General features: G+C 59.6%; 51 protein-coding genes (1 of these 51 only partly in view). 30 read left to right on the top strand and 21 right to left on the bottom strand.

The annotated features are described in order from the left end of the window. The first annotated feature begins 13 nt into the window (after positions 1-13). The 3 genes from betB (at position 14) to TM5383_RS15340 (ending at position 3,662) form a co-directional block, all read left to right on the top strand. Positions 14-1,474, top strand: coding sequence for a betaine-aldehyde dehydrogenase (betB, locus tag TM5383_RS15330; RefSeq protein ID WP_058319919.1), 1,461 nt, complete (start codon positions 14-16; stop codon positions 1,472-1,474). Positions 1,475-1,617: 143 nt separating this feature from the next. Then, on the top strand, positions 1,618-3,276 hold the full coding sequence (betA, locus tag TM5383_RS15335; protein WP_058319920.1) for a choline dehydrogenase: 1,659 nt from the start codon (positions 1,618-1,620) through the stop codon (positions 3,274-3,276). Between the two features lie 146 nt (positions 3,277-3,422). Continuing rightward, complete coding sequence (locus tag TM5383_RS15340; RefSeq protein ID WP_058319921.1) at positions 3,423-3,662, top strand: HP1242/YdcH family protein; 240 nt, start codon at positions 3,423-3,425, stop codon at positions 3,660-3,662. Between the two features lie 253 nt (positions 3,663-3,915). Here TM5383_RS15340 and TM5383_RS15345 read toward each other — a convergent pair whose 3' ends face one another. The 3 genes from TM5383_RS15345 to TM5383_RS15355 all read right to left on the bottom strand — a co-directional run bounded on the left by TM5383_RS15345 (position 3,916) and on the right by TM5383_RS15355 (position 7,638). Next, on the bottom strand, positions 3,916-4,596 hold the full coding sequence (locus tag TM5383_RS15345) for an outer membrane protein (RefSeq protein WP_058319922.1): 681 nt from the start codon (positions 4,594-4,596) through the stop codon (positions 3,916-3,918). A gap of 325 nt (positions 4,597-4,921) precedes the next feature. Further along, on the bottom strand, positions 4,922-6,319 hold the full coding sequence (locus TM5383_RS15350; protein WP_058319923.1) for a helix-turn-helix domain-containing protein: 1,398 nt from the start codon (positions 6,317-6,319) through the stop codon (positions 4,922-4,924). A 101-nt stretch (positions 6,320-6,420) separates the two neighbouring features. Then, positions 6,421-7,638: a multidrug effflux MFS transporter gene (locus TM5383_RS15355; protein WP_058319924.1), complete on the bottom strand. Its 1,218-nt coding sequence runs from the start codon at positions 7,636-7,638 to the stop codon at positions 6,421-6,423. Between the two features lie 210 nt (positions 7,639-7,848). On the opposite strand from TM5383_RS15355, the gene TM5383_RS15360 reads away from it, so the two are divergent. The 5 genes from TM5383_RS15360 (at position 7,849) to TM5383_RS15375 (ending at position 11,087) form a co-directional block, all read left to right on the top strand. Next, on the top strand, positions 7,849-9,381 hold the full coding sequence (locus TM5383_RS15360; protein WP_058319925.1) for an acyl-CoA carboxylase subunit beta: 1,533 nt from the start codon (positions 7,849-7,851) through the stop codon (positions 9,379-9,381). A 105-nt stretch (positions 9,382-9,486) separates the two neighbouring features. After that, positions 9,487-9,870, top strand: a complete 384-nt coding sequence (locus TM5383_RS15365) for a hypothetical protein (RefSeq protein ID WP_076400186.1) — start codon at positions 9,487-9,489, stop codon at positions 9,868-9,870. Next, positions 9,863-10,291: a DUF6497 family protein gene (locus TM5383_RS15370; RefSeq protein ID WP_058319926.1), complete on the top strand. Its 429-nt coding sequence runs from the start codon at positions 9,863-9,865 to the stop codon at positions 10,289-10,291. Before TM5383_RS15365 ends, TM5383_RS15370 begins: the two co-directional genes overlap by 8 nt. Before the next feature lie 214 nt (positions 10,292-10,505). After that, the gene (locus TM5383_RS16920; protein ID WP_197407419.1) at positions 10,506-10,649 is read left to right on the top strand and encodes a hypothetical protein; all 144 of its coding nucleotides are present in this window, start codon (positions 10,506-10,508) and stop codon (positions 10,647-10,649) included. Between the two features lie 87 nt (positions 10,650-10,736). Then, a complete protein-coding gene (locus TM5383_RS15375) occupies positions 10,737-11,087 on the top strand; it encodes a hypothetical protein (protein WP_058319927.1) in 351 nt (116 codons plus the stop codon). 137 nt (positions 11,088-11,224) lie between these two features. Here the strand turns inward: TM5383_RS15375 and TM5383_RS15380 are convergent, their stop codons facing one another. Further along, the gene (locus tag TM5383_RS15380; protein WP_058319928.1) at positions 11,225-12,361 is read right to left on the bottom strand and encodes a DcaP family trimeric outer membrane transporter; all 1,137 of its coding nucleotides are present in this window, start codon (positions 12,359-12,361) and stop codon (positions 11,225-11,227) included. A 653-nt stretch (positions 12,362-13,014) separates the two neighbouring features. Here TM5383_RS15380 and TM5383_RS15385 point away from each other — a divergent pair. Continuing rightward, positions 13,015-13,218, top strand: coding sequence for a hypothetical protein (locus TM5383_RS15385; RefSeq protein WP_058319929.1), 204 nt, complete (start codon positions 13,015-13,017; stop codon positions 13,216-13,218). 140 nt (positions 13,219-13,358) lie between these two features. Continuing rightward, the gene (locus TM5383_RS15390; protein WP_058319930.1) at positions 13,359-15,407 is read left to right on the top strand and encodes an acetyl-CoA carboxylase biotin carboxylase subunit; all 2,049 of its coding nucleotides are present in this window, start codon (positions 13,359-13,361) and stop codon (positions 15,405-15,407) included. A 224-nt stretch (positions 15,408-15,631) separates the two neighbouring features. Here TM5383_RS15390 and TM5383_RS15395 read toward each other — a convergent pair whose 3' ends face one another. Next, entirely contained in the window at positions 15,632-16,084 is a 453-nt protein-coding gene (locus TM5383_RS15395; protein ID WP_058319931.1) for a DUF4174 domain-containing protein, read from the bottom strand. A 155-nt stretch (positions 16,085-16,239) separates the two neighbouring features. Between TM5383_RS15395 and scpA the strand changes: the two genes are divergently transcribed. Continuing rightward, on the top strand, positions 16,240-18,369 hold the full coding sequence (gene scpA / locus TM5383_RS15400) for a methylmalonyl-CoA mutase (protein WP_058319932.1): 2,130 nt from the start codon (positions 16,240-16,242) through the stop codon (positions 18,367-18,369). Positions 18,370-18,664: 295 nt separating this feature from the next. Here the strand turns inward: scpA and nhaA are convergent, their stop codons facing one another. Next, entirely contained in the window at positions 18,665-19,864 is a 1,200-nt protein-coding gene (gene nhaA / locus TM5383_RS15405) for a Na+/H+ antiporter NhaA (RefSeq protein WP_058319933.1), read from the bottom strand. 92 nt (positions 19,865-19,956) lie between these two features. Here nhaA and TM5383_RS15410 point away from each other — a divergent pair, with 92 nt between their 5' ends. The 5 genes from TM5383_RS15410 to TM5383_RS15430 all read left to right on the top strand — a co-directional run bounded on the left by TM5383_RS15410 (position 19,957) and on the right by TM5383_RS15430 (position 23,360). After that, positions 19,957-20,568: a VOC family protein gene (locus tag TM5383_RS15410; protein WP_058319934.1), complete on the top strand. Its 612-nt coding sequence runs from the start codon at positions 19,957-19,959 to the stop codon at positions 20,566-20,568. Then, the gene (locus tag TM5383_RS15415; RefSeq protein ID WP_058319935.1) at positions 20,565-21,059 is read left to right on the top strand and encodes a GNAT family N-acetyltransferase; all 495 of its coding nucleotides are present in this window, start codon (positions 20,565-20,567) and stop codon (positions 21,057-21,059) included. The genes TM5383_RS15410 and TM5383_RS15415 overlap by 4 nt, the downstream gene beginning before the upstream one ends. A gap of 97 nt (positions 21,060-21,156) precedes the next feature. Further along, a complete protein-coding gene (locus TM5383_RS15420; protein ID WP_058319936.1) occupies positions 21,157-21,849 on the top strand; it encodes a molecular chaperone DjiA in 693 nt (230 codons plus the stop codon). Further along, positions 21,849-22,865 (top strand): endonuclease/exonuclease/phosphatase family protein, encoded by a 1,017-nt coding sequence (locus tag TM5383_RS15425; RefSeq protein WP_058319937.1) that lies wholly within the window; start codon positions 21,849-21,851, stop codon positions 22,863-22,865. The genes TM5383_RS15420 and TM5383_RS15425 overlap by 1 nt, the downstream gene beginning before the upstream one ends. 90 nt (positions 22,866-22,955) lie before the next feature. Beyond that, positions 22,956-23,360, top strand: a complete 405-nt coding sequence (locus TM5383_RS15430; RefSeq protein ID WP_058319938.1) for a hypothetical protein — start codon at positions 22,956-22,958, stop codon at positions 23,358-23,360. Here the strand turns inward: TM5383_RS15430 and TM5383_RS15435 are convergent, their stop codons facing one another. The 4 genes from TM5383_RS15435 to TM5383_RS15450 all read right to left on the bottom strand — a co-directional run bounded on the left by TM5383_RS15435 (position 23,361) and on the right by TM5383_RS15450 (position 29,137). After that, positions 23,361-24,944, bottom strand: coding sequence for a Ppx/GppA family phosphatase (locus tag TM5383_RS15435; RefSeq protein ID WP_082645511.1), 1,584 nt, complete (start codon positions 24,942-24,944; stop codon positions 23,361-23,363). Between the two features lie 119 nt (positions 24,945-25,063). Then, a complete protein-coding gene (locus TM5383_RS15440) occupies positions 25,064-27,238 on the bottom strand; it encodes an RNA degradosome polyphosphate kinase (RefSeq protein WP_058319939.1) in 2,175 nt (724 codons plus the stop codon). 133 nt (positions 27,239-27,371) lie between these two features. Continuing rightward, a complete protein-coding gene (locus TM5383_RS15445) occupies positions 27,372-28,073 on the bottom strand; it encodes a P-loop NTPase family protein (RefSeq protein WP_058319940.1) in 702 nt (233 codons plus the stop codon). Further along, the gene (locus TM5383_RS15450) at positions 28,070-29,137 is read right to left on the bottom strand and encodes an AI-2E family transporter (protein WP_058319941.1); all 1,068 of its coding nucleotides are present in this window, start codon (positions 29,135-29,137) and stop codon (positions 28,070-28,072) included. Before TM5383_RS15450 ends, TM5383_RS15445 begins: the two co-directional genes overlap by 4 nt. 253 nt (positions 29,138-29,390) lie before the next feature. Here TM5383_RS15450 and TM5383_RS15455 point away from each other — a divergent pair, with 253 nt between their 5' ends. Both TM5383_RS15455 and proS read left to right on the top strand, forming a co-directional pair. After that, complete coding sequence (locus tag TM5383_RS15455; RefSeq protein ID WP_058319942.1) at positions 29,391-29,807, top strand: hypothetical protein; 417 nt, start codon at positions 29,391-29,393, stop codon at positions 29,805-29,807. 144 nt (positions 29,808-29,951) lie between these two features. Further along, positions 29,952-31,304: a proline--tRNA ligase gene (gene proS / locus TM5383_RS15460; RefSeq protein ID WP_058319943.1), complete on the top strand. Its 1,353-nt coding sequence runs from the start codon at positions 29,952-29,954 to the stop codon at positions 31,302-31,304. A 17-nt stretch (positions 31,305-31,321) separates the two neighbouring features. Here proS and TM5383_RS15465 read toward each other — a convergent pair whose 3' ends face one another. Continuing rightward, complete coding sequence (locus TM5383_RS15465; RefSeq protein WP_058319944.1) at positions 31,322-32,005, bottom strand: DUF2306 domain-containing protein; 684 nt, start codon at positions 32,003-32,005, stop codon at positions 31,322-31,324. A gap of 253 nt (positions 32,006-32,258) precedes the next feature. Between TM5383_RS15465 and TM5383_RS15475 the strand changes: the two genes are divergently transcribed. The 3 genes from TM5383_RS15475 to TM5383_RS15485 all read left to right on the top strand — a co-directional run bounded on the left by TM5383_RS15475 (position 32,259) and on the right by TM5383_RS15485 (position 34,776). Continuing rightward, the gene (locus TM5383_RS15475) at positions 32,259-33,548 is read left to right on the top strand and encodes a lipoprotein-releasing ABC transporter permease subunit (protein WP_058319946.1); all 1,290 of its coding nucleotides are present in this window, start codon (positions 32,259-32,261) and stop codon (positions 33,546-33,548) included. Further along, positions 33,541-34,224 carry an ABC transporter ATP-binding protein gene (locus TM5383_RS15480; RefSeq protein ID WP_058319947.1) on the top strand — a complete coding sequence of 228 codons (684 nt, stop codon included), beginning with the start codon at positions 33,541-33,543 and terminating at the stop codon, positions 34,222-34,224. Before TM5383_RS15475 ends, TM5383_RS15480 begins: the two co-directional genes overlap by 8 nt. A gap of 84 nt (positions 34,225-34,308) precedes the next feature. Beyond that, positions 34,309-34,776 (top strand): c-type cytochrome, encoded by a 468-nt coding sequence (locus TM5383_RS15485; protein ID WP_058319948.1) that lies wholly within the window; start codon positions 34,309-34,311, stop codon positions 34,774-34,776. A 9-nt stretch (positions 34,777-34,785) separates the two neighbouring features. Here the strand turns inward: TM5383_RS15485 and TM5383_RS15490 are convergent, their stop codons facing one another. Both TM5383_RS15490 and TM5383_RS17115 read right to left on the bottom strand, forming a co-directional pair. After that, on the bottom strand, positions 34,786-35,514 hold the full coding sequence (locus tag TM5383_RS15490) for a hypothetical protein (protein WP_058319949.1): 729 nt from the start codon (positions 35,512-35,514) through the stop codon (positions 34,786-34,788). A gap of 320 nt (positions 35,515-35,834) precedes the next feature. Continuing rightward, entirely contained in the window at positions 35,835-35,969 is a 135-nt protein-coding gene (locus TM5383_RS17115) for a hypothetical protein (protein ID WP_268807777.1), read from the bottom strand. A gap of 232 nt (positions 35,970-36,201) precedes the next feature. Between TM5383_RS17115 and TM5383_RS15495 the strand changes: the two genes are divergently transcribed. From TM5383_RS15495 to TM5383_RS15505, 3 genes are read left to right on the top strand one after another with little or no spacing between them, the layout of a single operon-like run. Further along, the gene (locus TM5383_RS15495) at positions 36,202-37,098 is read left to right on the top strand and encodes a glucosamine kinase nucleotide-binding domain-containing protein (protein WP_231725184.1); all 897 of its coding nucleotides are present in this window, start codon (positions 36,202-36,204) and stop codon (positions 37,096-37,098) included. After that, positions 37,095-38,264: an N-acetylglucosamine-6-phosphate deacetylase gene (gene nagA / locus TM5383_RS15500; RefSeq protein ID WP_058319951.1), complete on the top strand. Its 1,170-nt coding sequence runs from the start codon at positions 37,095-37,097 to the stop codon at positions 38,262-38,264. Before TM5383_RS15495 ends, nagA begins: the two co-directional genes overlap by 4 nt. After that, complete coding sequence (locus TM5383_RS15505; protein ID WP_058319952.1) at positions 38,254-39,030, top strand: helix-turn-helix transcriptional regulator; 777 nt, start codon at positions 38,254-38,256, stop codon at positions 39,028-39,030. Before nagA ends, TM5383_RS15505 begins: the two co-directional genes overlap by 11 nt. Before the next feature lie 29 nt (positions 39,031-39,059). On the opposite strand, the gene glpK is transcribed toward TM5383_RS15505, so the two are convergent. Next, complete coding sequence (glpK, locus tag TM5383_RS15510) at positions 39,060-40,562, bottom strand: glycerol kinase GlpK (RefSeq protein ID WP_058319953.1); 1,503 nt, start codon at positions 40,560-40,562, stop codon at positions 39,060-39,062. 140 nt (positions 40,563-40,702) lie between these two features. Further along, on the bottom strand, positions 40,703-42,301 hold the full coding sequence (gene glpD / locus TM5383_RS15515; protein WP_058319954.1) for a glycerol-3-phosphate dehydrogenase: 1,599 nt from the start codon (positions 42,299-42,301) through the stop codon (positions 40,703-40,705). Between the two features lie 403 nt (positions 42,302-42,704). On the opposite strand from glpD, the gene TM5383_RS15520 reads away from it, so the two are divergent. The 3 genes from TM5383_RS15520 (at position 42,705) to TM5383_RS15530 (ending at position 45,994) form a co-directional block, all read left to right on the top strand. Continuing rightward, positions 42,705-43,031 carry a hypothetical protein gene (locus TM5383_RS15520; RefSeq protein ID WP_058319955.1) on the top strand — a complete coding sequence of 109 codons (327 nt, stop codon included), beginning with the start codon at positions 42,705-42,707 and terminating at the stop codon, positions 43,029-43,031. After that, the gene (locus TM5383_RS15525; protein WP_058319956.1) at positions 43,031-44,365 is read left to right on the top strand and encodes a methyl-accepting chemotaxis protein; all 1,335 of its coding nucleotides are present in this window, start codon (positions 43,031-43,033) and stop codon (positions 44,363-44,365) included. The genes TM5383_RS15520 and TM5383_RS15525 overlap by 1 nt, the downstream gene beginning before the upstream one ends. A 240-nt stretch (positions 44,366-44,605) precedes the next feature. Continuing rightward, a complete protein-coding gene (locus TM5383_RS15530; protein WP_058319957.1) occupies positions 44,606-45,994 on the top strand; it encodes an MATE family Na+-driven efflux transporter in 1,389 nt (462 codons plus the stop codon). On the opposite strand, the gene TM5383_RS15535 is transcribed toward TM5383_RS15530, so the two are convergent. Both TM5383_RS15535 and TM5383_RS15540 read right to left on the bottom strand, forming a co-directional pair. Next, the gene (locus tag TM5383_RS15535; protein WP_058319958.1) at positions 45,967-46,467 is read right to left on the bottom strand and encodes a flavin reductase family protein; all 501 of its coding nucleotides are present in this window, start codon (positions 46,465-46,467) and stop codon (positions 45,967-45,969) included. The two genes, TM5383_RS15530 and TM5383_RS15535, sit on opposite strands and share 28 nt — an antisense overlap. Before the next feature lie 247 nt (positions 46,468-46,714). Next, the gene (locus TM5383_RS15540) at positions 46,715-49,726 is read right to left on the bottom strand and encodes an aminotransferase class III-fold pyridoxal phosphate-dependent enzyme (protein WP_058319959.1); all 3,012 of its coding nucleotides are present in this window, start codon (positions 49,724-49,726) and stop codon (positions 46,715-46,717) included. A 229-nt stretch (positions 49,727-49,955) separates the two neighbouring features. Between TM5383_RS15540 and TM5383_RS15545 the strand changes: the two genes are divergently transcribed. Continuing rightward, a complete protein-coding gene (locus TM5383_RS15545) occupies positions 49,956-51,149 on the top strand; it encodes a lytic murein transglycosylase (protein ID WP_058319960.1) in 1,194 nt (397 codons plus the stop codon). Positions 51,150-51,220: 71 nt separating this feature from the next. Here TM5383_RS15545 and TM5383_RS15550 read toward each other — a convergent pair whose 3' ends face one another. Together TM5383_RS15550 and TM5383_RS15555 are read right to left on the bottom strand one after the other, a co-directional pair. Next, complete coding sequence (locus tag TM5383_RS15550) at positions 51,221-53,536, bottom strand: xanthine dehydrogenase family protein molybdopterin-binding subunit (protein ID WP_058319961.1); 2,316 nt, start codon at positions 53,534-53,536, stop codon at positions 51,221-51,223. Between the two features lie 3 nt (positions 53,537-53,539). Next, the gene (locus TM5383_RS15555) at positions 53,540-54,004 is read right to left on the bottom strand and encodes a (2Fe-2S)-binding protein (RefSeq protein ID WP_058319962.1); all 465 of its coding nucleotides are present in this window, start codon (positions 54,002-54,004) and stop codon (positions 53,540-53,542) included. Between the two features lie 180 nt (positions 54,005-54,184). Between TM5383_RS15555 and TM5383_RS15560 the strand changes: the two genes are divergently transcribed. Further along, the gene (locus TM5383_RS15560) at positions 54,185-54,745 is read left to right on the top strand and encodes a TetR/AcrR family transcriptional regulator (RefSeq protein ID WP_159438576.1); all 561 of its coding nucleotides are present in this window, start codon (positions 54,185-54,187) and stop codon (positions 54,743-54,745) included. A gap of 52 nt (positions 54,746-54,797) precedes the next feature. Here TM5383_RS15560 and TM5383_RS15565 read toward each other — a convergent pair whose 3' ends face one another. Both TM5383_RS15565 and TM5383_RS15570 read right to left on the bottom strand, forming a co-directional pair. Continuing rightward, the gene (locus TM5383_RS15565; protein ID WP_058319964.1) at positions 54,798-55,454 is read right to left on the bottom strand and encodes a ChrR family anti-sigma-E factor; all 657 of its coding nucleotides are present in this window, start codon (positions 55,452-55,454) and stop codon (positions 54,798-54,800) included. 1 nt (position 55,455) lies between these two features. Next, entirely contained in the window at positions 55,456-55,971 is a 516-nt protein-coding gene (locus tag TM5383_RS15570) for a sigma-70 family RNA polymerase sigma factor (RefSeq protein ID WP_058320034.1), read from the bottom strand. Between the two features lie 326 nt (positions 55,972-56,297). Between TM5383_RS15570 and TM5383_RS15575 the strand changes: the two genes are divergently transcribed. Continuing rightward, positions 56,298-56,619 carry the beginning of an NAD(P)/FAD-dependent oxidoreductase gene (locus tag TM5383_RS15575; RefSeq protein WP_058319965.1) on the top strand. The gene runs 998 nt beyond the window's last position, so the window shows 322 of its 1,320 coding nt (coding positions 1-322); it begins with the start codon at positions 56,298-56,300; the stop codon falls past the right edge of the window.

A 56,619-nucleotide genomic window follows, 5' to 3' on the forward strand; every position in this document is an offset into this window, starting at 1 on the left:
GAAAGCACTGCACATGACCTACGACCTTCAGCCCCCTGCCAGCCACTATGTGAATGGCCGTTACGTAGAAGACACCGCCGGCGCGGTGATCGAGGTGATCTACCCCGCCACCGGCGCAGTGATCGCCAAGCTGCATGAGGCCACAGAGGCCGTAATCGAAGAGGCGATCACATCCGCCCTTGCCGCGCAGAAAGCATGGGCCGCAATGTCTGGCACCGAACGGGGCCGTATCCTGCGCCGCGCCGCCGACATCATGCGCGAGCGCAACCATGACCTGTCAGTGCTGGAAACCCACGACACTGGTAAACCGCTGCAGGAAACGCTGGTGGCAGACGCCACTTCGGGGGCGGATGCGCTGGAATATTTCGGTGGTCTGGCCGCCAGCCTGACCGGCGAACACATCCCGCTGGGCGATGGCAATTTCGCTTACACCATGCGCGAGGCGCTGGGCCTGTGCGTCGGTATCGGCGCGTGGAACTACCCCACGCAGATTGCTTGCTGGAAAGGCGCCCCGGCGCTGGCCTGTGGCAACGCGATGATCTTCAAGCCGTCTGAAACCACGCCGCTGTCGGCGCTGAAAGTGGCGGAAATTCTGGTCGAGGCAGGCCTGCCTGCCGGTTTGTTCAACGTGGTGCAGGGCACCGGCAAGGTTGGCGGCCCGCTGGTCACTGATCCGCGCGTCAACAAAGTGTCGCTGACCGGTTCCGTTCCCACTGGCCGCAAGGTTTACGCCGCTGCCGCTGAGGGCATGAAACACGTCACCATGGAGCTGGGCGGTAAATCCCCGCTGGTGATCTTTGACGATGCGGATCTGGACAGCGCGGTCAGCGGTGCGATCAACGGCAACTTCTATTCCACGGGTCAGGTTTGTTCTAACGGCACCCGCGTCTTTGTGCAAAAGGGCATCAAAGAGGCGTTCCTTGCGCGTCTGACCGAGCGTCTGAAAGGCGCTAAAATGGGCGATCCGCTGGATGAAAGCGTGAACTTTGGCCCGATGGTATCCGAAAACCAGATCTCGATCGTTGAGCGTTATGTTGCCAAAGGTCAGGAAGAAGGTGCGCGTCTGGTAACAGGTGGCAAGCGTCTGGATCAGGACGGCTACTGGATTGAACCCACTGTGTTTGCGGATGTGACCGATGATATGGTCATCGCCCGCGAAGAGATTTTTGGCCCCGTAATGTGCGTGCTGGATTTTGAGGATGAGGCAGAGGTTCTGGCCCGTGCCAATGACACCGAATTTGGCTTGGCCGCTGGTGTCTTCACCGCTGATCTGACCCGCGCGCACCGCATGGTCGCAGGGTTTGAGGCAGGCACCTGCTTTATCAACTCCTACAACGATGCGCCGGTTGAGGTGCCGTTTGGTGGGTCGAAGATGTCTGGTGTGGGCCGTGAAAACGCCAAGAGCGCGATCAACCACTACAGCGAGTTGAAGTCGGTCTTTGTTCGTCTGGACGCCTGCGAAGCGGCGTTCTGATCCCTTTGTCGCGGGTCGGGTGACACGGATCCCCCGACTCATCGCCCACCCACTCACCCCGATGCGCCGGGGGATCCTGATGGATCGCTTGGCGCCTCGGGTCGGGGAAGGTGCGGCATCCATCTGTTTCTGGAGTAAGAAGAATGGAAGCGGATTTTATAATTGTTGGCGCGGGTTCTGCTGGCTGCGCCATGGCCTATCGTCTGTCAGAGGCGGGCGCGTCGGTCATCGTGATCGAACACGGGGGCACCGATGCGGGCCCGTTCATTCAGATGCCAGCGGCGCTGAGCTATCCGATGAATATGTCGCGCTACGACTGGGGCTATATGTCCGAAGAGGAACCCCATCTGGGTAACCGAAAACTGGTTTGCCCGCGGGGTAAGGTGATTGGCGGATCGTCGTCGATCAACGGCATGGTCTATGTGCGCGGCCACGCCCATGATTTTGACCATTGGCGCGATCAGGGCGCGGATGGCTGGGGCTATGCGGATGTGCTGCCTTATTACAAACGGATGGAAACCTGGCACGATGGTGGCCATGGTGGCAATCCCGACTGGCGCGGCAAGGATGGCCCGCTGCATGTGACCCGTGGTCCGCGCAACAACCCGCTGCACGCCGCTTTTGTTGAGGCGGGGCGTCAGGCTGGGTATCAGGTCACCGATGACTACAACGGTGAGCAGCAAGAGGGTTTCGGCCCGATGGAGCAGACCGTTTACAAAGGTCGTCGTTGGTCCGCTGCCAACGCCTATCTGAAACCCGCATTGCAGCGCGACAATTGTACCGTTGTGCGTGGTCTGGCCTGCAAGGTGGTGATTGAAAACCAACGCGCCACTGGTGTTGAGGTGAAACGCGGTGGCAAGACCGAAGTGATCCGCGCCCGCCGTGAGGTGGTTCTGGCGGCGTCTTCGCTGAACTCGCCCAAGCTGCTGATGCTGTCGGGCGTAGGCCCTGCCGCACATCTGGCCGAGCATGGTATCGACGTTGTGGCCGATCGCCCCGGTGTCGGCGCCAACCTGCAGGACCACCTGGAGGTCTATTTCCAGATGGCGGCCAGCCAGCCGGTGACGCTCTACAAATACTGGAACCTGATCTGCAAAGGCCTGTTGGGGGCCCAGTGGCTGTTTACCAAGACCGGCCTGGGCGCATCGAACCAGTTCGAAAGTGCGGCCTTCATTCGCTCGCGTGCGGGCATTGATTATCCGGACATTCAGTACCACTTCCTGCCGTTGGCCGTGCGTTACGACGGTAAGGCAGCGGCGGAAGGGCACGGGTTCCAGGCCCACGTTGGTCCGATGCGGTCCGAAAGCCGGGGCAATGTGACCCTGCGCTCGAACGATCCGAATGATGCGCCGGTAATCCGCTTTAACTACATGAGCGAGGAAAGCGATTGGGTTGATTTCCGTCAGGCCCTGCGCCTGACCCGTGAGATCTTTGGCCAAGATGCGTTCAAGCCTTACGTCAAACACGAAATCCAGCCGGGCAAGGATCTGGTCACGGATGATGAGCTGGACAGCTTTATCCGCGAACACGCCGAAAGTGCCTATCACCCCTGTGGCACCTGCCGCATGGGCCGTGCGGATGATCCGCTGGCCGTGGTGGATTCCGAGGCGCGGGTGATCGGTGTTGTTGGTCTGCGGGTGGCGGACAGTTCGATCTTCCCGCGTATCACCAACGGCAACCTGAATGGCCCGTCGATCATGGTGGGCGAGAAAGTATCTGATAGCCTGCTGGGCCGTCCGCCGCTGGCATCTGATAATGCGCAGCCGTGGATCAACCCGAACTGGCAGACCGCGCAGCGCTAACGCCTATCTGGAGAAATGTAGCAGCGCAGGGGGCGATCCCTGCGCTGTTTTTTTGTGTCCGGCGCGGCGGAGTTGATCCGCGTCAAAGTGGCGGCTGAGTCTCAGGTTTAGGGTACGATCAAACGCAAGGAAAAGGAGATGCGCTTATGTCGAACACACCTCATGAGCTGGCCGAAGAGTTCCCGGAATTCGTAGAAAAAATGTCGGCGCTGAAGGTTTCTGATGCCCACTTCGCCAAAATGGCCGAAGAGTATCACGAGTTGAACCGCAAGGTACATGGCGCCGAAACCAACGTCGCCCCGCGTGAAGAGCTGGCAGAGGTTGATCTGCGTAAGCGTCGCGGTGCGCTGAAGGATGAAATCTACGCCTATCTGAAGGCCAACTAAGGTCTGCGCCCGTTTCGGGCTGAAAGAAAAGAGGCACCTCGCCAAGGGGACATTTGGCGGGGTGCCCCTGTTGGTCCCTCGCACTGCGCCGTCGTGTAGGGCTTAAGAGCGATGCAGCACGAGGGATACTCGTTTAAAGGTACTCGTTACCGATGCGCGGGGCCGAACTCGGGCAGCATCCCCGCGCAGTGGTCTCAGGCGTGGCGTGGGGCGCCAACGCCTGACACGTCAGGCTATGACAGCGTTTTGCCAATCAGAACTTGAACCGCACACCAAAGTTTACCGAGGTGCTGGACAGATCATCCGACACAGTCGCAACGCCTGCAGGCGAGGTGCGGGTGCCGGTGACGTCATAGCTGCGCGCGTAACGTACATCGCCGAACAGCGACGTGGTTTCGCTGATTTCATAGGATGCACCTGCAATCAACTGCGCGGTAAAGGCCTCGTCGTCGCCGCGGATGGTAACGTTGCTGGTGGGGCCGTAGATGACGTTCTGTTCAATGAAACCCACACCAATACCGGCGCCCACATAGGGGGTGAAGGCACTGCCGGTGTCGAAATCAACGATGGCATTCGCCAGCAGGAAGGTCGAAGAAATATCACCGCCGGGGTTTGCTTCGTTGCCTGCGCCATTGCCGGAGAAGTCCACAGCAGTCACGTCGTTGCTGCGGTAGGACAGTTCAATCTCACCCCGCAACGATGCGTTGCCGCCGATGCTACCAAATTCGCGGCCGATGGTGATACCAAAGCTGGCGCTTTCGTCCAGATCGGTTTCAACGGTTTGCGGGCCTGCGCCGATGGTGCCGGAATAGTCCAGATCGTCCGCATAGGAATAGCCAAGGAAGGCAGAGCCGTACCAGTCTTGGGCGGATGCGGGGGCGGCCAGTGCGGCAGAGGCGATCAGCGTCGCGCCGATGAGGGAATGTTTCAACATGGTGGAACCTTTGGTCAGGATATGAGTGGTGTGTGGGCCGAATTGCTTCGATGTGGCTAACCCACCACGGGGCGCTGAATTTGTCATTTCACAAGGTCCAAAGAATTTGTGTGACAGCGCCAGTGATCCAAATGCGATCACGGATTTGGCGTTCTAAGATATTGATAGCAATGTTGAAAAAATCGCACGTGTTGTCACGCACGGGTCAGCGGCGACCGGAAGCGGGCCGTCTGTTGCGCAGTCTCGCGCGGATTTGAGGTGCGTGTGATTTCGCGTCTGGTTAGGGTTTTGGTCCGCGAGGCGTTGCCGCTGTGGCCTTGGCTGTTTAGCCGACGTCGTAGGGCAGCACTTCGCGACGATTGCTGTTGATGGTCAGGCGGCGTTCCAATGGGGGAACCGCGCGCTGGTGACAGTTTTGCCGCTCACAGATTCGGCAGGAAATGCCGATCGGCTCGTACACATGCGGGTTATTGAGGTCGAGGCCGTCGGCATAGACCAGCTCATCCGCATGGCGCACTTCGCAGCCCAGCGAAATTGCATAACGCCGAACTGGCGCGCCAAAACTGCCGCCCCATTTCGATACATCACGCGCAAGGCTGATGTAGCGCACGCCGTCCGGTGTTTCGGCCAGCTGGCGCAGGAAGCGGCCCGGCGTTTCAAAGGCGCGGTGTACGTTCCACAGCGGGCAGGCACCGCCGAAGCGGGCAAACTGTAGCCGCGTGGCCGAATGGCGTTTGGTGATGGTGCCCGCCTGATCCACCCGCACAAAGAAGAACGGAATGCCCTTGGCACCCGGTCTTTGCAGGGTCGAGAGGCGATGCGCGATTTGTTCGATCGACGCGCCGAAACGATGCGACAACAATTCCAGATCGTGGCGGGTTGCCTGCGCCTCGGCCAGAAAATCGGCGTAGGGCATCAGGGCTGCACCGGCGAAATAGTTGGCTAGGCCGATCTTGGCGATTGAGCGCGCCTCATCCGATTGGAAGCGGGCCAGATCCAGCGTCGCCTCCAGCAGTTTGTTTTGGTGCAGCAGGGCGATTTGCAACAGCAGTTGGAACGTCTGAGTTTCCGGCGCGGTGCGGCTGGACATGGTCAGGGTGCGACTGTCGGGGTCGAACTGGCGCACGGGCGCGCTGTCGTTGAAATTGACCTTTAGCCCGGCGGATTTCAGCGACTTCAGCGCGTGCAGGCGGATGCCACCGGGGCCAGCGGCGTGCGAAAAATGTTCGGCAGCGCGATCCACGGCGTCGATATAGTTGTCGCAGTAATGAAAGAAGTCGCGCACCTCTTCCCACGGGCTTTGCTGGCTGCCGCGATCCTCGCGTCCCAATGCTTCATCCAATGAGGCAAGGCGTTCATGGGTTTGCCGATAGGCGCGGTGCAGGTCCAGGAAGGCGCGCGCCATTGCGGGGGCGTTTGATGCGGTTAGGCGCAGATCGGCAAGTGGGGGGATGGCATCGGCAAAGAGCGGGTCAGCCAATGCTTCGCGCATGTCGCTGACCATCCGTTCACTGTCCCCTGTGCTAAGTTCGGTGACGTCGAACCCAAACTCCTGCGCCAAGGCCAGCACAACCGTGGTCGAGACCGGGCGGTTGTTGTTTTCCATCTGGTTCAGATAGGGCAGGGAAACGCCGAGCTTGGTGGCGAAATCCTTTTGCGTCAGGCCAAGGCGCTGGCGTGTTTCGCGTAGTTTGGCGCCTGCATAGAGTTTCTGAGTGGCCATTTCGCCCCCGCCGGATTTACAGATTTGCTTTTGCAGTATGATAGATTTGCAAATCCTGCGACACAAGAGGGGTGGGGGAAGCCTCTCATCCGTGCGCCAGTTTATCCGCCCGCCAGTTGGCGATCGCGGCGGATGACGTAGAGGATGCACAGAACGGACAGAACCGACGACAGCGCCATCAATCCGATCAGTGGCAGGTCGCTGTCTGCCCCCTGTACCAATCCACCGCCATAGCCCGACAGGGCCGCGCCGCCGCCGATCAGCAGTGTGCTGCCCAGGCCCGCCGCGGTGCCTGCCAGTTGTGGGCGTACGGACAGCATGCCTGCGGATGCGTTGGGCAGCACCAGACCATTGCCCAGTCCCACCAATACCATTGCGCCAAAGAAATTCAGCGGTGTGGTGGTGCCGCTCAGGCTGATGGTATAGGCGACGGTCATGCCGAATGTGGCCAGTAGGGTGCCCCACAGGACCATCTTGTTCACCCCGACACGCGCGGCGTAGCGGCCAGTGATATAGTTGCCAAAGAAGTAGCCCAGGCCGGGTGTTGCCATCCAGATGCCCAGAGTGCTGGGCGGGATCTGATACAGGTTCGCACCCAGATACGGTGCCCCGCCGAGGTAGGCAAAGAATGCGCCTGAGGCCAGGGCTGATGCCAGCGCGTAGCCCCAGAAACGATGGGAGGTCAGGATAATCGGGTATTCGCGGATTTGCTGAGCCATCGGGGTGCCAGTGTTTGCGGCGGTTTCGCCCACATCCATCCAGATCAGCGCCAACAGCATCAGGCTACACACCAGCAGCAAAAGAAAAGAGGCCTTCCAGCCGAACCAGATATCCAAAGTGCCGCCCAATGCGGGCGCCAGCATTGGGATCAGCGCCATGCCCATGGTGACATATCCCATGACCGATGCGGCCTTGTCCTGTGGGTATAGATCCCGGATCACCGCGCGGCTGAGCACCATAGAGGCGGCAATCACCGCCTGCATCATGCGAAACACCATAAAGACCTCAGCGCTGCTGGCCAGCAAGCAGCCCAGTGTCGCCAGTGCAAACAGTCCCGTTGACCACAGCAGGACAGGGCGCCGGCCATACCGGTCGGACAGGGGGCCAATGAACAGCTGCAAAACCGCGTTCACCCCCAGATACAGCGCCACGGCCAGCTGCATAAAGGCATAGTCGGCCTGATAGTAGGTCGCCATATTGGGGAGAGAGGGCAGAAAGACATTCATTGCCAATGCCGCCATCCCCGCCAAAACCACTAGGGTTGCAACATGCGGGGGCGTACGGCGGTCAAGAAACTTGATGGTGGGGAGGTCTGTCATCGGGTGTCCTGCGGGAATGTCGTGGGGAACCCGAGTCGATCCACCGGGTGTTAGCGCCAACCTAGGGTAGGGTGTAGAGGAAGGGTAGGGGGTTCGCAAGTTTGCAATTAGCTTGGGGTCATCTGCCAAGTTTTTGCAAATTTGCCGGATTCTCCTTTGAGCAACGGTATGACGCCCCTATACCTGTTCCAAACCATGAAGAGGTCCGTCATGAAAGATATTCTCCAGCAACTGGAAGACCGCCGTGCCGCCGCCCGTCTTGGGGGTGGTCAGCGCCGCATCGACAGTCAGCATGCCAAAGGCAAGCTGACCGCCCGTGAACGCATCGAACTGCTGCTTGATGAAGACAGCTTTGAAGAGTTTGACATGTTCAAGACACACCGCTGCACCGAGTTCGGGATGGAGGCTGACAAGCCTGCAGGCGACGGTGTGATCACCGGCTGGGGCACCATCAACGGCCGTATGGTCTATGTCTTCTCGCAGGACTTTACCGTATTCGGCGGTTCGCTGTCGGAAACCCACGCGCAGAAGATTTGCAAAATTCAGGACATGGCGATCCAGAACGGTGCGCCGATCATCGGTCTGAACGATTCCGGTGGCGCACGTATTCAGGAAGGCGTCGACAGCCTTGCGGGTTATGCCGAGGTGTTCCAGCGCAACATCATGGCCTCGGGCGTGGTGCCGCAGATTTCCGTCATCATGGGCCCGTGCGCCGGTGGTGCGGTGTATTCGCCTGCGATGACCGACTTCATCTTTATGGTCAAAGACACCTCTTACATGTTTGTGACCGGTCCTGACGTTGTAAAAACCGTGACCAACGAGGTTGTGACCGCCGAAGAACTGGGCGGCGCAAGCACCCACACCAAGAAATCGTCGGTTGCCGACGCGGCCTTTGAAAACGATGTTGAGGCCCTAGCCGAAGTGCGTCGTCTGGTCGACTTCCTGCCGCTCAACAACCGCGAAAAGCCGCCGGTGCGTCCCTTCTTCGATGAGCCGGGCCGGATTGAAAACTCGCTCGACACGATCGTGCCGGAAAACCCCAACACGCCCTACGACATGAAGGAACTCATCACCAAGGTGGCGGATGAAGGGGATTTCTACGAGATTCAGGAAGACTACGCCAAAAACATCATCACTGGCTTCATCCGTCTGGAAGGTCAGACCGTGGGTGTTGTGGCCAACCAGCCGATGGTTCTGGCGGGCTGTCTGGACATCGACGCCAGCCGCAAGGCCGCGCGTTTTGTCCGCTTCTGCGACTGTTTTGAAATTCCGATCCTGACGCTGGTTGATGTTCCGGGCTTCCTGCCGGGCACGTCGCAGGAATATGGCGGCGTGATCAAACACGGTGCGAAACTGCTGTTCGCCTATGGTGAAGCAACCGTTCCCAAGGTGACTGTGATCACCCGTAAAGCCTACGGCGGTGCCTATGACGTTATGGCGTCCAAGCACTTGCGCGGTGATTTCAACTACGCTTGGCCCACTGCTGAAATCGCGGTGATGGGTGCCAAAGGCGCGACCGAGATTATCCACCGTGCCGATCTGGGCGACGCCGACAAGATCGCGGCGCACACCAAAGACTACGAAGACCGTTTCGCTACCCCGTTTGTGGCGGCAGAACGTGGCTTCATTGATGAGGTGATCCAGCCGAAATCGACCCGTCGTCGTGTGTCCCGTGCGTTTGCCAGCCTGCGTAACAAGCAGCTGAAAAACCCGTGGAAAAAACACGACAACATTCCGCTGTAAGCAACCTGTCGCCACATCTGTGGCGTCCTGCACCCGTCCGATTTTGCGGCGGGTGCCATTCTCCCCCCGTTGGGCGGTCGATGACTGCCATCAAGGAACCTTTGTATGACCCGCCGCACCCGCAGCACATGGCATATCCAACGCGAAGGCGACACCCTGACGGTGGCGCGGCGTATGCCTGTGCGGCTGGACGTGGCGGCAGAGGCGTCCTTTCCGGCCTGCAATCGTTTGGTGCTGGCGCAACAGATCCGTCAGGATTTGTGGCGGCGCCTGCAACGGTTGCGCGGCTTTGCCCCCGTGGTGCAGGTGGTGCGCGAAGCAGATGGTCTGCGCGTCACGGCAGGCGGTCAATTGGACGCGGCAGCGCCCGAGCATACGTCGGCGCATGTCGCTGATATGCTGAACGCCCCGCATCTGCGCCAGCGCTGGATTGCGCATGCCAGCAAACAGGCCGCGACACCATCCGTCGGGGAGGCGCGTGATGTTTGATCGTTCCCTGACCACTGTGGCAACCCTATGCACCCTTTGCGCCGCGTCTGTCACCGCATCTGCCGCCATGGCACAACCGGTGGAGGCCGCAGCGCCCTCTGGTCTGGCGCTACGTCTGCTCGATCAGCGGATCGAGGCACACTATGACGGCAGCACCCTAGCGCGCTATCGCTTCGTGGCGCCTGCGCTGGCCGAAGGTGTGCAATACGATTCGGTCGCGGATGATTTTGCGTACCTGTGCGAATCCTATGCTTTGCCCGATTTGGCTATGTCGCAGAATGATTCCTCGCGCGATGTGGCGCAGATCATTATCTCTTTTTCGTCCAAAGAACTGGAGTTTGGGGCAACAGCCCCTGAAATCGTCCAATTTTTTGAGGTTTTCCGTGTCGAAAACGACCGCTGCATCTGGGAGGCATTCTGATGTCTCTACAATATGTTGCGGCTTCTTCCCTTTCTCAGGCTTCGGTTGCGGCTTTGGTGACACAGCTGCGTGTGCAGCGTGCGGTTTTGTGGCCCTTTGATGCGGTTCGCTGTATGATCACCGCGGGCGCACGCAGTGGCGCCCATACCTCAACTTGGGGGCAGGTAGGGGCACATGCCCTTGTTTTATTGGTGAAGAACGACAGGAGAATCACATGTCGAACCGTATCAAAGCTGTTCTGGCCGTTGGCCTCGTTGCTGCTCTGGCAGCCTGCGCACAGCAAGCAGAAGAAGAATTCGTTGTGGTCGAGCCCGAACCGATCTCGGTTGAGCCCGTCTACACCGGCAAATACAAGTAACGCAGGCACTCGCCTCGTCACACAGGAACAGGCCGTGGGTCGGCCTGTTCCGGTCTACCCGCGCGCCCTTACACAAGGGAGCAGACCATGCTGAAACATCGCGGGTTTCCGGGCCGTATGCCCAGCACCGATTACCAATTCACCATCCGCCGTGCGAACCCCAAGGGGGCGACCCCTTTGATTGCGCGCGAACGCTACCGCGACCGCCGTCCACCGGATCGGCGCGCCGATACCGCCTTCATGAAGGCGTTGTGGGAACATTTCGGCGATCAGCCGTTTGAGCGGGGCAATCTGGATGGGGGCCGCCTCAGTTGGCTGTTTGGCCGAGAGGTCGTATCTGCCGAAGAAAATTTCGATCCCGTAAGCTACGAAGCGCTGCTCGTCATTGACGAAGCCAAGGCGCGCGCCGCTTTCCCAGAGGCGTTTGAGGATATTTGATGGGGCGCACGGGTGCATATCACACCTGTGGTCGTCAAAAGACGGCCCCGCCGCAGGTGCGCAGCATGGGCTGCGCGCCGTTTGGGCGGGACCGCATCGAAGGGCCAGTTGCTGGCCCTTCCGAGGGATCGCACAGATCAGAAGTTCAGCTGGGCCGACAACTGGATCCGATCGTCATTGAACGACTGCCCCGTAAGGGTGTCGTTGCGTTCCCCGAAGAAGTATTCCGCACCGAGGGTCAGATCGTCCGTCAGGTTATAAAAGGCATTGACGTGGACGGTTTCCAATTCGGTGAAGGACCGCGCGCCGGTCGAGGTGGGCAGGTCGTATTCCTCACGTCCGTAGGCGATGCCGACGTTCCATTTGTCGCCGATGCTGTGGCGGTATTCGATGGTGAAACCTTCGACATCGTTGGCCACACCGCCGACCGCTGCACTGCCGCCGCCGATCAACAGCGGGCCCAGCGCTTCGCCGCTGACGTAGGTGGCCTGAAACAGTCCGCCCGCCCAGGGGCGGATGCTGCCGGACACGGTGACACCGGTTTGGTCGATCTCGGTGCCGCCCACCTGCACGCTGCCGGTCAGGCCAGCGATGCGTGCGTTCCATTTGTCGCCGTTATAGGCGGCAGCCGCGGTGAAAACCGGATCCGCCGAGGCGGCGCTGTTTTCCTCGATCGAGGCCGAGAAGGTCACGTTATCCCATGTGTTGGTGTAGCGAATTTGGGGAACACGGGCGAAACTGATTCCGACGGGGCCAGTGAACTCTACCGTGGTGGGGTAGTGGTTCAGCGGCATGAAGTTGGTCCAGTCCTGACCGATCAGCCATCTGCCGTCGATATCAATGCTGGCATGGCGCAGGCGCAGCTCTGCGGTGCCGTTCGACCCGAACAGATCCAGTTCCAGCTTGCCGGTCACATCACCAAAACTGGTTGCGGTGGTGCTGCGAATACCCAGCCGCGATTGGCGCGCTGTGGCACCGAAATCACCGTCGATCGCGTTGGCGGGTTCGCCGATGCTGGTGACCGACGCGCTGTCACCTTGAGCAAAGTCGTTTTCAAGGAAGAAGTCGGCCTTGAGATAACCGTAGATATCAACGGACGTGCCGCCGAAACTGAGGTCACCGACCGGACCTGTGCCCGCTTCCAGTGCGGCGACACGCGCGCGCAGTTCGTCCAATTCGGCTTTGGTGCCGTGACCATCGGCGAAGGCAGCTGTGCCAGCGGCGCTGACACCCAGCGCGGCCAGTGTCAGCAGCTTGGTTGGTTTGATCGTCATGAGATGGGTCCTTTCCCTAGCGTAGCCTGCCACATGCGTCCCATGGTCGCGCCCCACGACGAAATGACATCGGTGCGAGCCGCCGTGACTTTCTCATCGCCCAAAAATGAGTGGAATGTGACGCCGGGGCTAAATCAGGCGAATTTGCCTGCTATGGCATTGGAAACCCGTTCCGCTGGATTGTGCGCCCTGCGTGAAAGACAGATCCGATTTGCGCACTACGCTGCCGCAACCGGCGATCTGTGTAACGGTTTTGTGACGCCTGCATGTGGCGCGCTACCCTTCAGCGTAGACGCTGGTTTCGGCGGGAACTTGCCTTGGTTGTCCACAATTGAGCAGGAAGCGGCCCATTTCGCGGAGGTTGCTGGCGCGCGCTTGGCTGGGGCGATGGCCTCAGGCACCGTGGAGACAGTTGCGAACGCCCCAAAGCCTGGGGGCGCCGCAATCGCTTGTGTCCCAAGCCCAAACCCTTCCCCTCAAGGGCGGAGGTGCCAGTCTGCGGCACCTTCGTCCTCTTTTTTTGCCGCAGCGTGCCCGCCCGCGCCGCGCAAGCAGAGCTTTGCCGATTTCACCCGTATGGCGCCTCAGCGCTTGGCAAAGTGTGGCAAAGGCGGTGAACTCTCTTTGGAAACAACACAAAAGAGAGGCCACTCATGTCTGCAAAAATCTGGATTCTCGCAGCGGTCGCGGCGACCGGCCTGTCGGCCTGCGGTGACACGGTCGGCGAGCGCGCGCTTTATGGCGCAGGCGCAGGTGTCGCAACTGCCGCGGTCATTGATGGAAACATCGGTGCCGGCGCAATTGCTGGCGCTGCGGCCAACGTCGCTTACTGCGAAGCATACCCGTCACGCTGCTGATGCGGCGCTGACTGCTGTGCAGGTTCGTCCTGCGCAGCCTGTAGAATTGAACCCCACCGTGGCCCTGCGCTGCGGTGGGGTTTTTGTTGCCATGTGTCCGGACGCGATGCGTGCGGGCGCCAATTTGGAAGGGACGAGAAATGTTCAATAAGATCCTGATCGCGAACCGGGGCGAAATCGCCTGCCGCGTTATCAAGACGGCCCGCAAGATGGGCATTCAGACCGTGGCCATCTATTCGGACGCCGACAAACAGGCGCTGCATGTGAAAATGGCGGATGAAGCCATCCACATCGGCCCGCCGCCGGCGAACCAATCCTACATCGTCATCGACAAGGTGATGGACGCGATCCGCCAGTCGGGCGCGCAGGCGGTTCACCCGGGCTACGGCTTCTTGTCCGAAAACTCCAAGTTTGCCGAGGCGCTGGAAGCCGAAGGCGTCGCCTTCGTCGGCCCGCCTAAAGGCGCAATTGAAGCGATGGGGGATAAAATCACCTCCAAGAAGATCGCCCAAGAGGCAGGCGTGTCTACCGTTCCGGGCTACATGGGCCTGATCGAGGACGCCGAAGAAGCGGTGAAAATCTCGAACCAGATTGGCTATCCGGTGATGATCAAAGCCTCCGCCGGTGGTGGTGGTAAAGGCATGCGGATCGCATGGAACGACGACGAAGCGCGCGAAGGCTTCCAGTCGTCTAAGAACGAAGCGGCCAACAGCTTTGGCGATGACCGTATCTTTATTGAAAAGTTCGTGACCCAGCCGCGTCACATCGAAATTCAGGTTCTGTGCGATGCGCACGGCAACGGCATCTACCTGAACGAACGTGAATGTTCGATCCAGCGCCGGAACCAGAAGGTTGTCGAAGAGGCGCCGTCGCCCTTCCTGGACGAAGCGACCCGTAAAGCGATGGGCGAACAGTCCGTCGCACTGGCCAAAGCCGTGGGCTACGCCAGCGCCGGTACTGTGGAATTCATCGTTGATGGCGATAAGAACTTCTACTTCCTCGAAATGAACACCCGTCTGCAGGTGGAACACCCTGTGACCGAACTGATCACCGGTGTTGATCTGGTCGAACAGATGATCCGCGTCGCCAATGGCGAAGAGCTGACCATCAAGCAAGAAGACGTGCAGATTAACGGCTGGGCGATTGAAAACCGCGTCTACGCCGAAGATCCCTATCGTAACTTCCTGCCGTCGATCGGTCGTCTGACCCGCTACCGTCCGCCAGCGGAAATCGCTGCAGGTCCGATGCAGGACAACGGTAAATGGGCCGATGACGCCACCATTGGTGACAGCTTTGCTGTGCGTAACGATACCGGCGTCTTTGAAGGCGGCGAGATTTCGATGTACTATGACCCGATGATCGCGAAACTCTGCACATGGGCGCCGACCCGTGGGGAGGCGATTGAGGCCATGCGCAACGCGCTGGATGGCTTTGAACTGGAAGGCATTGGTCACAACCTGCCGTTCGTCAGCGCCGTGATGGACCATCCGAAATTCATCAGCGGTGACATGACCACCGCCTTCATCGCCGAAGAATACCCCGAAGGTTTCGAAGGTGTGGACCTGCCGGAAGAGGCGCTGAAGCGTATTGCCGCGGCCTGTTCCGCAATGCACCGCGTTGCTGAAATTCGCCGCACCCGCGTGTCGGGCCGTATGGACAACCACGAACGCCGCGTTGGCACCGATTGGGTTGTGACCCTGCAGGGCACCGAATTCCCCGTGTCCATCGCTGCGGATCACGATGGGTCCACCGTAACCTTCGCAGATGGCAGCAGCCACCGCGTTGCGTCCGAATGGACGCCGGGTGATCAGCTGGCGAACCTGACCGTTGACGGTGACCCGCTGGTGCTGAAGGTCGGCAAAATCTCGGGCGGTTTCCGCATCCGCAGCCGTGGCGCCGACCTGAAGGTGCACGTGCGCACCCCGCGTCAGGCCGAACTGGCCAAGCTGATGCCGGAAAAACTGCCGCCGGACACCTCGAAAATGCTGCTTTGCCCGATGCCGGGTCTGATCGTGAAGGTCGACGTGGAAGTGGGCGACGAAGTGCAGGAAGGTCAGGCGCTGTGCACCGTTGAGGCGATGAAGATGGAAAACATCCTGCGCGCCGAGAAGAAAGCCGTGGTCAGCAAGATCAACGCGGCACCGGGCGACAGCCTTGCCGTGGATGATGTGATCATCGAGTTCGAGTGAGCCTTGGCCCGCCGTTACGCCATATCCCCCGCGACAAAGCGGGGAGAGGCCTACGCAAATACCTCTGTGTATTTGCGTAGCGCTTCTTGTGATGTGACGGCGGGCGCAACACTCGATATTGAATTGCCGCGCCTGACCCGCAGGGGTGGGTGCGAAGCGCCCGCCCCATGGGGGGCGGGTCGGGCGCTGCCTGTGACTGTGTCACAGGCAATGAATGCTGGGCCTCACTCCTTGCCCAGCTCTACCCGTATCTCTTGTTGCCGTGTTGGCCATTTGTCGATGGACCGGGTGATTTCGCGCACCGTCCACGGGGCCGGTTTGCGCAGTTTGATGCCGCCGTCCTTGTCGATCAACGCCAGCATGAAGCCGCGCGGGCGCAGTTTCTTGCGCAGGGCAGACTTTGCCTTTGGGTCGGTGTCCGTCAGGATCACCACATCGCGCAGCAGCAATTCCTCTACGTCGGCTTCCAGAAACCGCATCTGTTCCACAAAACGTGGGTCCGCAGCGGCATCGGCAAAAACGACGATGGGCCGTTTGGTCCACAGAAAATCCTCCAGCGCAACCTCCGCGCTGTCGACGATAGGTAACTCTGGCGTTGCACTCGCCTCTTGTGCCAATCCGGCGCTGGCGCCGAAGGGCAGGGATAAAACCGCAAGAATTCCAAATACGTGTCGCATCAAAGCAAAGCCTCCTGTCGATCAAGATATAGGCATCTCTGCGCCGATTGCGACCACGAAACACATGAAAACACCTGTGGCCCCATCATCTGGGACCACCTGCCACAGCCATCCGCATAGCGCGCCCCTCCTGGCGCAGACGAAAGGACGATAGCATGACCAACAGCAACGAAGATTGGCGCAAACTCGCCGAAAAAGAACTCCGCGGGCGCCCGCTGGAGGATCTGACCTGGAAGACGCTGGAAGGCATCGACATCAAGCCGCTTTACACGGCTGAGGACATCAAGGATCTGCCCCACGTTTCGACCACGCCGGGGTTCGCGCCCTTTACCCGTGGTGTGAAGGCGACGATGTACGCGGGCCGTCCTTGGACCATCCGTCAGTACGCAGGTTTTTCGACCGCCGAGGAATCGAACGCCTTTTACCGCAAAAACCTTGCCGCTGGTCAGCAGGGTGTTTCCGTGGCCTTCGATCTGGCAACGCACCGTGGCTATGACAGTGACCATGAACGTGTTGTGGGTGACGTGGGCAAGGCAGGCGTTGCGATTGACAGCGTTGAGGATATGAAAATCCTGTTCGACGGTATCCCGCTGGACAAGGTGTCGGTGTCGATGACCATGAACGGCGCGGTGATCCCGATCCTTGCCAGCTTCATCGTTGCAGGTGAGGAGCAGGGCCACGACAAGTCGCTTCTGGCAGGCACCATTCAGAACGACATTCTGAAAGAGTTCATGGTGCGCAACACCTACATCTACCCGCCAGAGCCGTCGATGCGGATCATTTCGGACATCATCGAATATACCTCGAACGAAATGCCGAAGTTCAACTCGATCTCGATCTCGGGCTACCACATGCAGGAGGCGGGCGCGAACCTGGTGCAGGAACTGGCCTACACCATCGCCGATGGCCGCGAATATGTGCGGGCCGCGATCAATGCGGGCATGGACGTGGATAAATTCGCCGGTCGTTTGTCGTTCTTCTTTGCCATCGGCATGAACTTCTTCATGGAGGCGGCGAAACTGCGTGCAGCGCGGACGCTGTGGTATCGCGTGATGGAAGACTTCGGCGCCAAGTCTGAGCGTTCCAAAATGCTGCGCACCCACTGCCAGACCTCGGGCGTGTCCTTGCAGGAACAGGATCCCTATAACAACGTGATCCGTACCGCCTATGAGGCGATGTCAGCGGTTCTGGGCGGCACTCAGTCGCTGCACACCAACGCGCTGGACGAAGCGATCGCACTGCCGACCGAATTTTCGGCTCGGATCGCCCGCAACACCCAGATCATCCTGCAGGAAGAAACCGGTGTCACCAACGTGGTCGATCCGCTGGCCGGCTCTTACTACGTTGAAAGCCTGACCGAAGAGCTGATCGAAAAAGCCTGGGATCTGATCCAAGAGGTTGAGGCGATGGGTGGTATGACCAAGGCTGTGGCCTCTGGCATGCCGAAACTGCGGATCGAGGAGTCGGCGGCCAAACGTCAGGCGATGATCGACCGTGGCGAAGAGGTGATCGTTGGCGTGAACAAATACCGCCTCGCCGAAGAAGACCAGATCGACATTCTGGACGTGGACAACGTGGCGGTACGCGAAAGCCAGATCGCCCGCCTGAACCAGATCCGCGCCACCCGTGATGAGGCGGCCTGCACCGCTGCACTGGATGCGCTGACCAAAGGCGCCAAAGAGGGCGGCAACCTGCTGGCACTGGCTGTCGAAGCAGCCCGCGCCCGCGCAACCGTTGGGGAAATCAGCATGGCAATGGAGAAGGAATTCGGCCGTCACCGCGCCGAAGTGAAGACCCTCGCAGGCGTCTACGGCGCCGCCTATGAAGGCGACGAAGGTTTCGCCAACATCCAGAAATCCATCGAAGAGTTCGCCGAAGCAGAGGGGCGTCGCCCGCGTCTGTTGGTGGTGAAGATGGGTCAGGATGGTCACGACCGTGGCGCCAAGGTGATCGCAACCGCCTTTGCCGACATTGGTTTTGACGTCGACGTAGGCCCGCTGTTCCAAACCCCAGCAGAGGCCGCGCAGGATGCGGTGGACAACGACGTGCACGTCGTCGGTATCTCGTCTCAGGCGGCAGGTCACAAAACACTGGCCCCGCAGCTGATAGAGGCGCTGAAGGAAAAAGACGCCGAAGACATCATCGTGATCTGCGGCGGCGTGATCCCGCAGCAGGACTACGAGTTCCTGAAAAACGCAGGCGTGAAAGCGATCTTTGGTCCAGGCACCAACATCCCAGAGGCTGCGCAGGATATCCTGAACATCATCCGCGAAGCCCGCGCCTGATCGGGTCAAAGCGATCCGTTAAACAACTAGAAAGCCCCGGCAGCTGCGCGCTGTCGGGGCTTTTTGTTAGGCTATTGGAGTACCCAGCAACTCCTCTGAGAAGATACGATAAGTGAACAAGTGATGTAGCCGCGCACGAACCGAGGGGCGAAGCGAAGCGCCCGCCCCGTGGGGGCGGTTCGGGCGCTGCCAAATCTTTGATTTGGCATTTTTTCTTGCTCGTTTGCAGCACGCGAAAAAGGCGCCCACCTGCATGAGGGGGCGCCTTTCTTAGGTCTCCTGATAGCGTTGGGGGTTAGGCGTTGGCCGCCTCACCTGTGGCCTCAGTAGCCTCATCCGCTTCTTTGTTGCTGGCCACCCACAGGGCCGCCGCGCCAAGGATCGCAGAGATGGCAGAGCCGGACAGAACGCCCATGCGCACCTGGTTCATCATCGCCGCATCCGAGAAGGAGAGCGAGCCGATGAACAGCGACATGGTAAAGCCGATACCAGCCAAACAGGCGACGCCATAGATGTGTAGCCAGTTGGCGCCATGCGGCATACGGGCCAGGCCCGCCTTGACCATCAGGAAGGTGACGCCAAAAACGCCCGCCTGCTTGCCCAGGATCAGACCCAGCGCGATGCCCAGCGGCAGCGGTGCAAACAGATCGGCAATGGTCATGCCCTGCAGCACCACACCAGCGTTGGCAAAGGCAAAGACGGGGATGATCAGGTACAGCACATAGGGTGTCAGCGCGTGTTCCAGCGAATGCAGCGGGCTCTTGCCCCATTTGTCCTTCATCGGGATGCAGAAGGCGGTGATCACACCGGCCAGCGTCGCGTGAACGCCCGATTTCAGCACGAAGAACCACATCACCACGCCCAGAAGGATCATAGGCGCCATGCGGTGTGCGCCTTTGAGGTTCAGCCAGATCAACCCGCCCAGCGGTATCAGGGCCAGATAGAGGTAGTCGATTTTCAGCTCAGCCGTATAGAACAGCGCAATGATGATGATCGCGCCAAGGTCGTCCAAAATGGCCAGCGTCAGCAGAAATACCTTTAGCGAGGCAGGCGCACGGCTGCCCATCAGCGCCAGAATGCCCAGCGCAAAGGCAATATCGGTGGCCGCAGGGATCGCCCAGCCGGTGACCGAAGGCAAGCCCCAGTTCAGCGCCACAAAGATCAGCGCCGGCATCACCATGCCGCCCACGGCCGCCATACCGGGTAGCACGACATCTGCGGGGTTCTTCAGCTTGCCCTCCATCATCTCGCGCTTCAGCTCAAGACCGATGAGGAAGAAGAAGATCGCCATCAAACCGTCGTTGATCCACAGGATCAGCGGCTTTTTCAGGCCAACACCATCCAGAGTCACCGCGAAATAGGCGCCCAGAAAATCTTCATAAAAAACCGAAAGGGCAGAGTTTGCCACGATAAGTGCGGCGACCGCAGAGAGCATCAAAAGGATGCCTCCGGAGGCTTCGTGCCTGAAAAACTTGTCGATTGCCCGTAGAAGCATTGCGTTTCCTTTACTCTCTATCCGCGTTACCTATCAAACTGGATTTCACGATACTCAGTTTAATAACAACGACGTGGGGAAAGATCTGTTTAATGCTCACCTTAGATCATCTGGCCGTGGCGGCAAATACACTTGATGAAGGACAGGCCCATGTTCTTCAAACTTTGGGCATAAAAATGCAGCCCGGTGGGCAGCATGAACGGTTCGCCACCCATAATTTGCTGATCGGCCTGGCGGATGGCCTGTATCTGGAGGTGATCGCCATCGATCCTGCCGCGCGGGCGCCTGTGGATGCGCGGTGGTTCAACTTGGATCGTTTTGCAGGGGCAGCGCGTTTGCACAATTGGATCTGTCGCACGGATGACATGACCACAGCACTGGCGCAAATGCCCGCAGGGGCGGGGCGTATTGTTGATCTGGCCCGTGGGGATCTGCGCTGGAAAATGGCGGTGCCTGAGGATGGCAAACTGCCCTATGACGAGATGTGTCCGGCGTTGATTGAGTGGCAGGGGGCACATCCGGCGCCCCGTCTGGTGCAATCGGGCGCGCGGCTGACACGGTTGGAGGTGACCCACCCCCAAGGCGAAGCGCTGGCTGCTACTCTAGCGCCGCTGCTGGACGATCCGCGTGTGGTGATCACCGCTGGCGATGCGCCACTGATGCGCGCCTGTTTTGATGTGGCTGGGCAGGAACGCTGGCTATGACCGTTGTGATCAGACCCGCAGAACCGACCGACGCGCCAGACATTACTGTGATCTGGAACCGGATCATCGCGGACACCACAGTGACCTTCACCACCGATCTGAAAACAACTGATGGCATCGCTGCCGACATCACCGCTCGTCAGGCGGCAGGGCAGGGGTATCTGGTGGTGGTTGCGGGGGATCAGCTGCTGGGACTGGCCTGTTATGGGCCGTTTCGCGCAGGTCCGGGATATGCGCAGACGATGGAGCATACGATCTATCTGGCAGAGGGCGCGCAGGGGCAGGGACTGGGCCGCCGTTTGTTGACCGCGTTAGAGGATCACGCGCGCCATGCGGGTCTGCGGTGCCTGATTGCGGGGATCAGTGGCGAAAACAGTGGCGCGCAGCGATTTCATGCCGCGCAAGGCTATACAGAGGTGGGCAGACTGCCGCAGGTGGGCACAAAGTTCAGCCGTGCCCTTGATCTTGTGCTGATGCAGAAGCTTCTATAGGCGGGGCTTAGGCGTGTTTCGGCTGTTCAAGCGTTGTTGACCCCGATGTAACACAATAAACCCTGACAGCCTTAGAACGGCAGGATAAACTAACCGCATGTCCATTTGGAAACGCATAAGCGACGCGCTCAGCGCACTGACCAGTGGGGAACCGCTGAGCGAGATCTTTGATCGGCTGCGCACGCCGCCGGAACGCTCTGTTGCGTTTACCATCGCGGTGATCGCGCTGTCGGCGAAAATGGCCAAAGCAGATGGTCAGGTGACCCGTGATGAGGTTACCGCCATGCGCGAGGTGTTCCAGATCGCCCGTGAGGATGAGGCAGGGGCGGCACGTGTGTTCAATCTGGCCCGTCGCGACGTGGCAGGGTTTGAAGATTACGCGCTGCGTATTCGGCGAATGTTTGAAAACTCCGATGCCTGTCTGTGTGACCTGATGGAGGGGCTGTTCCACATCGCGATGGCGGATGGGACCTATCATCCGGCGGAAAACGATTTCCTTGCCCAAGTGGCTGAAATTTTTGGTCTGGAAGAACATGACTTCCGCGCGCTGCGCGCCCGGTTCGTTCCTGATGCAGCGCCTGATCCCTACACTGTTCTTGGGGTTAGCCCCGATACACCGGTGGCTGACATCCGTAAGGCGTGGAAGCAACAGGTGCGCGACACCCATCCTGATGCGATGATGGCCCGTGGGGTGCCGCAGGAAATGATCCGGATGGCGGAAAAACGGATGATTGACCTAAACAACGCCTGGGAAGAGATTACCTCTCTACGTGGTCCCGAAGCAGCCTGATGCGCATCGCCACCTATAACGTGGAATGGTTCAACGCCTTGTTTGATGACACGGGCGCATTGCTCGAAGATGGCCGCTGGTCCAAACGTCGCGATGTAACCCGTGCCGAACAGCTACAGGCGCTGGGCGATGTGTTTCGGGCCATGGATGCCGACGCGGTTATGGTGATCGAGGCGCCGGATGACAGTCGTCATCGCAGCACTGTTGTCGCCTTGCAGGCTTTTGCAGAACGGTTTGGGTTGCGCACCGATCATGCGCTGATTGGGTTTGCCAATCACACCCAGCAGGAAATCGCGCTGCTTTATGATCCAAACGTGCTAAAGGCGCGGCATGATCCACAATCGGACCCCGAAGCGCCACGTTTTGATCAGACGCTGGCGATTGATCTGGATGTGGATGCACGCGCCGACAAGGTGCAGTTTTCCAAGCCACCGCTAGAATTGGCATTGGAAACAGCGGGCGGGTTCCAATTTCGCATGATCGGCGCTCATCTGAAATCAAAGGCCCCCTATGGCGCGCAGGGCCGTGATGCGGTGATGCGCGCATCCATCGCCAATCGGCGCAAACAGTTGGCGCAGGCGATCTGGCTGCGCCGTCGGGTCGAAGCGGTGCTGGCAGAGGGTACGCCGCTGATGGTGATGGGTGATCTGAATGATGGTCCGGGACTGGATGAGTATGAGGATCTCTTTGGTCGGTCATCGGTCGAGATTGTGCTGGGGGCGCAGGATCACGCAGGGGCGGAGAGGTGCCTTTATGATCCCCATGCCACAGGGGCATTGCGCAATCGCTGGGCGCAACCTTCGACCTCTCGGTTTTATCTGCCGCATGAAAAACGCTACCTTCAGGCACTGTTGGATTATGTGATGATTTCGCCAGATCTACGGGCGAAACGCCCTGAATGGCGGATCTGGCACCCGTTTGAGGATGAGGGTTGTTTCGGCGATGCGGATTTGCAGGCGGCGCTGTTGATGGCGTCGGATCATTTTCCGGTGGTGCTGGATATCGACATCGATTGATCGGGCGCAAATAGGCGAACTTTGGCCCGCCACATCACCCTATCCGCGCGCCACTCGGAATTGGGTGAGTTCGCGCCTATACTTGCTGCTATGACACATCGCCTGATCCCCGCCACGCTTTGCGTGTTTTTGACCCTGAGCCCCCTGACATTTGCGGCCGCCCAAGATGCAGCCCCAGATAAAGCGCCGGAAGAAGATGGTTTTTCCCTGATGGAGGAGGGCGCGAAGCTGTTCCTGAAAGGCATCATCGAAGAGATGGAGCCTGCGATTGACGGTCTCAACGATCTGACGGCAGAAATGGAACCCGCGTTGCGGCAGTTGCTGGATGAAATGGGGCCAGCATTGGCGGACCTGCTGGATCAGGTGGAGGATTTTACCCAATACCACCCACCGGAAATCCTGCCTAATGGCGATATCATCCTGCGCCGCAAACAGCCCGAGGAGGCGCCGGAAGAGGCACCAGAGGCGGGAACAAATGAGGCGATTGATCTCTGATCAGCGGATTTTGACCGTGACCTCAGCCTCCAACGCGCGGGCGAGGGACGCAAGGCGCGACCGCGCCACTTCGCCAAACAGCGGTTCTGCATCGGGGCTGAGTTTCAGGTGCAGCTCTTTCTTTTTCGGGAACAAGGTCAATTCGCCGATCTGTTGATCCGCGCGCGGCCACAGCATCGCGCCCAGACGCATCGCTTTGCCCAGCACTTCAGCGTCTTTGAGGTCTTTTTCATCCAGCAGATCGAAAATCCCCGGAAACCGGCTATCGGTGCTGCTGTTTTTGTAGCGGTTCATCAGCGCCAGCCCCAGAAACACCCGTTCCGAATGGCGCAAACCGCCAAGGTTGGCGCGGGTCACGTTGTCAAAACACAGTTCTGCTCGATAATCGGGGTGCGCGCGCCAGCTGACGTCATGCAACAGGCACGCAGCCTTGATCAGGCGTTTGCGTTCCCATTTCGCCGATTTGAACAGGGGCGAGACAAATTCATACAGCGTTTTACCGAACCCCGGCAGGCGGGCATCCTTGGCTTCGGCAAATCGGGCCGCCTCAATCAGCGGGTCGCGTTCACGCAATTCATCCGACATCTGTTCATACAGCATCCCCTCGCGGATCCCGTAGGAGGACACCGCGATGTCATGGGGTTTGAAGGTGCGGATCAGCCGTTTCAGCACTTCGCAGGTGATAGGGACGAGAATGATCCGTGCCTCGGAAATCCCGCAACTGCGGCGCAGCTCATCAATGCTGCGCTCTTCGATATAAGCGATGGTGTCGCGCACGGATTTGGCGTTCATCCGGTATTCATGCAGCACGTGTAGCGGGTAGCCGCGCCGGACCATGTCGATCTTGGCAATGGCACGCCATGAACCGCCGACCAGAAACAGGCGGTTGGGCTGTGGGCCCATTTCCTGCGCCAGATCTTCCATCACCGCGGCGATATGGGCTTTGCGGCCCTTCTTGCCGCCTTTCACATCGCGTAGTTTCAGCGGCCCGAGGGAAGAGGTGACGCGCTTGCCAACCTTGCCATCGTTAATCTCGGCCAGTTCCAGCGATGAACCACCGATATCACAGATTAGACCATAGGCCCCGGGCCAGCCGAGCAGCACGCCCTGCGCTGACAACCGCGCTTCTTCTTCACCATCAATGACATGCACGGTGATGCCGGTCTCTGCCAGCACCTCGGCGACGAAATCGGGGCCGTCGCTGGCCTCGCGCACGGCGGCGGTGGCAACGGCGGTGAGGGTGGATGCGTTCATCCCGTCGGCCAGTTTTTGGAACCGCCGCATTGCCGACAGCGCGCGTTTGCGTCCTTCGGGGTTCAGCTTGCCGGTTTCGGCGAGGCCTGCGCCAAGGGCACACATGATCTTTTCGTTGTAAAAATAGGCGGGCGAGCGTGCCGCGCCGTCAAAAACCACCATCCGAACAGAGTTGGACCCAACATCAATCACCCCAACACGGCTAAGCGCGCGGGACGAGGGATCGTTGAACAATGGTCGGCCAAAGGGCCCCCAATCCTCACCCACATCCCCCTGATTGGAGAGGGAGGTATTCCCGTTCTTTGGCGTCAGATCGGCGGGTGCTACCATGGCGATGTTCCTTCTTTCCAATACCTTGATGCCCCGCCAAGGCGGCGGGGTCAATCATTGGAAGTGGGGAAAAGGGCTGCGGTCTATCGCCGCCCTAGTGACGGGGGCGGTCGCCCGCATCAATCGTCGGTATGGGTCAGTTTCGGCACATCCTTCGCCCCGGCAGAGCCGCGACCAGACAGGGATGGGTTTTCCATAAAGAAACGGTGGCAGTTGAAATTGAACACACCTTCGGGGCGTTCGGCGCGGGTAAAGCTGCCATCGGGCGCCATCACCCAGCTTTGCGCCACATCGGCAAGGTTCGCCGCCATCACCTGGCTGACAATCTGCGCCTTCACGGTGGGGTTGGTGATTTCCACCAGCGTTTCCACGCGGCGGTTCAGGTTGCGGCCCATCCAGTCGGCGGAGGACATGTAAACCTTGGCCTTTTTCGACGGCAGCCCGTGGCCATTTCCGAAACAGGCGATGCGCGAGTGTTCAAGGAAACGACCGACAACCGATTTAACCCGAATGTTTTCGCTTAACCCTTTGATGCCCGGACGCAGCCCGCAGATGCCGCGGATCACGAGGGAGATCTTCACGCCCGCCTGACTGGCCTTGTAGAGCGCGTCGATAATCTCTGGATCGATCAGCGAGTTCATCTTCGCCCAAATCTCAGCAGGGCGTCCGGCGCGGGCGTGTTCGGCCTCTTTCTCGAAGTTTTCCAGAAGCCGCTGTTTCAGACCTTTGGGTGAAATAGCAAGGTTTTCTAGGCCTTGGGGTTCCACATAGCCCGACAGGTAGTTGAATACCTTGGTCGCATCGCGACCCAGATCCTCGTCACAGGTGAAGAGGCTCAGGTCTGTGTAAATCCGTGCGGTGATCGGGTGGTAGTTGCCGGTGCCGTAGTGGGTGTAGGTGACCAGCTTGTCACCCTCACGGCGTACCACGGTAGAGATTTTGGCGTGGGTTTTCAGATCCACAAACCCATACACCACATGCGCCCCCGACCGTTCCAGACGGCGGGACTGACGGATGTTCGCCGCCTCATCAAAACGCGCCTTCAGCTCGACCAGTGCGGTGACGGATTTGCCATCCTCCGCCGCTTCGCACAACGCCTCAACGATGGGCGATCGTTTGGAGGTCCGGTAAAGCGTCTGTTTGATCGCTACCACATTGGGGTCAGCCGCGGCCTGTTTCAGGAACCGCACCACCATATCAAAGGTTTCATAGGGGTGGTGCAGCAGCATGTCCTTCTGCTTGATCGCGGCAAACATATCGCCGTCGAAATCCTGCACCCGCTCCGGCACACGCGGGGTGAAACCCGGCCACAGCAGATCAGGGCGCTGATCCAGAACCAGTTCCTTCACATCGGCGATGCCGATCATGCCGTCCACTTCGACGATTTCATCGGTGTCGACGTGCAGTTCCTGCGTGATCACCGACTTCAGCATCGCTGGCGCGCCGGAAGAGATTTTCATACGCACCACCTCACCACGGCGGCGTCGTTTCAGGGCGACCTCAAATTCGCGCACTAGGTCTTCGGCCTCTTCCTCAACCTCCAGATCGCTGTCACGCAGCACGCGGAAGGTGCAGTGGCCCTTGATCGTGTAGCCGGGGAACAGTTTGTCGGTGAACAGCAAAAGCAGCTCTTCCAACGGCAGAAAACGATGCACGCCCTTGTCGCTGGGCAGTTCGACAAAACGACTGATCTGCGCGGGGATCGGCAACAGGGTGATCAGCTGGCGTTTGCTGGGGCGGCGTTCCAGTTGCAGCGCCAGTGAAAAACCAGTGTTGGGGATGAACGGAAACGGGTGCGCCGGATCCACCGCTAGTGGTGACAGGACAGGGAACACCTGATTAAGGAACACATCCTCAAGGTATTTCATATCCGCCTCAGGCACGCCGGACTGGTCGAGGATATGGATATCCTCATCCGCCAGTTGCTGACGCAGATCGTCAAAAATGCGCTGCTGACTCATCATCAGATTGCGGGCGTCTTCGTTGATCAGTTCCAGCTGCTGCCACGGCGCCAACCCATCGGCGGCGGGGGTTGTGCGCCCCTCACGCTTCAATTCGCGCAAGCCCGCGACGCGCACAGTGTAGAACTCATCCAAGTTGGTGGCCGAGATCGACAGGAAACGCACCCGTTCGAGGAGCGGCACCTTGGGATTTTCCGCCTCTTCCAGCACGCGCCAGTTAAAGCCCAGCCAGCTCAGCTCGCGGTTATGAAACCGTTCAGGGCCTTCGAGGTCCAGATCGGGCAGGGCGACGGGCGCGGGGAATGGGGCGTTCAGGAAATCGGCGTTCGACATGGGGGTTCCGGCGGGCTCTTCTTGGGGGTGCCTTGGGGGCAAGGGTCTGAAGCGTGCTTATGCGCGCAACATGTAAAGGATTGGTGACGCCTGCGGGTGTTGCCGCAATTGGCACATCTGCAGGATCGCGTGCTTAGGCTGAATTGTCCAGCAAATCAGGCAGTTCGCTTTGGCCCAGCACCTCTGCCGCCAGTTTGCGCGTCACGGGACGTTTGCGTTCCAGTGCGGCGCGGTCCAGTGCGGCGACCAGATCGCGTGCGGCATCAAAGCTGCGGTCCATGCGTGCGACCAGATAGGTGATCACGTCAGGTGCGGGCATCAATTGGCGGTCGGCAAACAGTTTGGTGATCACAGCGGCCAGAAGTTGATCATCGGGTTGGTCCAGCGTCACCGATTGCGTGCCCTGCATCCGGCTTTGCAGATCGGGCAGGGTCAGCCCCCACAGATGCGCCGGTTTGTCGGCAGTGACCAGCAGCGGAAACCCTTCGGCCAGCACCAGGTTGTGCAGGTGAAACAACGCTTCTTCCAGCTCGCGATTGCCTGCGATGTCCTGCACATCCTCGACCACAACGGGGCCCATGGCGACGGCGGGAATCGGCACATCGCCCAGATCAGTGGCCTTGAGGATCAGCGCGCCCGATGTGGCGGCCCAAACGTGGCTAAGATGCGTTTTGCCGGCGCCCTTGGGGCCGATGAGGGCCAGTTTGTGACCCGCCCAGTCCTGCCAGCGTTCAAGCAGAACAACCGCCATCGCATTGGCGGGGGACACAAAAAAGTCCCCGCGCCCCAGTGCTGGACGCACGGGTAGATCAAAACTCAGCTGGCGATGGTTCACTCGTTATGCTTTCCGGCATGTCCTTGATAGAGTCGCCCGCCCTTGTAATTGCCGATGGCAAAACGGGCAACCACACCAATAGAGGCGGCGACAGGAACAGCCACCAGCATACCGACAAACCCAAACAGCGTGCCAAAGACCGACAGGGCAAAGATCAGCCAAACCGGATGCAGGCCCACCGAATGACCCACCAGCTTGGGCGTCAGCACGTTGCCCTCGATCACCTGACCCAGAACAAAGATCCCAGCAACCAGCCCGATCGAAACCCAGTCGCCCCAGAATTGGAAAAGCGCCAGGCCGATGGCCAGCGCACCGCCAAACAGCGCGCCGATATAGGGGATGAAGGTCAGGCCACCAGCGACAAAACCGACCACAAGGCCGAACTGCAGCCCCACCACCATCAGCGCGATGGCATAATAGGTGCCCAGCACCAGACAGACAGTGCCCATGCCACGAATGAAGGAGGCGAGCGTTTTGTCGATTTGACCTGCCAGATCACGAATGACCGGCGCATGATCGCGCGGCAGCATATCGTCGACCTTGGCCACCATGTTGTCCCAATCCAGCAGCAGGTAAAACGCCACCACCGGCACGATCACCAACAGCATCACCACATTGATAATCGACATCGCGGACGAGAAGATCGCGTTCAGCAATTCGCCGCCTTTGGATTCGATGGTTTGCCCCACCTGCATAAGCGACTGGTTCAGGGTAGAGTTTTCATCGAGCAGCTGCGGGAACCGCCCGGTGAGGAAGGTCCAAAGATCGTTGAACGCTTGCGGCGCGACTTCGAACAGGGCCAGCGACTGGTTGATCAGCGACGGAACCACCAGAAACACAGCCAGCACAAACACCAAAACCGCGCCCAGCGATATCAGCACGGTTGCCAGAACACGGCTGGCGCCCAGATCCTCTAGCTTGTCGGCCACAGGATCGAGGAAATAGGCAATCGCACCGCCCAGCACAAACGGCAGGATCACATCCCCCAGATACCAAAGCGCCAGCGCCGATGCGGCGGTGGCGGCGGTCCAGTAGCCAACTTGTTCTTTGACGGGCAGTGCCATGCGGGATCCCCTAATGTGGAGTTGCGGTGTCATCGCGTAAAATTCTGCCTACCTATGTCGTCTGTTCAGCGGCGTAGATCAAGGGGCGTTGGGGCCGCTATCCTTTGCCCCTAACAGCGCATTCAGCCTCGAGTGTTTATGGCAAACGGTGAAAGGGGGGGGACGGACTGTTAGCTCTAAATCTGGCGTTTGGTAGACGTTGCCTATTCTTGTAAGATGCGTTGCATCGTAGGTGCTAGAAAAGGGGGGGGACGTGTGGACAAGGATTAGAGCAACAATCTCTGAGGCGTTCGATATTTTGTTTGGCCCCATACTTCTTTTATTGTTTTTGTCATTTGTGTTGTTGATCGTGGCGTGTGTGATTGGCTGGATAGAATTCGATTTTGACTATTGGTCCATCCGGTTCCTCGCTGTGATAATGGGGGGATATTGGTGCTACGCCTCTTGGGTTTTTGTGCGGGCAAAGGAATTTGAAACGCTTGCCGCCTTGTGGGCGGTTCCCGTTGTGTTCGGGATTTATGCAGGCTTTACGTATGTCCTGACCTTCACCTTTGATTTACCCAAAATCGTGACTTGGTTGGTGGGCCTTCTATTGGGGGCAGCGACGATGGGGATATGTGGTTTGTTGGCATCCCACGTATCCGAGCGGCTGAAAGCGCTTACCGAGTGAGGTGAAGTGCGTCGAGACTCGGGGTGTTGAAACTTGTTGCTTGGCGCCCTTGGGCGCCGAGAGGGGAGCCACCCCTTGCTTGCCTTTGCAACAGCAACTAAACCGGTCGAAACGTTGAAACTCTGTACCTCTAGAGAGAGCCCCATGCGCCTGTCCCGATATTTCCTGCCCGTTCTGAAAGAAAACCCGTCCGAGGCGCAGATTGTCAGCCACCGTCTGATGCTGCGCGCCGGTATGATCAAACAGCAATCTGCTGGTATCTATTCCTGGCTGCCGCTTGGCTTCAAGGTGCTGCGCAAGATCGAAAACATTGTTCATCAGGAACAGGCTCGCGCCGGTCACATTCCGATGCAGATGCCGACGCTGCAATCTGCGGATCTGTGGCGCGAGTCGGGCCGGTATGACGGCTACGGCGAGGAAATGCTGCGCATGCAGGACCGCCATGGCCGCGACATGCTGTTTTCGCCCACTGCTGAGGAGCTGTTCACCGATGTGTTCCGCGCCCACGTGAACAGCTACAAGGATCTGCCGCTGACCCTGTATCAGATTCAGTGGAAATTCCGCGATGAGATCCGTCCGCGTTTCGGCGTGATGCGGGGGCGCGAGTTCTACATGAAAGACGGCTACACCTTCGACCTGACCAAGGAAGATGCGCTGCACGCCTACAACCGTCACCTCGTCAGCTACCTGCGCACCTATGAGCGTATGGGCCTGCAGGCGATCCCGATGCGCGCTGATTCCGGTCCCATCGGGGGTGACAACACCCACGAATTCCTGGTGCTGGCTGAAACGGGTGAGTCCGAGGTGTTCTATGACCGCGAAATCACCGATCTGAAATTCGGCGATCGTCAGATTGATTACGACAACGTCGAACAGTGTCAGGCCGTGCTGGAGGAATTCACCTCGCGCTACGCTCGCACGGATGAAACCCATGACGAAGCGCTGTTCAACGAAGTCCCCGAGGAACGCCGCCGCGTTGCCCGTGGCATCGAGGTTGGCCAGATCTTCTACTTCGGCACCAAGTATTCCGAGGCGATGGGCGCCACTGTTCAGGGCCCCGATGGCAAACCGGGTGAGGTCCACATGGGCAGCCACGGCATCGGTGTCAGCCGTCTGCTGGGCGCGATCATCGAGGCGAGCCATGATGAAAACGGCATCATCTGGCCCGAAGGCGTGACGCCTTTCCACGTTGGGATTGTGAACCTGAAACAGGGCGATGACGAGGCTGACGCTGCCTGTGACGCACTCTACCAGAGCTTCACCGCCGCTGGGCTGGAGCCGCTTTATGATGATCGCAAGGAACGCGCGGGTGGCAAGTTTGCCACCATGGACCTGATCGGTCTGCCCTGGCGTATCACCGTTGGCCCGCGTGGTCTGAAAAACGGCGTTGTGGAACTGACCTGCCGCCGCACCGGCGCCAGCGAGGAGCTGCCGCCCGAACAGGCCGTGCAGAAGATCATCGAGATCTACGCACCGCATCGCGTCCACGTCTTCTGATTTTGGCGATAAGAGCGTTAGAAAGGCCATCCTACGGGGTGGCCTTTTTGCATTGAGGGCTTTGGGCGCCGCCGTGCGCGGCGGGTCAGGGTAAGGATCAGCCAGATGTTGAGCGGCCACGCCAGCACCTGCAGCGTCTCCTCAATCATTAGAGAACTGCCGCCGAACAGCAGTAGGACCAGCATCACTGGCGTCATCAGAAATGGCAGCGTGCCTGCGGTCAGCGCCAGGCCGTAGGTGGCCAGTATCCAGCGCCCGTGATTGCGGTAGTCCCGCAGCGCCAGCGCGTGCAGTGCAAGGATCAGTGCGACCACCCAGAAACTGCCCGCGATCAGGCGCCCATAGTAAAGGATTGATCCGCTGACATCCGGCCAGCGCAGCGGTAGGTAAAGCCCGCTGAGCGCGCCGAACATCGACAACAGCCAGAGGACCAGCCCCAGTTGCCGATGCTGGTGTCTGGCAAGCGGGGCCAGCGGCAGGCGCAGGATTTGCCACGCGCCCAGAATCAGAAACAGCGTTGCAGGCACGCCGTGTATCAGCAGCGCGGCAACCGGCACCTGTGACCGTGGGATGACTGTGGTGGCAAGGCTGACCTCGTATCCGCGGATGATCATCACGGCAGTCGGGGTCAATGCGGCGGCAAAGATTAGAACGCCCAGCATGAGCGATAGCGGCTGACGGTGGGAATATGCGGTTTGCATCTGTGTCTCCTATCCTGCGGGCGGTGGTGTGTTCGGGTTTTGGCAGTGCGGTGCGCACCAGTCACTTGGCGAACTCCGTATGCGACTTATGCGGGAATGTTTGGCGCGCGCCGCAGCCCTTGAAAATCAAGCTGTTGGCGCGATGCGACACAGGCACAGTGCCGCCTGTTAAGCCGTTATGGGGCGCGTAGACCTTGACCGCGCGCCAAGGCTGCGTCACCTCTGTGGCCGAACAACCCATATGAGGTCTCCCATGGCTGCAACGCCCCCCCCATTTGCCCGCTTTGAGTGGATGATCGCCTGGCGTTACCTGCGCGCGCGCCGTGCGGAGGGTGGGGTCAGCGTGATGACATGGATCTCTCTCATCGGGATCACGCTGGCGGTCTTTGCACTGATTGCCACGCTGGCGGTGCGGGCCGGGTTTCGGGCCGAATTTGTGGATACGATCCTTGGCGCCAATGCCCATGTGACCGTTTACAGCATTGGTCGCGTGGATGAGCGCACGGGCCGCATTGATCGCAGCATCCCTGATTATCAGGCGATGGCAGACCGTATCCGCGACGTCGATGGCGTGACGCGCGTTGCCCCGCTGATCAAGGGGCAGGTGATGGCCAATCGCGGCACCTACAATGCGGGGATCGAGGTTTATGGCATCGCGGCTGACGATCTGAAAACCATCCCCCGCATCGTCAACGCGGAAACCGGATTGGGCGACATCAGCCGCTTTGGCGAGGGGATTGCCATCGGATCCGGTGTGGCGCGGGAATTGGGCGTCACTGTGGGTGACAAGATCAAGGTCATCTCTCCCAACGGGGTCAAAACTGCCTTTGGCACCTCCCCACGGGTGAAGGCCTATGAGGTGGTCTATGTCTTCTCTGCCGGGCGGTATGACATTGATCGGGTGCGGGTCTACATGCCCTTTGTTGAGGCACAGCAGTACTTTAACCGTGACGATACGGCGGATGAGCTGGAGGTGATGGTCAAGGTGCCAGAGGCGATTGACGCCCTGCAGCTGGATCTGTTGCGGGCAGGGGGCAATGGCACCCAGTTGTGGACGTGGCGCGATGCCTCCGGCGGGTTCCTGCGGGCGCTGGATATCGAGGATAACGTGATGTTCGTCATCATGGCCATTCTGGTGTTGATCGCGGCGATGAACATCGTGTCGGGCCTGATCATGCTGGTAAAGAACAAGGGCCGCGACATCGGCATCCTGCGCACCATGGGCCTGACAGAGGGGGCGGTTTTGCGTGTCTTCTTCATCTGCGGATCACTGACGGGGATGGTGGGCACGGCGGCAGGTGTGCTGTTTGGGTGCCTCTTTGCTTATTACATTGACCCGATCTTTGGGCTGGTGAACTGGATGTCCGGTGGGCAGGCGTGGGATGCGTCGATCCGGGGCATCTACCATTTGCCAGCCAAACTGCAGGCGGGCGATGTCGCCACCGCGATGGCGCTTTCACTGGGGTTGTCCTTTGTTGTCACCATCTTTCCGGCCCGTCGCGCGGCCCGTATGAACCCTGTGGAGGCGCTGCGCTATGAGTGATCCTGTTCTGGCCCTTAACGGCATTACCAAAACCTACGCCAAAGATACCGCCAATCCTGTGACCGTATTGCAGGGCGTGGACCTGTCGATTGCGGCGGGTGAGGTTGTGGCGCTGGTTGCGCCGTCGGGCGCGGGTAAATCAACGCTACTGCATATGGCGGGTCTGCTGGACACGCCTGACGGTGGCACCGTGACGCTGAACGGGCAGGAAATGACCGGTGAAAGCGACCGTCGCCGCACCCGCGCACGGCGCGAGGATGTGGGATTTATCTATCAGTTTCATCACCTGCTGCCGGAATTTACCGCGCTGGAAAACGTGGTGCTGCCGCAACTGGCCAATGGCGTGTCCAAGGCGCAGGCACAGACACGCGCCGCTGACCTCTTGGCCCGTGTGGGGGTGGGCGAACGCGCTGATCACCGCCCTGCGGCCTTGTCTGGTGGTGAACAACAGCGCGTTGCTTTTTGCCGGGCACTGGCGAATGAACCGCGCTTGCTGCTGGCGGATGAACCGACGGGCAATCTGGACCCCGGCACATCGGATCAGGTGTTTGACGCGTTGATGGCGCTGGTGCGATCCACAGGCATGTCGGCGCTGATCGCCACCCACAACATGGAACTGGCCGCGCGGATGGACCGCGTGCTGCGGCTGGAGGTGGGACAGCTAAGTGCGATCTGATCCGCATCAATGTGCAATTGCCGCATGAAAGCGTAGGGTCATCGACAACGAGATGTGCGGTGCGCACCAATGGGAGGCCATTCAATGATCACCAAACCAAAGATGCAGAGCCGTGTGAAACCCACCGTTTTGTTGACCGCTCTCGTACTCTCGGCCTGTGCGCCGGAAAAGGACGTGGCGATGCCCGAAGCACGCGAGGGTGCGATGCTGTTTGCTGAAAACTGCGCTATGTGCCACGGAACCGACGGGCGCGGGGCGGCCAGCGAAACGGCTGTGATCCGTAATGACGTGACCCCAGCGGCGGACCTGACGGTCTTGGCGCAAGGAAATGATGGTGTGTTCCCCCGACAACGGGTGCTGGCCACGATTGATGGGTACAACCGTCAAACCATTGCGCGGGACCGGATGCCTGAATTTGGCGGTTTCCTTGGTGGCGATACGGTGCCGGTCGCCTTGACCGATGACGCCCTGACGGATGAGGCACAGCTAACGCCAGTGCCGCGCCGGTTGGCTGCGCTGATGGCCTATCTGGAAACGCTGCAAACGCCCTAATGCCGTGCGTTAATCGCAGATGCCCTGCACCTCGACCCCTTTCCAAGGGACCGCTGCGATGGCGTCTGCGCGCGATTGAAGCAGTTGCACAGGCATCACCTCTGCCAGCATGTCATGCAGGCGTTTGGTGCGTGCCGCCTGCGGTGCCAGCGCGCGACAGCAGGTAAATTCTTCGACGATGGCTGCTTGCTGTTCAAAGGGGAAGCTTAGGAAATCAGGCTGACTGTTTATGTCGAAAAGATAGGGATCACGGCCGCCACCATGTTCCCCCGCCGCCCGCCACGGGCTGTAGTTGGTGCGCGACCGGTTCTGCCATTGCCAGACGTGCGCCATTTCATGTGCAAACAGCATCAGGTCATATAGATTCGTGGCAGGGCGTGTCTTGGGATCTGTAGCGTTGCCGCGGAGTGCGTAGACTTGAGTGAAGTCGTCGCGATAGAGATCGCGGCGCACAAAGACCCGTTGGTAGAGCGCAATTGCCCCCGGCGAGGTTTCCAGAAACTCACCAGTGACTGGTGGAAAAATCCGTTCCTGACAGGTGACACGCGGGCGCGGCGCATAGCGCCATTTGACACTGCGGGCAAAGTGGCCGTCCACCAATCTCACCCGGTCCAAATCCAGCTGATCCCCATAGAGCGTTTGTGCATAATGACGCTCTCCCTCTGTCAGTGGGCGACCGCAGGCGGTCATTGTCAGGCAGGTCAGGCACAGGCAGAAAAACAGGAACAGACGTTGCATGGCGCTATCAAGCCACGCTTGGCCTAGGGCGTCCAGCCCGATTACCGATTACAGTCTGTCGATCAGTTGATCACTGCGGCAGGCAGGACCCGATCCGGCGTGGCGGCATAGGTCGACATCATCGAGAACGCGGTGATGGTGACAGCGGTGCCAAGGACAAGGGTGATGAAACGCATTAAACAAACTCCTACTGATACTGAATTGCACGAACTGCGCATTCGGCAACCGTCCCATTCCCGCTAGGGCGGATGGAACGTGGGTATTTGCAGGGGCAGTGGGGCTGCCCCCTGTTGTGTCATGTGTGATCCGCGTTGGATGCGTCAGCCTGCACTATGGGCAGCAGGCAGGTCTGACAGATCATTTGCGCCATGGACCGAAGGGCCCGGAATAGAGGCGATGGCGGACAGGGCTGAGGCAGCTATTACCCAGCCCAACACGATGGGCAGAAATCGCATTGGTTTGGCCTTCTGTTGGACGACAAGAGGTTCGCAGCAGATCGCAAAACTCTTGCCAAGTGGTTAAGAAAACGGCCAAAACCCCTGTGTATTTTACTGCATTCCTGTGGGTAACTTGTGCAATTCCTGTGGATAACCGCACTTCCCTCAGGGCAGGCTGTGCAACAACACATCAGCGCTGACAGCAGTTGGCACATCTGTGTGATGTTTGCACGCCGGAGAGGGGGCAATCTTGGCCGGACAAACAATGGAACTGGCGGGCGCTGTGCTGGCCGTGGACGGGGGCGGTAGCCGATGTCGAATGGCGCTGGTGCTGGGCGATGGTCAGCGCTGGATGGTAGAGGCTGGGCCAACCAACGTATCCAGTGATTTTCAGGGTGCTTGTGACACCTTGCGGCAGGGCTTGCGGGATCTGGCCAATGCTGCCCAGGTGCCGTTTGAACGACTTGTGGCGGTGCCGGCCTATTTGGGACTGGCGGGGGTGACGCATGCCGAACTGGCGCAGCGGGTCGCAGCGGCGCTGCCGCTCGCCCAGTGCGAAGTGGGAGAAGATCAACGAATTGCCCTGCGTGCAGCTCTTGGCAGGGATGCGGGTGCTGTGGCCCATTGCGGCACCGGATCGTTTTTCGGTGTGCAGGCTGGTGCTCAGATCCGTCTATGCGGCGGTTGGGGGCTGACCTTGGGGGATGAGGCATCGGCCGCCTGGCTGGGCCGGCGGGCGTTGAACCTGACATTGGCAGAAGCAGACGGCTTGCGCGCGCGCAGTGATCTGGGGCAGGGCCTGCTTCAGGATCTGGGACCTGCGCCGCAGATTGTCGCGTGGGCCGCACAGGCGAGCCCGGCGCACTTCGGTGCGCTGGCGCGTCGGGTGACTGCGGCGGCAGCGACAGGCGATGTTATGGCGGCCGAAGTGATGCAGGCGGGCGCGGGTCATATCGCGCATGTGCTTGAGCAAATGGGATGGCAGACTGGGCAGACCCTGTGCCTGACTGGTGGGCTTGGGCCGCAATACGCATCCTATCTGCCAGACCGGATGCAGGCAGCCGTGACCCCGCCACAGGCTGAGCCACTGGAAGGCGCGGTGGATTTCGCCCGTGCCCGCGTCGCAGCGCAGGAGGCAGGACAATGACGGCAGTGATATATCACGGCGGGCCAATTTTTGACGGCCACGACCTGCGTGCGGACCATGCCCTGCATATCGAGGCCGGGAAGGTTGCGGCGCTGGGCCCGTTGGACCAGGTTCGGGCGACAGCACAGGACGCGGAGCAGGTTGATCTGAATGGGGATATTCTAAGCGTCGGCTATGTGGACCTGCAACTGAACGGTGGCGGTGGTGTGATGTTGGGGGATGCACCCGATAAAGCGACCCTGCATCGAATGGCACAGGCGCATCGCAGTCTTGGGGCAACGCATATCCTGCCCACCTTGATCACGGACCGTCCGCAGGTCACACGTGCGGCCATTTCCGAGGTGCGTCAGGCTGTGGCTGAAGGGCAGGCCGGTATTTTGGGGCTACATCTGGAGGGGCCACATCTGTCCGTGGCGCGCAAGGGCGCCCATGACGGCGCCCTGATCCGCCCGATGCGTGAAGAAGATCTGGCCGAACTGGTCGCCGCCGCGCGCGACTTGCCCGCATTGATGGTGACCGTGGCGCCGGAAAACGTGACGCTGGATCAGGTCCGCGCATTGGTTGCTGCGGGTGCGGTGGTGTCGCTGGGGCATACAGACACGGATTATCAGACCGCGTACGCCTATTTCGACGCGGGCGCGCGGTGCGCCACACATCTGTTCAACGCGATGAGTGGTCTTGGCAGTCGTGCGCCAGGTGTTGTTGGCGCGGCGCTGGATCATCCCGGGGTATGTGCAGGGGTAATTGCAGACGGGGTGCATGTGCATCCTGCGACCCTGCGTTTGGCATCGCGGGCCAAGGCGGGGGGGATATTTTTGGTATCTGATGCGATGGCGGTTGCAGGGACTGATTTGACCGGGTTCCAATTGGCTGGTCGCCAGATCAATCGCCGCGATGGACGGTTGACGTTGTCGGACGGGACATTGGCGGGTGCGGACCTCGACCTGACAACGGCGGTGCGGATTATGCATCATCAGGTTGGCCTGCCACTGGCAGAGGCCCTGAATGCAGCAACCGCAGCCCCGGCGTGCTTGATCGGCGCTGAGCCGGGGATCGGACGACTGGAAGTGGGCGCGCCCTGTGAGCTGATCCGTATTCGCTCAGACCTAAGTGCCGCCCGTCCGGTCGGGCCGCGTGACCCACAGGAGGGCGGCCATGCTGGATGAATTCAAATTGACCGGTGCGCTACCTGATCTGTCGGCCCCCTTGTCGAGTGTGACGCCGTTGATGGCGGCCATTGGGCGGCCGGATTTTGTGGCAGCAGCTGTGCGGTTTGCCCATGCGCTGACCGGGGCGGATTTTGCATCGCTTTATTGCGAGGGCGACAGGGATGCGCCCTTGTTGATGGGCACAGCATCGCAATTGGGGCAACGGCGCGCCGATCGTGCTGCCGAGGGCTACGGGCGCCATTGGGCGCAGGATCGAAACGCCCGTTTGTTGCTGGGTGAGGAAGGCGATGGGGATTTCTTTACCCATCATGAAGCAGGCGATCTGACCTCTTTTCCCTATCGGCGCGATTGTTATGACCTGCCCGGTATCACCAGTCGGGTGTCGCTGGTGCGGCGGCGGGCGGGGTTCGGTCTGGCGGTCAGCCTTTACAGTTCGACTGAATTTGGCACCTTCCCGCGCACGGCGCGTGACGGATTGATCGCCACGATGGCCACCATAATGGTCGCCGCAGAACGCCATGTTGGTCAGACCCTGAAAGAGGCCGAAGCCCATGATCAGGATGTTCAGGCACGTCTAGCCCTCAATCATCCCAGCCTAACAAAACGCGAACGCGAAGTGGCGGCGATGACAATCAAAGGGCGCACCGCGGCTGAGATAGCGGAGATCCTGGGGGTTGCTGAAACCACGGTGATCACCCATCGCAAAAAGGCCTACAAACGGATGAATGTCACCTCTATGCGGGAATTGCTGACGCGGATCTGATCCGCATCAGCAGGGACGTCGGTAGTGGATTAGACGGTCATTGTTGCAGCGACCGCGCGTTTCCAGCGGCTGTATTTTTGATCCCGCAACGCCACATCCATTGCTGGATCAAACCGTTGGTCCTGTGCCCATCCAGCAGCAAAACCGTCCATGTCAGGATAGAGACCGGCCTGCATCCCCGCCAACCATGCGGCCCCCAAAGCGGTGGTTTCCAGCACTTCGGGGCGGTCAACAGGGGCGCCTAGAATGTCGGACAGGAATTGCATCGCCCAGTCAGAGGCACTCATCCCGCCATCAACACGCAACACCTGTTCTGCGGTTTGTGACCCACCTGTATGTTTGGCCCAGTCGTCAGTCATCGCCTCTAGGAGGTCACGGGTTTGATACCCCACACTTTCCAGTGCAGCCTTGGCAAATTCTGCAGGACCTGAATTGCGGGTCAGCCCGTATACCGCACCACGGCAGTCCGCATTCCAATAGGGCGCGCCAAGGCCGGTAAAGGCAGGAACCATCACCACATCCTGCGTCGGATCCGCCGCTTCGGCCAATGGCTGAGTGTCTTGGGCGGACTGGATAACCTGCAGCCCGTCGCGCAGCCATTGTACAACGGCGCCTGCGATGAAAATCGACCCTTCCAGTGCATAGGTAGGGGTGCCGTTTAGCTGATAAGCAATGGTGGTCAGCAGCCGGTTATGGGACTGCACCGGTGTGGTGCCAGTGTTCAGCAGCGCAAAGCAGCCAGTGCCATATGTGGATTTGAGCATGCCGGGCTGAAAACAGGCCTGACCGATGGTGGCAGCTTGTTGGTCGCCAGCCACGCCCGTAATGGGGATTTCGCGCCCCAGTAACTCTGCGGTGGTGACGCCGAAATCGGCGGCGCAGTCTTTCACCTCGGGCAGCATCTGCATCGGGATATTGAGGAGATCGCAGATCGTCTGGCTCCACCGGCCTTTGCGGATGTCATAAAGCAAGGTGCGCGCGGCGTTGGTGGCATCGGTCGCATGTACTTTGCCGTCAGTCAGCTTCCAGATCAGAAAACTGTCGACGGTGCCAAACAGCAAGTCGCCTGCTTCGGCGCGCGCGCGGGCGTTTGGCACATTGTCGAGTATCCATGCCAGTTTGGTGCCTGAGAAATATGGATCCAGCAGCAGGCCTGTACGATTTGTGACCATCTCTTCGTGTCCTGCATCACGCAAGGCACGGCAGGCGTCGGCTGTGCGCCGGTCTTGCCAGACGATCGCGTTATGAATGGGGGTGCCTGTCAGGCGGTCCCAGACCACGGTGGTTTCGCGTTGATTGGTGATGCCGATGGCAGTCACGTCCTGCGCAGTGATGGATGCCTGTTCCAGCGCGGCGCGACAGGTGGCGAGTGTGGTGTTCCACAGGTCTTCTGGATCATGTTCGACCCAGCCCGAGGCGGGGAAGTGCTGTGTGAACTCTTCCTGCGCTGTGGCGGTGATGCGCATTCCTTTGTCAAACAGGATCGCCCGTGTGGATGTGGTGCCCTGATCAATGGCCAGAATATGCGTCATTTGGTTCCCCCGAGGTGTTGGTATTGTGTGTGGCCTTCCCACGGCCGCAGTGGGCGACACAGTGGGCGCAGTCGCGCAGAAATTGCAAGGCCGCTTTGGTGCGCCGCGCACAAGGCTTCCGCCCGGTGCGGCACGCTGCGTTAACAGCGCAGTTTGGCGCGATGTCGGTTGTCCTGCATCCAGGCGTCCAGCACAGTGACTTGTTCCGCTGTCAGGCGCAGGCCCAGTTTGCTACGACGCCACAGGACGTCCTCGGCGGTTTGGGCAAATTCGCGCTGCATCAGCCATAGCACTTCGGCTTCGGTCAGTGTGGCGCCGAAATCCTGCCCCAGATCGGCGGCACTGCGTGCTTCGCCCAGAATGGTGGGGGCTTCGGTGCCGTAGGCCTTGATCAGGCGCAGGGCCCATGTGGGGCTGAGGAACGGGTGCGTGCGTTGCAGGTCATCCACAAGGAAATCACGGCTGCCCACTTCGAAGTTGCCACCGGGCAGGGGAACACCTGCGGTCCAGTCGCCTTTGGGCAAGGGCAGTTGTGTGCCGATTTTGGCCAGCGCGCTTTCGGCCAGTTTGCGATAGGTTGTGATCTTGCCGCCAAACACGTTGAGCAGCGGCGCACCCGCTTCGGTGTCGAGTGTCAGCGTATAGTCACGGGTCGCTGCAGTGGCGGAACTGGCCCCGTCATCATAGAGGGGGCGCACACCGGAATAGGTCCACACCACATCATCACGGGTGACAGGCTGCTTGAAATAGCGGCTGGCAAATCGGCACAGATAATCCTGTTCCTCATCCGTGCAGGTTGGAGGCGTTGCGGGATCACTGTGGTCATGATCGGTGGTGCCGATCAGGGTGAAATCGTTTTCATACGGAATGGCAAAGATGATGCGCCCGTCTTCGCCCTGAAAGAAGTAGCATTTGTCGTGATCGAACAGTTTGCGCGTGACGATATGGCTGCCACGCACCAGACGTACACCTTCGCGACTGTTGCTGCGCAGTTTCTGTGTCAGTACATCGCCAACCCATGGGCCAGCGGCGTTGATCAGCATCTTGGCTTGGTGGGTGGTGGTTGCGCCCGTGGATGTGTTGCGGGTGGTGATCTGCCACAGGGCGCCACGCCGTTCAGCGCTGACCACTTCGGTGCGGGTCATGATATCCGCGCCGCGGCATCCTGCATCACGGGCATTCAGGGTCACCAGTCGGCTGTCTTCGATCCAGCAATCTGAATATTCAAACGCTTTGGCGAAACGGTCCTGCAGCGGCGCCCCTTCGGCGGCGTCTGTCAGGTCGATCGCGCGCGTGGCTGGTAGAATGTCACGCCCCCCAAGGGTGTCATACATAAACAGGCCCAGACGGATCATCCAAGCGGGGCGGCGCCCCTTCATCCAGGGCATGATACGGCTCAACAGGCGCGATGCCGGGGTTTCCGCATCAAATCGCATATCTGTATGATAAGGCAGGACAAACCGCATCGGCCAAGAGATGTGGGGCATTGCGCGCAGCAGGGTTTCGCGTTCGATCAGGGCTTCGCGGACCAGCCGTACTTCGAAATACTCCAGATAGCGCAGCCCACCGTGAAACAGTTTGGTTGAGGCCGATGATGTGGCCGAGGCCAGGTCGTTCATTTCTGCCAAGCGCACAGTCAATCCACGCCCTGCTGCATCACGGGCAATGCCACAGCCATTGATGCCACCACCGATGATGAACAGATCTGTGGGGTGGGGGCGGGTTTCTGGGGTCAGCATGGCGTAGCTCGGGCGGTTTAATATGGAGTCTCAGGGCAAATGCGCCCCATAGGTCGATGTCATACGGCGGACACTATCGGAGTCAATTAAAACTTTCGTAAATGTTCTTTTGTGTCGCATGTGGCTTTCGTTTTTTAAACCTTTGAGGAAGGCGAACGGAAAGTGGGTCTATTTTTCTGATTCTGGCGCTGTTTTAAAATCTATCGGCATTTTGAAACACGCGTAAATATTCGTTTTATGTGCAGGCTAGGATGGCACTTTTGCATTCTGGGGTAGTGTTGCCTTTTTATTCTAACCGCCTGGGTAATCTCTATATTCGGTTTTCTATACCTAAGGGTGGCCCCATCCCGCGAATCCGTAGGGGTGGTGAGTTTTGCTGATATTTCGAGGTTATGGTGGCGGCATGAAAAACGTGTCTGCGTACCTGCTGATGTCGGGTGGGGTCGCTGCTGTGTTGGGTTTAGAGGTGGCAAATGTCGCCATTGCCGCGCAGCTGCCGGCCAAATCTGGCGTTCTGGATGAGCCTGTTCTGGTGGTTGCCCCCCCGTGGTCCGGTGGGGCCGAAGCTGTTGTGGCCGCCGCTGGTGGTGCCATCGTTGGACCAACGCAGGCACCATTGTCGGTGTTGGCCACAGGGGCCAGCGCGTCTGACTTTCGCCAAAGTGGTGCTTGGTTTCTGCTCGATCCCAGTGCGCTTGAGCTATTTTGTGTAACGAAGGAAACGGTATAATGTCGGTAAATATGCTGGAGACGTCGAAAGACTTCTCGGGAACGGCGCGGTTGGTGGCCTTGGGGATGATGCCCCTTGGTCCGATTGCCGCTTTTGTTGTTGGCGGACCGCTGATGACGGTTGTGGCTTCGGCTGTGATCTTTGCGGTGATGGCGCTGGTCGCTGGGCGTTTGGATGCAAAAATGCGCCCGATCATGCTGGCGGTGGCGCTGGTGGGGCAATGTGTTGCCTTTACCTCGGCCTTTGCAGGGCACGCCTGGCAGGTTGATACCCACATGCTGTTCTTTGCGGTTCTGGCGATTGTGGCTACGATGGGATCGCTGCCCGCGCTGATCGCTGGCGTTGCCGTGACCGCAGTGCATCACCTTAGCTTTGGTTTGCTGCTGCCCAGTCTGGTGTTTCCTGAGATGTCGCTGATGGAAACCCTGGGACGTGTGATTCTTCATGCCGTGATCGTTCTGTTTGAGGCAGGTATTTTGGCTTGGTCGATGATCCGCTCCGCCGCTGTCGATGCCGAGGTGCGCAGTGCCCGCGAAGAATTGGCCTTAACGGTCGAACGCGCCGAAACCGCCAAACTCGAAGCGGAAGCAGCCCGCGCTGCCGCTGTGGAAACTGCCGATCGTACCCGCCGCGAAGGTCAACGTGCCGCTGCCGCAGTGGAACAGATCGCAACCTCCGCCGAAGCGTCTGCTGATCATGCCAGCAACGCCCAAAGCGTGATGACACAAACCCGCGACGAAGCTGCGCGGTCCAGCGAAGTGGTCACCCGTGCCCACGAAGCAATGGACGCGATCAAGGCAAGTTCGGAAAAGATCACCACCATTATTGGGGTGATTGATGAAATTGCGCGCCAGACGGACTTGCTGGCTCTGAACGCTGCGGTGGAATCGGCGCGCGCTGGCGAGGCTGGACGCGGCTTTGCAGTTGTTGCGACCGAAGTGCGAAAACTGGCGCAGCGCTCTGCTGATGCCAGCAAGGAGATCCGCGATCTGGTCATCACCTCGTCCGAACAGGTGGACCATGGGGTGACCTTGGTGGGTGAAACCGGTGACGCACTGTCGCGCATTTCAGGCGCGGTTTCGGAACTGAACGATGTGCTGAGCCAGATCGTTGCAGGTGCCGCCGATCAATCCGAAGGTCTGGCGCAGGTCAACGTCGCCATCGCGCGTATCGACACCATCCGTGATGAATGCGACGAAGAGGCACGCAAGCCTTCCGCGACCAAGGCAACTGCCGCATCCGCCCCGGCGACCACCAGCACTGCGGCGGCAGGAATTGCCTTTGACATGGGGGATGACGACGACGTCGATTTCATCTCTAGCCAGGCGGCCTGAGGCAATAGCCGCTTCTGACTGAGTGACACAAAACGCCCCGCTGTTGAAAAACGGCGGGGCATTTTGTCATTCAGGGTTTCCCACTCAGTGGAATGAAGGGCGTGTTCTCTTTGCAATCTACCGATTTCTCCATCTTTGCATTGTGGGTGGTTTGGAGAACGATCTCACGCCGGAAAAATTTTAACATCAGAAAAGCAAGGCGGCGGGTGTGCAAGAGTTGCTGTTGCCCAGCGGATTACAATGCATTTGATCAACTATCGCCTTTGGGCCGCTGTGTCCTTTTTGATGTTTTTACCCGCTTGCTACGCCACCACGCGGGTGTATTTCCTGACTTCGCTACCCGACACCGGCACGATCAGCATCGCCGCGCAGGCTGCGTGGCTGCATCTGGCGTTTGAAGTCGCATCAGAGGCACTCTTGATGCCGTTGTATTTTGTGTTGGGGGCCGTCGCGACAGGGATTGCGGCGTTGCGTCATCGGATCAGTGCTGCATTGCGCCTAACGGTGTTGGTCTATGGTGTTCTGGTCGCGGTTGGCTGGTTCTGTGCGCACTCTTGGGTGGTGGCAATGGCGGTGCCTGAACCTATGCAGACGATCACTGCGCAATTCCTACGGCTCGAAGCCTTGGGGCAAGGCGTGCAGGCGATCGGGGACCTGGCGCTGGTGGTTGTTGTGGTTCTGGGGCGCCACCGGATTGTCACCTGTCTGGCGATGGCGAAGACCACAGTGGTGATTGCCCTCGATACTGTGTTGGTGGGGACGAACGGTCTGGCGTTGGGGGTGATGGGCGTGGCCTACACGAACCTTATCGCCAGCGTTCTATTTTCATTGTTAGGCTTGTGGTTTTTGTGGCGTTGGCGGCTGCTGGCGGTCGCGCCGCACAAGCCACGTCAAAATGTGCGGCAAGCAGGTCAGCAATTGTGGCGCCTCGAATGGCGCCGCATCGCTGTGCGCGCCGGATTCGAAGCATTTGTGCGCAATGCCGCCTTTGCGGTGATGATCCTGCGTCTGGTCAATCAGGCCCAATCCGCTGATGTGTACTGGTTGGCCAACACCTTTGTCTGGAGCTGGCTGTTGCTGCCGGTTCTGTCCTTGGGGACGGTGATCCGACAGGATGCGGGGCGCTGCGCGGGGCAGTTGGGTGTTCGGTGGCGGGCCTACCTGTCGCTGACCGTTGTGATCACTACGGTCTGGTTGCTGACGATTCCGTTCTGGCACGCCTTTGTTTCCGGGGTGATGGGGTATGAGGATGCACAGGCAGTGGTGGATGTGCTGCTGGTCCTGTTGGTGTTCTACACTGTGTTTGCGTTTAACTCGGCTCTCGACAGCTATTTTTACGGCATCGGGCGCACTGATTTGTTGTTGCAACAAACATTGGTTGTCAGTCTGGGATATTACGGATCTGCCTTTGCGGCCTATCATCTGGGCCTGTTTCAGCCGGACCTGCACGGTATCGCGGTGATGTTTGGCATGGGGATCGTATTGGACGGTGCCTTAACGCTCTGGCAATTTCGGCGCTGTGGGTATGATCAGCAACTACAGCCGGATGGTGGGCTCGCTATCGTTGAGCCGCCCAAGGAGCGTCCCCCGCCGCAAGCTGCTCAAAGCGTGCCCATATTGCCGCAATAAAACGTCAGTGCGTCGCCCGGCGTGCCGATTTCGGCGCGCAGCACTTCGCCTAGAATGATCTTGTGATCCCCGCCGGGGTAAACGGCATTCTGGCGGCATTCAAAACGGGCCAGACAGCCAGACAGCAATGGCACGCCGTGGGCGTTTGTTGCCAAATCCAGATCGTTCAGCGCTGTGCCATCACGCACCACTTTCCACGCCAGATCCTGTTGATCGGCGCGCAGGATATGGATCGCGTAATGCTGCGCATCCTTGAATGCCTGATAGCGGTTTGAGTCTTCGGCCAAGGCCCACATCACCATCGGCGGGTCCAGTGACACCGACGAAAAGCTGTTTGCAGTGATCGCAACACCGCCTGTGTCGGATCCGGTTGTCACAATGGTGACACCGGTGGCGAAACGGCCAAAGGCATCGCGCAGCGCGCGGGTGTTTTCCGCGTCGGGCACAAAGTCATGAGGCAAGGCGGTGTCCATTGGGGGTCCTCTCGGGCGCGGTGAAACTGTCTGGGACAGGCGTGATCGTTGTGCCCCTCTCTGCCCATTTGTGCAAGCATGGAGATGGTCAAAGGCGGCACACGACCTGCCGTCTGCGTCGAAGCGTAGTTAGCGCTGCATATTTTCGGGGCAAGTCTATGAGGGGGAAAGAAAAAAATGCGGTTGTTTCGCTGACCGTAAAAAAGGCCGCGCTGCACGGGGGCAGGCGGCCTTTGGTGTTTTGTTGCTAGGTCTTAGACCTCTCTGCTAGGATCTGGTCCAGCGCATCCAGGATCATATCGATCCCTTCTGCGTCCACGGTCAGCGGCGGGCGGATTTTCAGGATGTTGTCCTTTGGTCCCTCACTGCCCAACAGGATCCGGTGCGCCCGCATCCGGTTTTTGACGTAGGAGGCAATGGCGGTGCCTTCGGTGCGGGTGGCTGCATCGGTGATCAGTTCGACCCCCACAAACAGTCCCATGCCGCGCACGTCGCCCACGACCTCATACTTCGCCTCTAGCGCTTTGAGGCCACTCATCAGCCGATCGCCCATCGCCTTGGCATTGGCTTGCAGGCCTTCGTCATCGACGATGTCCAGCACCTCTTTGCCAATGCGGCACGACAGTGTGGAGCCGCCGAAGGTCGAAAAGAACTCCGGCCCCTGCGCAAAACTTTCGGCAATCGCTTTGGTCGTCACTAGAACGCCCAAGGGGTGCCCGTTGCCGATCGGTTTGCCCATCACCACGATGTCGGGCAGGGCGCCCTGATGTTCAAAGCCGAAATAGTAATCGCCCAGACGCCCCAGACCTGTCTGCACCTCATCCGCGATGCAAACGCCACCCGCAGCGCGGATTTTTTCATAAACCGCAGGCAAATAACCTTTGGGTGGGATGATTTGACCGCCGACTGAGGGGAAGGTTTCCGCGATGAAACCAGCAACGCCGTGGCCCTTCGCCTGCAATGCGGCAATCGCAGGATCGACCAGATCGGCGTATTTCTGGGCGCGGTTAGCGTCGTCGCGGCCAAAACGTCCGCGATAATCATCGGCCACCTCAACCAACTCGACCCAATCAGATTGCCCCACGCCGCCCTTGGCGTTGAATTTATAGGCTGAAATGTCGATCGCGCCGGTGGTGTTGCCGTGATAGCCGTGATCGGGCGTCACCATACCCTTCGCACCCGTATGGGCGCGGGCGAGGCGCAGCGCCAGCTCGTTTGCCTCGGTCCCAGAGTTGACGAAGAAGCAGACCTCCAGATGGTCGGGCATCTTCGACAGAACCTTGTCGGCAAAGGCGGTCTGGGCGGGGTGCAGGTAACGGGTGTTGGAATTCATCCGCTTCAGCTGATCCGCAGCCACCGCCTGAATGCGCGGGTGGGCGTGGCCGACGTGCGGCACGTTGTTGTAGGCATCCAGATAGGGGCGGCCCCATTCGTCAAACAGGTGATGTTTCCACCCCCGCACCAACATCACCGGATCGCTATAGGTGAGCGACAGGTTGCCACCAAAGTTGGCGCGCCGTCCGGCCAGTACCTGCGCCTTGTCTGTCGGGGCATAGCGCACCTTGTTGGCGGGCAGGTTCAGCAGGGCCGCGGGGTTCGGACAGACCGCTTCCCACAGATACATCTCATCTGGATCGCCAACACCGGGCCAGTCATGGCCCATGCCATCGGTGGTCATCGCCAGTTGGAAATGCACATGCGGCGCCCAGCCGCCGTTCTGGCTGGGATCGCCGAGGCGGGCAAAGACCTCTCCCTTCGTCAGCTCTTGTCCGACGTTCAGGGTCTCGACCACATCAGCGGCCAGATGACCGTAGAGGGTGTAGAAGGTATCGCCATCCGGGGTGTCGTGGCTGAGGATCACCACACCGCCATAATCCAGATGACCGGTGCGGTTTTCCACCACATGCACCTTGGCGGCCATCGGCGTGGCGACGGGTGTGTCTGTGGGGGCGAACACGTCCACGGCCAGATGCACAGTGCGGCGGTTCGATGCCTTCCACGGTCCCTTGCGGAAGGCGTCGGCGGTGTAGATCAGGCGGGGTTCGTTATAGTAGCCCAGCCACCAGCCGTCCTGATCGCCGTAGTCTGCGCCCAGCTGCGCAGCCTCTTCAATCGGCAGATCGAAAGGGTTCTGCGGTTCGGCGCTGTTTTCGACGGACAGCGATCCCATCGGCATTTCGCTCAGGTCACGGCCCATCACGGGGGCGAAGTTGCCATTCTCAGCCGCGAGGAAGGCATGGATGCGCTCTGCCGCATTGGTCACGGGCAGGCCACATGCGGCGCGCAGGCGGGCGCGCAAGAGGCCTGCATCCTCGCCGTCGCGTTCCAAATAGCGCCATGCGGGCGCTTGCGAGATGGTGATGTAGGGATCGTCGGGATTTTCGGCCGCTTCGATGGTGGAGTTCACCACAGACACGGCTAGCCGCAGCCGCAACAGGGGCAGGATCATGTCCACCTCTGCCGCGCTCAGCGGGTTCTGAATGTGATAGCCCGCCACCAGATGCGCCAGCGCGGTTTCCGGTTCTGGGTGATCCAGCACCATATAGGCCGCGGCGATGGCCAGATTGCAGATGCGCGGCGCGGCGCACATGTCCCCGAAATCAATCACGCCAGAGATCTGGTGCGGTTGATACGCGCCGCCAGTGACCAAGACGTTGTAATCGTTCACGTCATTGTGGATCGCCTGTTTCGGCAGCATCATCAAGTGCGGCCAGATTTGCGCCACCTCTGCCAGAATGCCGTGGATGATCGCCTGACGGTTCAGATCGGTGATCACCTGCGTGTGGCCGCCGATCCACTGACCCTGCATCAAATCCCATTTGAAGTCCCGCTGCAGCGTCGGGTGCTGGAAATCCGCCAGTGCCACATCTGTCGCGCCAAGGATCTGGCCCAGCTCACCGATCAGTTCAGGTGATTTTGGGGTGTGGTCGGCATAGCACTGCCCTGGCAGTTTTTCGAGCAGCCAGCACAGACGTTCCTCCCCGTCCTCATCACGCAACGTCTGGATCGCGGCGCCGTCCTGACCGGCAATGACGCGCGGGTAGGGCAGGCCGTCGGACTTGGCGGCGATATGCGCCATTGCTTTGATCTGCATGTCGATCAGGTCAGGGGCGCAGCCCGCGCGCATCACCTTCAGCACAAAATCGCCGCGTTCACCGGCGTTGGCCAGAATGTTCAGGTCATATTCACCGTCCAGCCGTTTTAGCGTCGCCTCGATGCCCCAGGCCGCCTGCAGCGCGGTTTGCCAATGTGGTGTCATGCCATCCCTCCTGACATTGCCCGATCCTCACGCCGGATCCGACGCCACCTTAGGGCGTTGATTTGGGCAGATTTCTTTTGGTCTTGGTAGACGGTTTTGATCAGCGGCCCAAGGTGGAATGCGGAAAATTTCCGCCAGACTATGTGCGTTTTGATCAACCCGCAGTCTGGCGTTGGGCGATGGCATGGTGCAGTCTGGGGGTATTGTAGTTTGTGATTGGATTATTCAGATGCTTCGTTTGGCTTTCGCATCTTTGGCTTTGGTGGTTCATCTGGGGGCGGGTGCCGCTGCGCAGACCGCTTCGGACCAGGTGGCATTTCAGCAATGGTTGCAACAAAAGGTCTGGCCCGATGCCCGGTCAGCTGGGGTGTCCAAAGGCACGTTCAACAAGCTGATGAAGGGCAAATTGATGCTGGCGCCAACCCGCCCTGACAAACAGGCGGAATTTGGTCGGCCCGCGCGGTACTTTGGGGCCAACACACTGGGCTATACTACCCGAGAAGGCCAAAAGCTGCGAAAAACCCATGCGGATCTGCTTAAAAGTCTGGAACGCGACTCTGGCGTGCCGGGTCAGATTTTGCTGGCCATCTGGGGACGGGAAAGCGGCTTTGGGCGGGTCAAGATCCCACAGGATGCGTTTCAGGTGCTGGCCAGCAAGGCCTACCAAGATGCCCGCGCGGAATATTTCCGCACTGAACTGATCGCCGCGCTCAAACTGGTGCAGGAGGGGCGTGCGCCCAAGGCGTTGAAATCCAGCTGGGCGGGCGCCTTGGGGCAGCCGCAGTTCATGCCGACGAATGTTGCGAAATATGGTCGTGATGGGGATGGGGACGGTCGCGTCGATATTTGGCAGTCAGAGGCGGATACACTGGCGTCTATCGCGCATTACCTGTCCGAACATGGCTGGCAGCGCGGGCGTGATTGGGGATTTGAGGTGAAGGTTCCGGCAGATGTGTCATGCACGCTGGAGGGTCCGGATCAGGGGCGGCGCATTGCCCAGTGGGCCGATATGGGCGTGACCCGCGTCAACGGGCGTGCTTTTCCAAAGCATGAGGCAATGGGGCAGGGCTATTTGATGATGCCTGCGGGGCGGCATGGTCCGGCCTTTCTGGTGACGCCCAATTTCTATGTGCTGAAAGAGTATAATGAGAGCGATCTTTATGCGCTGTTTGTTGGCCATGTGGGGGACCGCATCCGCTACAACATGGCCGATTTCAAGGGGGCATGGGCCCCGACCGACACCCTGTTGCGCGCAGATGTGGCGGCGATGCAGCGTGGTCTGGAGCGGTTGGGCCATGACGTAGGCGGCGCAGATGGTCTGGCAGGGTTCCGCACACGCCGTTCAATCGGACGTTGGCAAGAGGCTGGCGGGCAGGCGGCGACCTGTTGGCCGAGCAAGGCGATTGTGAAGCGGTTGCGATAAGAAAATGCCCCGGACTGAAATCCGGGGCATTTTTTGTTTCTGAGTGTCCGCTGCAGCGGTGCCTGAAAAAATCAGACGAAATCCACAAAGTTGGCAAAGGGCATTTCCCGCAGACGGGTGCCGGTCGCGGCAAAGATCGCGTTGGCCAGCGCAGGTGCGGCCGGCGGCACGGGCGGTTCACCAATGCCACGGATGTTGTCGCCGTTTTCCAGCCCACGCACCATGATGTCGGGGCACTGATACAGACGCATACCTTCGTGGCTGTCAAAGTTTGACTGTTCTGCCATACCGTCGGAATATGTGATCTCGCAGTTCATTGCGTGACCCAGCCCCCAGATCACACCGCCTTGCATCAAGTTTTCAAAGTTCACCGGATCGACAATACGCCCGACCTCGGCCACGACAAAGGCTTTGTCGATTTTGATGCCGTCTTCGGTCGCAGTGACCTCGATCACCTCGGCGGTGGGCACGCCGAAGCTTTCGACCATAGCGATGCCGCGGCCACGGTTCGGGCCCAGAGCGCTGCCCCAGTTGGACATTTCGCCAACCGCTTCTAGTGCCTTGCGGTGCAGCGGGTTGTTCACCAGACGCAGGCGTTCCTCTAGTGGGTCAACACCCGCAGCATGGCACAGTTCGTCAAAGAACCCTTCGGCAAAGAAACCTTGCGACGACGCACCGACCGAGCGCCACGAGCTGATGGGGGCCAGTTCTGGCGCACGGTAGCCGCGTACCCGCAAGTTCGGGATGTCAAAAGGCATGTTCCAGGCGCCTGCGACGATCTGGTTATCTGGTCCCGCCACCGGCTGACCCACCCGTGACATTTGTGAGGCCACGACAGATGGCATGGCGATCTGCATGTCCAGTGCGTCTACCTTGCCATCCTTTGCCGCGCCGCGCCCACGGGCCATGGCGATCTGGCGGGGGAAGTCATGGGCAAAGTCCTCTTCGCGTGAGAAGGTCAGTTTTACCGGTACACCGGGCATCTGACGGGCGATCTCGGTCGCGATGGTGACGTTTTCAAATTCCAGCCGGTGACCAAAGCTGCCGCCGATGAACTGGTTGTGCAGGGTGACTTTCTCAGGATCATCCAGCCCCAGAATGGCGGCAACTTTCATCTGGGCAAAACGCTGCATCTGGTGGCCGACCCAAACTTCGGCGCTGTCTTTGTCCGCACGCACAATTGCGCTGATCGGCTCCAGCGGGGCATGGGCCACATAGGGGGCGCGATATTCGGCCTCCAGCACCTCGGCACCGTCGAGTGCGGCTTCGACATCGCCATCTGTGCGCCATGCGCTGTCCAGCTTGTCTTCGGTAAAGCTATCGCTCAGGGTCTGCCAGTGGGCGTCCATCTCTGCCGGATAGGGGGCGCTGCCCCATTCGATGTCGATGGCCTCCAACGCCTGAAAGGCGCGCCAAGTGTTGTTGGCAATGACCGCAACGCCCACTTTGGTGCGCCGGCGGGTCAGGCTGCCGTCCAGTTCCGGGTCCAGCATATCGCCTTGCAGTACCAGAACCTTCTGCACGCCGGGCATCTCCAGCGCGGCAGAGGCGTCATAGCTCAGCATCGCACCGCCTTGACGTGGGTTTACCTTCGCGGCGGCATGGACCATGCCGTCGACTTTCAGGTCAATGCCGTAGGTCAGTGTGCCTGTGGATTTCGCCACCACATCAACACGCTGCATCGGTTTGCCGATCATGCGCCATTGCGATGGGTCGCGCAGGGCAACGTCGGTTACAGGTTCCATGCTTGCGGCGGTCGCTGCCAGATCGGTGTAGGGCAGTTCCGTGCCGTCGGGCAGGATCACCATACCACGGGCGGTCTTCAACTGGGTGACCGGCACGCCGGTTTGTTGTGCGGCGGCGGCCTTCAGGGTTTCACGGGCGACAGCACCCGCGCTGCGCAGTTTTTCAAACTGATCGGGCATGGTGCTGGATCCGCCGGTGACCATCAGACCCATGACTTTGCCGAGGGAGCTTACAGCGCCGCGTGCCGCGCGCGCCTTGAAGCTTTCGTCAAAGGCAGAAAAGGGCACAGCATCATTGGCAAGGCCGGTGTTCCAATAGGCCGGCGCGGGTTTGCCAAAGCTGATCTCGACTTGATCCAGTTCAACGTCCAGCTCTTCGGCAATCAGTGCCGCCTGCGAGTGGTGGACGCCCTGACCTTTATCAGTGTGCGATGCGATCAGGGTGATCCGATCGCCAGTGATTTTGACGTAGGGGTTAAACGTGGCTTCGCCGTCCTGCAGATCAGCGGCCAGCGGATTGTCGTGCGGGCGTTTGACCACATAGGTGCCAAAGGCCACGCCGCCAGCAACAGCGGTCGCCCCGATCAGAAAGGCGCGGCGGGAATATTTGCGCAGGCGGGATTGGGGTTTCTTGTCAGACATGGATCACGCCTCCTGCATGTTTTTGGCGGCGGTTTTCACTGCAGCGCGGATACGCGGGTAGGTGCCACACCGGCAGAGGTTGCCACTCATCGCGTCGTCGATATCTTCGTCGCTGGGGTTCGGGGTTTCTGACAGCAGGGCTGCAGCCTGCATGATCTGGCCCGACTGGCAATAGCCGCACTGGGCAACCTGATGTTCGACCCATGCCGCCTGCACCGCATGCAGTGCGGGCGGGGTGCCCAGACCTTCGATCGTGGTGATTTGGTCGCCTTCTTCCAGACTGTCGGCGGTCACCTGACAGCTGCGCATCGCTTCGCCGTTTACATGCACGGTGCAGGCGCCACAGGCAGAGATGCCGCAGCCGTATTTCACACCGGTGATGTTCAGCTCATCCCGCAAAATCCACAGCAGGGGCATGTCATCTTCGACCTCCACCTGTTGTTCTTGTCCGTTCACAATAAGTTTCATGCGCGTTCTCCTTGGGGCCTCACGCAGTGGCGTGGGTGCCTTGGTATCCTGTTTTCAAATGCCCATTTCCTGTTCGTAAATTGGGGTGCCTGACGGAAATCATCAGTTTTGGGCAATTGTACATCTTTCGTATCTGTGTCCAATATTGACACTCAGGCAGTTTTTGTCAATATGTCCATCATGTCAGACAGCAAGATTGAAATTCTCGACGCCGCGATGCGGGTTATCATGCGCTTTGGGCTGCGAAAAACCACGATGAAGGACATCGCGGACGAAGCGGGTGTGGCCCGTCAAACGGTCTACAATGCGTTCCACAACAAGGATGAGCTGCTCTGCGATCTGATTCGTCACGCAGGCGGTCAGATGGAACAGCAAACCCGTGCGGACTGGCAGCGCCTGCCAACCCTGAAAGAACGGTTGGAGGTGTTTTATGAACACGCTCTGCTGATCGGTTTTCGTACACTGCGTGCAGAAGGTGCCAGTGTTGAAGACAGCCTGAGCGCCGCTGGGCATGTTGCTATTGCCGAGGTGGATCAGATTAAGGACGCTTTGTTGCGCGACCTTTTTGCCGATCACGCAGAGGCGCTGGCACGTCAGGGCTGCACGGTGGATCAGATGGCGGATTGGGTGCGCTATACCTGCGTGGGCTACAAGCATCAGGCCCGAGATGAGGCGCACCTGATGGCGCTCTTGGGGCTGATGACGCAGATGGTGCTGAACCTGTGCGAACAGCCGGGGTGAGTCTATTGCGGGCTTGAACTTTGCGTGCAGGCGTGCCCGCACGCAAGGATCATCAGATGCGGAAAATCGGCTGGAACAGGCGCGGCATCAGGCTGTTGAAGCGCAGCGGCGCATCAGTGGCCGCCAGACAGATGCAGGGATCACCCGCATCGGCGACGGGCGTATGTTCCAGATCCTCATCCGCCACTTCCAGATCACCACGGGCAAATCGGCCTGTTTCATCGCTGAAACTGCCCTGTAGTACCAGTGTCAGCTCCATCCCGTTGTGCCCATGATCGGGGACAGCCTGTCCGGCGGGGATGTGCAGCAGGCGTAGCGATCCGCCCTCATCCGCGCTGAGGATGGCCTGTTTCATGCCCAACCCCAGCGATCGCCAGCGCGGTGGTTTGTTTTTCAACAATTCCATCAGCGGGGCAGGGTAGACGCTGTGCGGCTTGGCTATGGGCTGCGGCGCAGGACGGGAGATCGCCTGTTCCATCGGCAGATCCAGCTGCGCCATGAGGTTCGATTTGAACCCATCGCTCAACTTGGATTCTGCGCAGGTGTCCAGCACGGCACCGCCCATCGCATGATGGCTTTCCAATGCCGCGCGGCATTCGCCACAGATCGAAATATGGCTGGCAACCACCATCGCAAAGACCGGCGGCAGGCTACCAGCCGCATAGGCAGCCAACAAAGCGTCAGGGGTATGTTGGGTAATTGCGGTCATCTTAGCGCATTCCCTTGAGGTCGTGGCGCAGGCGTTCCAGCCCCAGCCGAATACGTGATTTGATCGTGCCCAGGGGCAGGCCGGTCGCGGTTGAGATGTCCTGATGGCTCAACTCGCCCAAGTAGGCTTTTTCGATCATGTCACGCTGGTTGGGTGCCAGACGTCCTAGCGCGTCTTTTAACTGTTGCGTTTCCTGCTGAACGGCAATGATCTGACTGGCATCGGGTTCTAGGCCCGGCTCTTCTTTCAGTTCTTCGGGAACGGGGCGCCCTAGCTTGCGGTGCAGGTCGATCTGTCGGTTGCGGGCGATTTGATAGATCCACGCTGACACCTGCGCGCGGTGCGGGTCAAACTGTTCAGCCTTGTGCCAGACCGTCAACATCACATCCTGCACGATCTCTTCGGCCTGAGCGCCTGCGCTGCCGGACCGAATGATAAACCCCTTGAGGCGTGGCGCAAAGTGATCAAACAGATTGGCAAATGCCACCTTGTCCCGATGGTCGCGAACGGCCAGCATCCAGCGTGTTTCAGGCGCCAGATCGGATCCGTTGGACCCATTGCTGTCTGTTTGCTGTGGCGACACGGGGGGACGCTCCTTTGAGACGGACGCAGCAGCTGCCGCAGCAGGCGTTGACGCGGCGCGTGCAGCAGGGGTGTGTGTCCCTGCATGTCCGGCACCATTTTCAGAGCCCGCGTTATGATAACTGTCCATCAGCATAAAGGCGTTACGCGACAGCGAAAGGGCTGGATCACTTTTTTCAGTATATTTTCGCAATTCCTGTCAAATGAGTGATCCGATTGCGTTTTTCCTGCGTAGTTCCTTTAATCAGTTCAGGAGTTCCCATGTCTTTTGACGCCCAGCCGACCGCGCCGCAGCGCATTGCCATCATCGGCGCCGGTATTTCCGGCCTCGCCTCTGCTTACCTTTTGGCGGGGCGTCATGACGTCACCGTATACGAGGCCGCGCCGCGACTTGGCGGGCATGCGCGTACCGTCGTCGCGGGGCGCAATGGCAATCAACCGGTCGATACGGGCTTTATTGTTTTTAACTACGCCAACTACCCGCACCTGACCCGCATGTTCCGCGATCTGGATGTGCCGGTGATCAAGAGCGATATGAGTTTCGGCGCCTCGATCAACGGTGGGTCGGTGGAATATGGCCTGC

The sequence above is a fragment of the Thalassovita mediterranea genome (assembly GCF_001458435.1).
GTDB classification, from domain to species: domain Bacteria; phylum Pseudomonadota; class Alphaproteobacteria; order Rhodobacterales; family Rhodobacteraceae; genus Thalassobius; species Thalassobius mediterraneus.

What these genes read in the sequence shown, in the direction of transcription:
- TM5383_RS15540 (WP_058319959.1), bottom strand. Translation starts at nt 49,726, where the DNA reads ATGACACCACATTGGCAAACCGCGCTGCAGGCGGCCTGGGGCATCGAG.
- TM5383_RS15435 (WP_082645511.1), bottom strand. Translation starts at nt 24,944, where the DNA reads ATGGTAGCACCCGCCGATCTGACGCCAAAGAACGGGAATACCTCCCTC.
- TM5383_RS15375 (WP_058319927.1), top strand. Translation starts at nt 10,737, where the DNA reads ATGCTGAAACATCGCGGGTTTCCGGGCCGTATGCCCAGCACCGATTAC.
- TM5383_RS15425 (WP_058319937.1), top strand. Translation starts at nt 21,849, where the DNA reads ATGCGCATCGCCACCTATAACGTGGAATGGTTCAACGCCTTGTTTGAT.
- nhaA (WP_058319933.1), bottom strand. Translation starts at nt 19,864, where the DNA reads ATGCTTCTACGGGCAATCGACAAGTTTTTCAGGCACGAAGCCTCCGGA.
- TM5383_RS15560 (WP_159438576.1), top strand. Translation starts at nt 54,185, where the DNA reads ATGTCAGACAGCAAGATTGAAATTCTCGACGCCGCGATGCGGGTTATC.
- TM5383_RS15465 (WP_058319944.1), bottom strand. Translation starts at nt 32,005, where the DNA reads ATGCAAACCGCATATTCCCACCGTCAGCCGCTATCGCTCATGCTGGGC.
- TM5383_RS15340 (WP_058319921.1), top strand. Translation starts at nt 3,423, where the DNA reads ATGTCGAACACACCTCATGAGCTGGCCGAAGAGTTCCCGGAATTCGTA.
- glpK (WP_058319953.1), bottom strand. Translation starts at nt 40,562, where the DNA reads ATGACGCATATTCTGGCCATTGATCAGGGCACCACATCCACACGGGCG.
- TM5383_RS15355 (WP_058319924.1), bottom strand. Translation starts at nt 7,638, where the DNA reads ATGACAGACCTCCCCACCATCAAGTTTCTTGACCGCCGTACGCCCCCG.
- proS (WP_058319943.1), top strand. Translation starts at nt 29,952, where the DNA reads ATGCGCCTGTCCCGATATTTCCTGCCCGTTCTGAAAGAAAACCCGTCC.
- TM5383_RS16920 (WP_197407419.1), top strand. Translation starts at nt 10,506, where the DNA reads ATGTCGAACCGTATCAAAGCTGTTCTGGCCGTTGGCCTCGTTGCTGCT.
- TM5383_RS15350 (WP_058319923.1), bottom strand. Translation starts at nt 6,319, where the DNA reads ATGGCCACTCAGAAACTCTATGCAGGCGCCAAACTACGCGAAACACGC.
- TM5383_RS15475 (WP_058319946.1), top strand. Translation starts at nt 32,259, where the DNA reads ATGGCTGCAACGCCCCCCCCATTTGCCCGCTTTGAGTGGATGATCGCC.
- TM5383_RS17115 (WP_268807777.1), bottom strand. Translation starts at nt 35,969, where the DNA reads ATGCGATTTCTGCCCATCGTGTTGGGCTGGGTAATAGCTGCCTCAGCC.
- TM5383_RS15485 (WP_058319948.1), top strand. Translation starts at nt 34,309, where the DNA reads ATGATCACCAAACCAAAGATGCAGAGCCGTGTGAAACCCACCGTTTTG.
- TM5383_RS15525 (WP_058319956.1), top strand. Translation starts at nt 43,031, where the DNA reads ATGTCGGTAAATATGCTGGAGACGTCGAAAGACTTCTCGGGAACGGCG.
- TM5383_RS15480 (WP_058319947.1), top strand. Translation starts at nt 33,541, where the DNA reads ATGAGTGATCCTGTTCTGGCCCTTAACGGCATTACCAAAACCTACGCC.
- TM5383_RS15380 (WP_058319928.1), bottom strand. Translation starts at nt 12,361, where the DNA reads ATGACGATCAAACCAACCAAGCTGCTGACACTGGCCGCGCTGGGTGTC.
- TM5383_RS15545 (WP_058319960.1), top strand. Translation starts at nt 49,956, where the DNA reads ATGCTTCGTTTGGCTTTCGCATCTTTGGCTTTGGTGGTTCATCTGGGG.
- TM5383_RS15570 (WP_058320034.1), bottom strand. Translation starts at nt 55,971, where the DNA reads ATGCTGGCCGTTCGCGACCATCGGGACAAGGTGGCATTTGCCAATCTG.
- TM5383_RS15390 (WP_058319930.1), top strand. Translation starts at nt 13,359, where the DNA reads ATGTTCAATAAGATCCTGATCGCGAACCGGGGCGAAATCGCCTGCCGC.
- TM5383_RS15440 (WP_058319939.1), bottom strand. Translation starts at nt 27,238, where the DNA reads ATGTCGAACGCCGATTTCCTGAACGCCCCATTCCCCGCGCCCGTCGCC.
- TM5383_RS15420 (WP_058319936.1), top strand. Translation starts at nt 21,157, where the DNA reads ATGTCCATTTGGAAACGCATAAGCGACGCGCTCAGCGCACTGACCAGT.
- betA (WP_058319920.1), top strand. Translation starts at nt 1,618, where the DNA reads ATGGAAGCGGATTTTATAATTGTTGGCGCGGGTTCTGCTGGCTGCGCC.
- TM5383_RS15450 (WP_058319941.1), bottom strand. Translation starts at nt 29,137, where the DNA reads ATGGCACTGCCCGTCAAAGAACAAGTTGGCTACTGGACCGCCGCCACC.
- nagA (WP_058319951.1), top strand. Translation starts at nt 37,095, where the DNA reads ATGACGGCAGTGATATATCACGGCGGGCCAATTTTTGACGGCCACGAC.
- TM5383_RS15430 (WP_058319938.1), top strand. Translation starts at nt 22,956, where the DNA reads ATGACACATCGCCTGATCCCCGCCACGCTTTGCGTGTTTTTGACCCTG.
- TM5383_RS15490 (WP_058319949.1), bottom strand. Translation starts at nt 35,514, where the DNA reads ATGCAACGTCTGTTCCTGTTTTTCTGCCTGTGCCTGACCTGCCTGACA.
- TM5383_RS15520 (WP_058319955.1), top strand. Translation starts at nt 42,705, where the DNA reads ATGAAAAACGTGTCTGCGTACCTGCTGATGTCGGGTGGGGTCGCTGCT.
- TM5383_RS15345 (WP_058319922.1), bottom strand. Translation starts at nt 4,596, where the DNA reads ATGTTGAAACATTCCCTCATCGGCGCGACGCTGATCGCCTCTGCCGCA.
- TM5383_RS15530 (WP_058319957.1), top strand. Translation starts at nt 44,606, where the DNA reads ATGCATTTGATCAACTATCGCCTTTGGGCCGCTGTGTCCTTTTTGATG.
- TM5383_RS15395 (WP_058319931.1), bottom strand. Translation starts at nt 16,084, where the DNA reads ATGCGACACGTATTTGGAATTCTTGCGGTTTTATCCCTGCCCTTCGGC.
- TM5383_RS15555 (WP_058319962.1), bottom strand. Translation starts at nt 54,004, where the DNA reads ATGAAACTTATTGTGAACGGACAAGAACAACAGGTGGAGGTCGAAGAT.
- TM5383_RS15565 (WP_058319964.1), bottom strand. Translation starts at nt 55,454, where the DNA reads ATGACCGCAATTACCCAACATACCCCTGACGCTTTGTTGGCTGCCTAT.
- TM5383_RS15365 (WP_076400186.1), top strand. Translation starts at nt 9,487, where the DNA reads ATGACCCGCCGCACCCGCAGCACATGGCATATCCAACGCGAAGGCGAC.
- TM5383_RS15370 (WP_058319926.1), top strand. Translation starts at nt 9,863, where the DNA reads ATGTTTGATCGTTCCCTGACCACTGTGGCAACCCTATGCACCCTTTGC.
- TM5383_RS15360 (WP_058319925.1), top strand. Translation starts at nt 7,849, where the DNA reads ATGAAAGATATTCTCCAGCAACTGGAAGACCGCCGTGCCGCCGCCCGT.
- TM5383_RS15385 (WP_058319929.1), top strand. Translation starts at nt 13,015, where the DNA reads ATGTCTGCAAAAATCTGGATTCTCGCAGCGGTCGCGGCGACCGGCCTG.
- scpA (WP_058319932.1), top strand. Translation starts at nt 16,240, where the DNA reads ATGACCAACAGCAACGAAGATTGGCGCAAACTCGCCGAAAAAGAACTC.
- TM5383_RS15410 (WP_058319934.1), top strand. Translation starts at nt 19,957, where the DNA reads ATGCTCACCTTAGATCATCTGGCCGTGGCGGCAAATACACTTGATGAA.
- glpD (WP_058319954.1), bottom strand. Translation starts at nt 42,301, where the DNA reads ATGCTGACCCCAGAAACCCGCCCCCACCCCACAGATCTGTTCATCATC.
- betB (WP_058319919.1), top strand. Translation starts at nt 14, where the DNA reads ATGACCTACGACCTTCAGCCCCCTGCCAGCCACTATGTGAATGGCCGT.
- TM5383_RS15535 (WP_058319958.1), bottom strand. Translation starts at nt 46,467, where the DNA reads ATGGACACCGCCTTGCCTCATGACTTTGTGCCCGACGCGGAAAACACC.
- TM5383_RS15550 (WP_058319961.1), bottom strand. Translation starts at nt 53,536, where the DNA reads ATGTCTGACAAGAAACCCCAATCCCGCCTGCGCAAATATTCCCGCCGC.
- TM5383_RS15415 (WP_058319935.1), top strand. Translation starts at nt 20,565, where the DNA reads ATGACCGTTGTGATCAGACCCGCAGAACCGACCGACGCGCCAGACATT.
- TM5383_RS15505 (WP_058319952.1), top strand. Translation starts at nt 38,254, where the DNA reads ATGCTGGATGAATTCAAATTGACCGGTGCGCTACCTGATCTGTCGGCC.